Source organism: Pseudomonas sp. xss_2 (assembly GCF_043104195.1).
GTDB classification, from domain to species: domain Bacteria; phylum Pseudomonadota; class Gammaproteobacteria; order Pseudomonadales; family Pseudomonadaceae; genus Aquipseudomonas; species Aquipseudomonas urmiensis.
In genome coordinates this window covers 1-57671 of sequence record NZ_JBICKL010000077.1, presented here as the reverse complement: position 1 = coordinate 57671, position 57671 = coordinate 1, and the positions used below count along the sequence as shown (strand labels likewise).

Sequence of the window (57671 nt, the reverse complement as noted above, 5' to 3'; positions counted from 1 at the left end):
AGGCCATTGGGGCAAATCACTTGGTTGGGGTCGATGAAGCGCACCTGCGGATACTTGCCGCGAATCTGCGCCCAATACTGCGGTAGTGGCGTCTCAGCGGCTTCACACGGATGCTCAAGGCCAAACATCAGGCGCCGTATCGGGCAGGTCGCAGCCTTGTCAATCGGCTGGTTTCTGAGGATCACGATCACCTGCCCGCTGCTGGCCACCACCCGCGCCAGGCTGGCCTCGATCGCCGGCCCGACCGATTCGTCGTTCGGCCAGTTACCCGCCATTACCACGTAGGGATAACGCTTGGCCTCGATCAAGGCGTACACCCGTTGGTTTCGTTGAGCGCAATGATCGGCGTAGGCCCCTGGCATGCCGCCGTTGTAGCCCAGCACTGGCGCACAGGAGTCGAGGGTGTAGTCCATCAGGCTGATGCCGTCTGGGCGTGCCAGGATATCGACCATGCCGCTGAAATGGTTGGCCACCGAATCGCCGACCAGGATGCCGTCGATAGCCGCTTTCGCCGCACCAAGGCGGCAGGTGTCATCCGGCTCGGTGCGGTACAGCCCGCTGGGCACGTGACAGCCGCGGCGAATCTCTGCTGGCCGCTCCAGGGTCATCGCCTCCAGGGCCAGCACCTGCGGGCTGAAGCGCTGCGGGAAGCCGCTGAACTGCTGCGTGACCCCTGCCAACAGCGCCAAGCCCAGGGCCGGCACGGCGAAGCGGCGCGCGAACACCTGGGCGAAACCAAGCTTTACGCCACTGCGGCGCATGGGTTTTTCCACATAGCGCCAGGACAGCCAGGCCAACAGCAGCGCGCCGGCGACCACCACACAGCCAAGGGCAAAGGTCATCGGCACCTCAAGGTAATTGAGGTAGGCAATCAGCGGCCAATGCCACAGATAAAGCGAATACGAGATCAGCCCGACGAACACCATCGGTCGGCAACCGAGAATCGGCGAAGGACCGCCGCTGGCTCCGGCATGGATCAGCAATGCCGCCCCCAGGCACGGCCACAAGGCATTCAACCCTGGGAACGGCGCGCCCTCGCTAAGCAGCAATAGCGACGAGCCAATCAACAGGTAGCCAAGCAGCGAACACCCCAGCGATGTCATCCGGCCAACCCGCGGCGTATGTTGCAAGTGCCAAATACCCAACCAGCCGCCGAGCATCAGTTCGAAAAAGCGGGTTGGCAGCAAATAGTAAGACGCCGTAGCGAACACCCCAGTCGCATACTGCGAAACGCCTATCGCCAGCACCAGCCCGCCCCCCAGCACCCACAACAAATGCCGTGGCGCCACGCGATAGACCAACAGCACCAGCAATGGCCAGACCACATAGAACTGCTCTTCGATACCCAGCGACCAGGTATGCAGCAGCGGCGCTTCACCGGCGTCGGCGGCAAAGTAGTTGCCGTACTTGAGCCAGATGAAGATGTTCGACACCCCCAACAGGGCGAACAGGGCATTGGCGTTGAGCCGCATCAGGTCTACCGGTGACAGCAAGAAGGCGCCGAGCACCACGCACACCAACAGCACCGTTGCCAGCGCAGGCACGATGCGGTTGATCCGTCGCTGATAGAAGCTTTTGAGCGAGAAGCTACCTTGACGCACCTCCTGGAACACTTGCGAGGTGATCAGGTAGCCGGAGATGACAAAAAAGATGTCGACGCCGACGAAACCGCCCGGCAACAACGAGGTGTTCAGGTGATGCAGGAACACGGCAATCACCGCCACCGCGCGCAAACCGTCAATATCGGAGCGGTAACTTTCCTGACGCATGAGTGATCTTCCTTCGAAAAAGGCGTCGAGGCAAAATGCCACCTTTGATATGTAGTACGACTGTCGCTCGCCGCCAAGGAGAAAAGTCAAAATTCCGACAATCGGCAGCCGAACACGCTAGCCAGCGAAACACAGCCGCCATTTTTATGACTAGCCAGGCTAAAGCTGGCCAAGCGCCAAGCACCTGCTAGCGTTGTTCTGGCCGTCCCCTCAATGGATGCCCTACATCATGAAATCACTGCCCCGCGCCACCCTGCTGTGCGCTGCCCTGCTCGCCCTGGCGGCATGCTCGAGCAACCGTGTCGATCCTAGCCAGTACTCAGGGTTTCTCAACGATTACAGTCGCCTCCAGCCTGCCGAAAGCATTTCCGGCCAGCCGGTGATGCGCTGGATTGACCCCAACATCAAAGCCCGCGAGTACAACCAGGTATTCATCGAGCCGAGCCAGTTCTATCCCAAGCCGCAAGCGACATCGGTGATCTCGACGCAAACGCTGCAAGCCATCACCCGCTACTTCAACGACGCCATGCGCCGAGAACTGGGCAGCGTGATGACCTTGGCCAAGGCACCTGGGCCAGGGACTATCGTGGTGCGCCCGGCCATTACCGCGGTATCGACCCATACCGAGGGCCTGAAGCCTTATGAAGTGATCCCGATCGCGCTGGTCGCCGCAGCGGTGAACACGGCCGCTGGTGGGCGTGATCAGGCCGTGGATATCGCCGTGGAGGCGGCCTTCCTGGATGGGGCTAATCAGAAGGTGCTCGCGCAGGTGGTACGCAAGGGCAGTGGCAAGGAGTTGGAGAACGACACCCAGCAATTGACCCTGGAAGACGTCAAGCCGGTGCTCGATGGCTGGGCGAGCGACATGCGTAAGAGCTTCGTTGCGCTCAAACAGAAGGCCCGTTGAACAGCTGAGCGCCATTGCTCAGGGCGGTTATTGCAGGCCTCAGGGCTGCTATGCAGCCCCAAGGCCTGTGATCAGGCGATAAAGCTATAGAAGATCGCCGACAGGGTAATCAGCCCCACCAAGGTCACGAACACGTTCGACAACGTGCCCGAATATTTGCGCAGCGACGGCACCCGGCGCACGGCATACATCGGCATGAGGAACAGCAAGCAGGCAATCACAGGCCCGCCCATGCTCTCGATCAGCCCCAGGATGCTCGGATTGAGCGTCGCCACGATCCAGCAAGCCAGCACCATGAACACGGCCGTGATCCGCTCCAGACGCTTGGCCGGCCAGGCCTTGCCCTGCCCGCGCAGGCTCTTGACGATCATCCCCTGGAAGCCCTCGCTGGCACCGATGTAGTGGCCCAGGAACGACTTGGTGATCGCCACCAGGGCAATCAGCGGCGCCACGAAGGCAATCACCGGCGTCTGGAAGTGGTTGGCCAGGTACGACAGCACGGAAATGTTCTGCTCCTTGGCCGCAGCCAGGTCGGCCGGGCTCAACGCCAGCACGCAACTGAAGCAGAAGAACATTACCGTCAGCACCATCATCAGGTGTGCAGTGGCTAGGGTACGGCCGCTCTTGCGATCGGCGTCAGCGCCATAACGGTGTTTCTGATCGACAGCGAACGCCGAGATGATCGGCGAGTGGTTGAACGAGAACACCATTACCGGAATCGCCAGCCACAGGGTCAGCAGCAGTTTCGATGCGCTGATACCCTCGTTGGCCTGGGCCAGAAAGGCGCCGTTCCAGTTCGGGATCAAACTCAGGGCGAGCAGCAACAGCGACGCCACGAACGGATAGACCAGCACGCTCATGGCCTTGACGATGATCTGCTGACCGCAGCGCACCACGATCATCAACCCGCAGATCAACAACAGCGACAGCACTGCCCGCGGTGGCGCAGGGACGTGCAGCTGATGCTCAAGGAAGCTGGTCAAGGTGTTGGTCAGGGCGACGCTGTAGACCAGCAGGATCGGGAAGATGGCCAAAAAATACAACGCGGTGATCAGCTTGCCGGCGCCGGTGCCGAAGTGCTCCTCGACCACTTCGGTGATGTCTTCGTTGCCGCCCTTGCGCCCTGACAGGACGAAGCGCGTCAGCGCCCGATGCGCATAGAAGGTCATCGGAAACGCCAGTAGCGCCAGGATCAGCAGCGGCCAGAAACCGCCCACTCCGGCGTTGATCGGCAGGAACAAGGTGCCCGCGCCGATCGCCGTGCCATACAGGCCCAAGGCCCAGGTGGTGTCGTGGCGGTTCCAGGTGGTCGAGCCGACGGCAGAAGCCGGGGCAGCCGAATCCGCACGAACAGTCGTGGTGCTTTGTACATCGGTCATCAGATATCGCCTTTGTAGTTGTTTTTGTTGCTGGTACAGCAGGTGTTGCAATAGAGGCGTTGCGCGGCGCTTGCTGTGCAAGCGGGCCTGGGCTGCGAGCCGTCAGAACAGGCAGCAAGGTTGACCCTTGAGCCTCAATCGCAGCGCAAGCACGCTTGCACAGCAAACGCTGCGCAGATCAGCACTCGACGAAGGCGACGGCCAGGCCGCCGCGGGAGGTTTCCTTGTAGTTGGCGTGCATGTCGGCGCCGGTGTCACGCATGGTACGAATCACCCGGTCGAGGGAAATGAAGTGTTCGCCATCACCGCGCAAGGCCATCTGCACGGCATTGATCGCCTTGACTGCGGCAATCGCATTACGCTCGATGCAGGGCACCTGGACCAAGCCGCCAACCGGATCACAGGTCAGGCCAAGGTTATGTTCCAAGGCAATTTCAGCGGCATTTTCCAACTGCGGGGGGGTTGCCCCGAGCACTTCGGCAAGACCTGCCGCGGCCATCGAACAGGCCGAACCCACCTCACCCTGACAGCCCACTTCGGCTCCTGAGATGGAGGCGTTTTTCTTGCACAAGATACCCACCGCCGCAGCCGCCAGCAGGAAGGCGACGACATCGTCATCGCATGCGCCCGGGTTGAACTTCATGTAGTAATGCAGCACCGCCGGGATGATCCCCGCAGCACCGTTGGTTGGCGCGGTGACCATGCGCCCGCCGGCCGCGTTTTCTTCATTGACCGCCAGGGCGAACAGGTTGACCCACTCCATGGCGCTCAAGGTCGAGCCGATCACGTTGGGCTTGCCGATCTCTTGCAAGCTGCGGTGCAAGCGCGCGGCGCGGCGCTTGACCTTGAGACCTCCCGGCAAGATGCCCTCATTACGCAAACCGTTGTCGACGCATTCGCGCATCGCCGCCCAAATCGACAGCAGGCCTTGGCGGGTTTCGCTTTCAGGCCGCCAGGCACACTCGTTGGCCATCATCAGTTGGCTGACACTCAGCCCATGTGCCTTGCACAGTGCAAGCAGTTCGGCGGCGCTGGAAAATTCAAACGGCAGGCTGATCTGCTCGGCGCTGTCTTGCGGGGCATCGATTTCGTCTTGTTCGACGATGAAGCCGCCGCCCACCGAGTAGTAGGTCTGACTCAGCACCAGGCCCTGCTCGCCTTGTGCCTCAAGGGTCATGGCGTTGGGGTGATACGGCAGGTTTTCATCCAGCAGCAGCATGTCGCGAGCGTAGTTGAAGGCAATCGGCTGGCGGCCATCGAGGATCAGGCACTGCTCCTGCATCAACTGATCGATGCGTGGCTCGATACTGTGCGGATCGATCCGATCAGGCCACTGCCCCATCAGCCCCAGCAGGCAGGCACGGTCGGTGGCGTGCCCCACGCCAGTGGCAGACAGCGAGCCATACAGGCGCACCTCGACACGTTGCACCTGGGCCAGCAGCCCACGCTCACGCAAGGCCTGGGCGAAGGTCGCTGCCGCCCGCATGGGCCCCACGGTATGGGAGCTGGAGGGGCCGATGCCAATCTTGAAAAGGTCGAAAACACTGATAGCCATGCTAATGCCTGACCGTGGCGGCCTACTGCACCGGCCAACGGCTCTCTGGGAAAATTGAACGGTGTTGCCAAGTTGGGCGATACTGCCGCGCATTTCCCACGATGACCAACGAAATTTCCTAAGCCAGCCTTTAGCAGGACTAAACCATGAGGCGACAACTCAATGGCCAGATGTATGTCTGGCTGCATGTGTTCGCGTGTGCCGCGCGGCACCTGTCGTTCACTCGCTGCGCCGAAGAGCTGCACATCACCCCAGGTGCCGTCAGCCAGCAGATGCGCCAGCTCGAAGAGCGCCTGGGCTACCGGCTGTTTCTGCGTCGGGCGCGCGGAGTGGAGCTGTCTGCCGAAGGCCAGCGCCTGGCACAAACGGTGGCCGAGGCCTATGGCAGCATCGAGGCCGAGTTGCTGCGCCTGGATGCCGGCGAGATCCGCGGCACCTTGCGCCTGCGTTCGATCCCCTCGTTCCTTGCCAAATGGCTGACGCCGCGCTTGCCGCGTTTCCAGCAACGCTACCCAGATATCGAATTGCGGCTTGTCGCTGAAGACAGCAACCAAGCGCTGCATCCGGATGATTTCGACCTGGCCATTGACCTCAACGACGGCAGCTATCCAGGCATGCTCTCCACGCCGCTACTGGATGAGCAGATCTTCCCGGTATGCTCCCCGGCGCTGCTGCGCGGCCGCCCGCCGCTGCATGGGCCGACTGACCTGATGCACTATCCGTTGCTGCACGACATTACCGCCTGGCGCGGCAGCTCGGAGTATGCCGAATGGGAGTTCTATCTAGAGGGCATCGGCGCCGCTGGGCTGGATGTGAGACGCGGGCACACCTTCAACCGCAACCACCTGACCATCGAGGCGGCGATTGCCGGGGTTGGCGTGGCCATCGCGCGGCGCACGCTGCTCAACGACGAATTGGAACGCGGGGCGTTGATCGTGCCGTTCGGGGTGCCGGTGGCCAATCATAAACGCTACGTGCTGCACTACCCACCAGGCGGGCTGAGCCAGCCGGGCGCGCGGGCGGTGCATGATTGGTTGGTTGAGGAGGCCCAGGGGTTCCGGGCACTCCATCCGTTGGCTTGATCAGGCGAATGCAGTACTCACTGCGCCGCCACAGTGCCCTTCTCGACCACCACCGGCGTGACGATCTGGCCCAGGTCGATATGGCGGAAATCCGGCTGCGCACCCAACCGAGCGTTGAACCGTACGTTGAACGTGAACGGATCCTCAGTCGGTACATCCAGGGCGCGCCCATACACCTGCCCTACCCCCGCGCTGTCATAGCCCATCAAACGCAGCAAGGTCGGGAAGATGTTGTAGTGGCTCGAAGCGTTGCGGTTCTGCGCCAGGTGCGCCTGCCAGTCGAGGGTCTTGAGCCCCTTGCCTTGGATGATCACCAGTGGCACCAAACCTTCCTCAGGCACCGGATCACTGTCGCAATGGGTATTGAGCCCTGGGTTGCCGCGCTCGTGCAGGTCCTGGCCATGGTCGGAGGTGTAGATCACCACCGCCTGGCTCAAGTCGGCTTCGGCGAACAAGCGGCGGAAGAACTCGCCAACGCTCCACAGCACGCTGTTTTTATAGGAGTTGCGATACAGCACCCAATCCTCGCTACGTCCATCGAAGCCTTCACGCGTGCCTGAGTCGGCCACGTCGGCAAAGCGTCCACGCGGCAGCGCCGGCTGATACTTCATGAACTCATTCGGATACTTGTCGTGCACCGGAAAGTGCGCACCCACCTTGTTGATGACGATCAACTGCGCCTGGCCATCGTTGAGCAATGCGCTGAGCTTGGCTACCGCTGCCATGTCACGCTGTAACACGGGCGTGTCATCAAACTGAATGAACTGGTCGATATCCTGCTTCTCAGTGGCGGTCATCAGGTTCTGCAGATTACCCGCAGTGCGCTGGCCGTCGATGTACACCGTGCGTAGCCCGGCTTGCTTGGCGTACTGCCAGATCGAAGGCAGGGTCGAATTGATCCGCAGGTAATCCTCGCGGGTGCCGCCATAGCGCAACGTGATGTTGGTATCAGCACTACAATTGGCAATGGATGCGGCATAACCGTAATTGAAGATGTCTGCCTTGGGTTGCGACTGGGCCAGATGGCTGGTCACCCCGCCCGCCGCATTGACGTCCAGGTAGTTGCCGGAAATGCTTTCGTCGATCACCAACACGATGTCTCGCGCCAGCGGTGCACCGCTACGTGCCAGGCTTACGGGTTCGCGCGGGCCGACATTGTCGCTCAGCGTTTCATAAGTAAGCAGGCTCACGTAGGCCAGCGGCGTGTACATCACCGGCAGCCCGCGCGCGCCTTCGCCGGCGCGCACGAACAGCACGCTGATCAGCAGCAGCAAGGCCAGTACTGGCGCGGTAATCGGCAACCACTGCGGCAGGCGCTGCGCCGAGCCTGGGCGCAGGCCGACCCCCAGGAGCAACAACAGCGATTTGGCCACCGCCAAGGTAATTGCGTAGTGGTATTGCTGCAGCGCTTCGCCGACGAAACCGCCGGCATACACCATAGAGACGAATGCGCTATAGGTCATGTACGAGTCAGTAATGCGGGTATAGGCGTCGAAGAACACCGCACTGATCGCCAGCGCCAGTGCCAGCGGCCAGCGCAGCCAGGCCGGTCGTATCCAGGCGGCCAGCAGCAAAGCCACTACCAATACTGCGAATACGCCCAGGAAAAGTACCAGCGGCAGGCCTAGGCCCAAAGCATCTATGCGCTCCAGGTAATAGGCATGAAAGGAGCCAAGATAGATAAGCACCAACAGCAACTTGATCCACCCGCGCATGATTTGGCCCCTCCATTCATGGAAATCTACCCAAACCGTAGCAGCCCTGAAACAAATCACAAGTCGCAAAAGTCAATTTTCCGACGATATCACAACGCCAGAATTTGGCGTCTTCACGCCCTCTCACCCGACCCTCTCTATTACTCAAACTTCCCAATTTTCGGGGGCTTAGACCGTTCATCGGCTCGTTAACCGGCCAGTTGCCAGTAGCTTTGAGCGCTAAGCCTCGGATTGGCAAAGGGTTGATGGCCAATGGCCCGTTCGGTTAGCGCGTGTAAATCTGACGAAACATGCCATTGCTTTGACGCAATTCCCCACAGCTGAGCTATACCGAACTCACACCCTGTTTCATCCACCTTACTTACCCCCCATCCATACGAGGCACCGCGCATGGACGTGAGCGTTTTTGGCACCGGTTATGTCGGTCTGGTTCAAGCAGCGGCCTTGGCTGATGTCGGCCATCGCGTGTTGTGCGTGGATTTGGACACCCACAAGATCAACCAACTGCGCCAAGGCGTGCCGCCGATCAGCGAGCCTGGCCTGTCGGAACTGCTCGAGGACAACATCAAGGAAGGCCGCCTGCTGTTCAGCACCCAGGCCAGCGACGCCGTCAGCCACGCCGAGCTGATCTTCATCGCCGTCGGCACCCCGCCCGACGAAGACGGCTCCGCCGACCTCAGCCATGTGCTCAACGTCACCCGCCAAATCACCGAACTGATGGACGCCGACCGGACCTTGATCGTCAAGTCCACCGTGCCGGTAGGCACCGCCGACCAGGTCTTGGCCCTGGCCCGCGCCGAACTGCAGCGTCTGGCCAAGGACCACTTGCAGGTGCGCGTTGTGTCCAACCCCGAGTTTCTCAAGGAAGGCAGCGCCCTGGCCGACTGCATGCGCCCCGACCGGATCATCGTCGGCACCCGCGACGCGCTTGCGCATGACCAGCTGGCCGAGCTCTACGCGCCGTTCTGCCGCAACCATGAAAAGCTCATGTTCATGGATAACCGCAGCGCCGAGCTGACCAAGTACGCCGCCAACGCCATGCTCGCCACGCGCATCAGCTTCATGAACGAGCTGGCCAACCTCAGCGAGCACCTGGGCGCCGACATCGAAGCGGTGCGCAAGGGCATCGGCTCCGACCCACGTATCGGCTACCACTTCATCTATCCCGGCTGTGGCTTTGGTGGCTCGTGCTTCCCCAAGGACATCAAGGCCCTGCTCCACACCGCAGAACACAGCGGGATGCCACTGCGCCTGCTGCAAAGCGTGCACGACGTCAACGATCGGCAGCGGCAGATTCTGTTCGCCAAACTCAAGCAACGCCTGCAAGGCCAGCTGGCCGGCAAGTCTATTGCGGTCTGGGGGCTCGCCTTCAAACCCAACACCGACGACATGCGCGAAGCGCCGAGCCGCTATCTGATGGAAGCGCTGTGGGCCGAAGGCGCCACGGTGCGCGCTTACGACCCAGAAGCCATGGATGAATGCCGGCGTCTGTACGGCTACCGCGATGACCTGCAACTGTGCGCCACCCGTGACGACACCTTGCAGGACGCTGACGCCCTGGTGATCTGCACCGAGTGGAAGAACTTTCGCGTGGTCGACTTCGCCCTGCTCGCCAGCAAACTGCGTGAGCGGCTGATCATCGACGGGCGCAACCTGTACAACCCCGAGCACGTGGCAGCCCACGGCCTGCACTACAGTGGCATCGGTCTGCGTCAGGTCAACGCACAAGTGAGTGCGCCATGAAGGTGTTGGTAACCGGCGCGGCCGGCTTCATCGGTGCCCACACCTGCCTGCGGCTGCTGCGCGATGGCCATGAGGTAGTGGGCCTGGACAACTTCAACGACTACTACGATCCGGCGCTCAAACACGCTCGGCTGCGTTGGGTACGTGAGCAAGCCGACGACTTTGAGGTGCATCGCCTGGATCTGGTCGACCGCGACGGCGTCGCCCGGCTGTTTGCCATCGAACGTCCCGAGGTGGTCATCCATTTGGCTGCTCAAGCCGGGGTGCGCTACTCGCTGCAAAACCCCCAGGCTTATGTCGACAGCAACCTGGCAGGCTTTCTCAATATCCTCGAGGGTTGCCGCCGTCACCCGGTGCGCCACCTGCTGTACGCCTCGTCCAGCTCGGTGTACGGCGCCAACCAGCGCACGCCTTATCGGGTCCAGGACGCAGTCGATCATCCGCTGTCGCTGTACGCCGCCACAAAAAAAGCCAACGAGGCGATGGCCCACAGCTACAGCCATCTGTTCGGCATTGCCTGTAGCGGCCTGCGCTTCTTTACCGTGTATGGCCCCTGGGGCCGTCCGGACATGTCGCCAATGCAGTTTGCCAAGGCGATCAGCGAAGGCCGGCCCATCCAGCTGTTCAACCACGGCCGCCACCAACGCGATTTCACCTACATCGACGACATCGTCGAGAGCCTGGTGCGGCTGATGCCCCACCCCCCGGCAGGCAATTCGGACTGGAACGCCCTGGAACCTGATCCGGCCAGCAGCCAAGCGCCGTGGCGGCTGTTCAACATCGGCGGGCAACGCCCGGTGGAACTGCTCGACTACCTGGCCCTGCTGGAGCGCCACCTGCAGCGCAACGCCGTGATCGAGCTGCTGCCACTGCAACCGGGCGACGTGCTGGCCACCTGCGCCGACGCCAGCGCCTTGGCTCAGGTGACCGGCTTTACCCCACGTATTTCCCTGGATGAAGGGCTCAGGCGGTTCGTCGCCTGGTTTCAAGAGTACTACTCGCACACCGCCTTGGAGGCCAACCGTGCTGGCGAGCAGTCCGATCAACGGAGGGCGGTATGACAGGACAACCTAAAAGCGCGCAACTACAGGCGCTCTACCAGGATAAACGGATGGATCCGGCGCATCGGCAACGTATCGATGCGGCCATCCACATGCAAGGTCGCGGTTGGATCACCGGCCGGGTGGGCGGGCGCCCGTGGACCTTGTCACGCACCAACCGGGTGTTGTCCGGCATCGCGGCGGTGGTTCTGCTGCTGTTGCTGTCGCCAATGTTCCTGGTGCTGGCAATACTGATCAAGACCTCAAGCCCGGGCCCGGTGTTTTTCGTGCAAAAACGCACCGGCTACCGCGGCCGCCTGTTCGGCATGTTCAAGTTCCGCACCATGGTCGCCAATGCCGAAGCGCTCAAGGAGTCGGTGCGCCACCTGAACAAGCACGGCGCCGACGCCATCGACTTCAAGATCGACAAGGATCCGCGCATCACCTCGGTGGGCAGCTGGCTGCGCCGCAGCAGCCTGGACGAGCTGCCCAACCTGATCAACGTGGTCACCGGTGACATGCGCCTGGTCGGCCCCCGGCCCACCTCCTTCAACGCCTACCGCTACAAGGACAACCACCTCGCGCGGCTGTCGATCTACCCCGGCATGACCGGCCTGTGGCAGATCTCCGGGCGCAGCAACATCGATTTTGACCAACGCGTAGAGCTCGACCTTAGCTACATCAACGAACAGAGCCTGATGCTGGATCTGAAGATCCTCTTCAAGACCCCGTTCAAAGTGTTCACTGGCCACGGAGCAAGTTGAGATGGACGGTTCCACTTCGAGAAGCCTGAGTATCGCCACCCCGAGCGAGACCAACCTGACCGCCACCGTTCTTGACCTGGAGCAGCGCACCTTGCTGCTGACCGCGGCCAACACCGGCAGCGGTACCAGTACCAGCGCGCTGGCGTTCGCCAGCCAACTGGCGCTAATGAGCGCCGGCGCCGTGCTGCTGATCGACAGCAGCAACAGCACCGGTGGCCTCAGTCAGCAACTGGGTCTGGGCAAGCTGCGCGGGTACACCGACCTGTTGTTCGACCAAGACACCCCGCCACTGGCCCAGGACTGCATCGTGCGCCTGTCCGATCAACTGTTCGACATCCTCCCCGGGGGCACCTGGAAGCGCGGGCGCGCCGCGCTCGATCCTGAGCGCCTGCGCGTGCTGCTGCACCAGCTCGGCGGCCAGTACCGCTTCGTGGTGATCGACGGCGAAGCGATCTATGCCAGCGCCGACAGCCTGGTGATCGGCACCCTGGTCGATGGCGTGATCCTGGTGGTGTGCGCCGAGGAGACCCGCAAGGAAGTCGCCCAGGCCGCCGCCCAGCGCCTGACCCAGGCCGGCGCACGCCTGATCGGCAGCGTGTTCAACAAGCGCAAGTACTACATGCCCAAGTGGCTGTACAACAACCTCTAGGCCGGTACAGGAGAGACCCATGAGATACCCATCCATTGCCCTGTGCCTGCTGGTCCTGACCGGTTGCGCCAGCCAGGATAACCGCGAGATGCCGGTGCAGATCCTCACCGCTGCGCCCGAAGACAGCCAGGCCACCGAAGTGGCGCGGCGCGAGCAGGTGCTGCGCCCGCAAGACGTGCTGGAAGTGATCTTCCACATCAGCGGCACCAGCGCCGGCGCCTATCGCATCCAGTCGGGCGACAGCATCGACCTCAACTTCATGGCCGCCAGCGGCCTCAACGGCAGCCAGCTGGTGCAACCAGACGGCACCATTACCCTGCCCAGCACCAACTCGACGGTCAAGGTCGAAGGGATGACCCCAGGCGAAGCTGAAAACGCCATCCGCGAGGCCTACCGCAACAAGCGCGTGTTCCAGAACAACCGCGACCAGGTGACGTTGCGGGTGATCAGCCCGATGACCAATGAGGTCACCCTGAAGAACACCCTGACCCACCCTGGCACCGGCATGAGCCGCGACATCACGGTCGGTACCGACGGCCGCGCGACCTTCCCGGAAATTGGTTCGGTGCCGCTGCAAGGCATGACCGTCAACCAACTGCGCGACTACCTCAACGAGCGCTACGCCAGCCTGCCGGGGCGGATGACGGTCGACGTGCTGCTCAAGTCAACCGCTGCCAACGAGATCTATGTCCTGGGTGAAGTCGGCCAGCCGGGTGCCTTCCAGATCCGCCGGCCGGTATCGGTGCTCGAAGCACTGACCCTGGCCCGCGGCCCGACCCTCAAGGCCAAGCTCGGCTCGGTGGTGATCATGCGCCGTAACGGCAACACCGTGCATGCCTATAACTACGACGTCGACCAGGCCCTCTCCGGTGGCAGCCAGAAGATCGCCTACCTGCAGCCCGAAGACATGCTCTATGTGCCCAAGAGCAAGCTGGCCAGTGCCGGCGAGCTGTCCCGGCAATTGGCTGACGTCGTGCTGTTCCAAGGCTTCGGCTTCAGCTTCAGCTATCGCGTCGACAACAAAGACGACAACAACTGACCGGGGATCGGACCATGACGACGCAACCCAAAGAAAACTATGTGCATGAGTTCTTCCGCATCTTTTTTGCCAATAAGCAATTGGCCAAGCGGGTGTTCCTGGTATTTGCGGTGATTGCCCTGGTGCTGCCGTTCGTGCTCAAGCAGAGCTACGACATCACCGCTGAGGTCATCGTGCAGTCGAAGAAACTCTCACAGAGCGACACCAGTTCGGCGCTGACCCAAGAAGCCGACCGCTTCATTCCACCGACCCTGGCCGACATGGAAACCGAGAGCAACATCCTGCGCTCGCCGACCCTGATTCGCCAGACCATCGACCAGCTGCGCAAGGATGGCCAGTTCAAGACCGAGCCGGGCGCCTTGCAGCGTCATGTGTTCACGCCGCTGCGCGAGCAGGTGCTCAATCCGCTGAAGCGCCTGTTTGGCAGTGAGCAAGTGGCACAGCGCGACACCGAGCTGGACGCCCTCACCGACCAAGCGGTCAAGGCACTCACCGTCGAGACCCTGCCAGGTTCGAACGTCATCTCGGTGACCTACAGCGCCGATGATCCCAAGGTCGGCACCCTGTTCGTCAGCCAGTTGCTGGACAACTTCCTGAAAAACCGCCAGGACCTGCAGTCCAACGAGCTGCCACAAAGCTTCTACGAGCAGAAAAAACTCCACTACCAAGCCCGCCTGGGTGACCTGGAAGGGCAACGGATGGGCCTGCTGACTGCGATCAGCTCGTCTGACCCGAAAGAGGAGATCACCTTCCGCCTCAACGCGATCAACACCGAAGAGCAGGCGCTGAACGTGCAGCGCGACCGCCAGTTGCAGAACCAGAAATGGCTCGAATACCTGCAAACCCACCTGGCTGCCGCCAGCAAGGCAAGAATTGCCGACTACGCCTTCCCCTACACCTTCACCACCACCCTGGAGAACGTGGCGTTCGAAGACCGCGAGATCAAGCAACTGGGCGAGCAGCTGACCACCCAACTGGCGCGCTACAACGCCGACCGGACGGTGTTCCAACCGGGCTCCGAACCCATGCTGCTGGCACGTGAGCAGATCGCCCAGCTGCGCGGGCAGTTCCTCAAGATCGTCGAGAACCGCATCCGTGAGCGCCAACAGGATCTTTCCGTCACCCAACAAGTGATCGACCAGAAGACCCAGCGCATCGCCGACTACAAGGCGCGCATCCTGCAACTGCGCGAAACCCAGAGCAAGACCCGCCAGCTGGACACCGAAATCGATGCCCTGCACAAGGCCTTCTCGACCTACGCCCAGCGCTATGAAGAAAGCCGTGGCCAGGGCCTGCTCGACGGTAGCCAGTCCAACGCCAGGATCCTCAGCGCACCTTACGAGCCAACCGCGGCGGCCTTCCCCAAACCTGGCCTGATCATTCCGTTCGGCTTGCTCTGCGGCTTGCTTCTGGCGATTGCCGTGGTCTACGTCAAGGAGTTCTTCGACCATCGCTTCAAACACCCTGCGCAAATCGGTCAAGAGCTGGGCCTGCCAGTACTGCTGGTAATCAACGACCACGCCCCGGCCCTGCCCAACCCGCACAAGACCTGGTCGCTGCCGCGGCTGGTGCACTGGGTGCGCAATTGAACGCCGCCGTGCCCGCCGCCGGCCGGCCGATCGTGCACCTGCTCAGCAGCGGCGGCTTCTATGGTGCTGAGCGCATGCTGCTGGACCACTGCCAGGCGACCTCGGGCGACCATCGCGTGGTGTTCCTCGATGCCCCGGCGGAGCTGGTTACCCGGTTCCGCGAGGCAGGGGTTCAGTGCCAGTCGTGCGACAGCCTGCCAGCGCTGCTGCGGCTGTTGCGCGAGCAACGGCCGTTGATCAATACGCACAACTTCAAAGGCCTGGTGTTCGGTTGGCTGGGTGCCAGCGTGTGGCGCTTGCCGCTGGTGATCACCCAGCACGGCTTTACCCCCAGCAGCCGCAAGCAACGCCTGTATACCTGGCTGAGCCTGCAACTGTGCCGCATGCCCAACGTTGAGCGGGTGGTCTGCGTGGCCGAAAGCATCGCGCGTATTTTGCGCGATGCGGGGGTACCGGCGAGCCGCCTGCAGGTGATTCCCAATGGCCTGCCGCAAGCCGCTGCCCTGCCTGAACGGATACCGGCGAGCGGGACGTGGCTGGCCGGCTATGTGGGACGCTTGAGCCGCGAAAAAGGCCCGGACCTGTTCCTCGACGCCATGATCCCGCTGTGCCAACGCCACCGGCAGGTGCGTGGGGTAATGCTCGGCGAAGGCCCTGAACGCGCTGAACTGCAAGCGCGCATCGATGCCGCCGGGCTCACCGAGCGCATCACCCTGCCAGGCTTTCAGCGCGATATGCGCAGCTGGATGGCCCGCCTGGATGCGCTGGTGATCAGCTCGCGCACCGAAGGCACGCCGATGATCCTGCTCGAAGCCATGCAGGATGGCGTCCCAGTGGTGGCCTTCGGCGTCGGCGGCATCCCTGACGTCATCGAACATGGGCGCAATGGCCTGTTGGCCCGGCCACTGGCCGTCGATGAGCTGGGCCAGCAGCTGCTGGCCTTGCTCGAAGACCCGGCGCAGGCTGGCGAGCTGGTCGCCCGCGCCCGCCAGACCCAACGTGAACGCTACCACCTTCCCACCCTGGCACAACGCTGGGCCCAGGTTTACCGGGGCGCGGCACAGGAGGTCGTCGCATGATCATTCCACTGTCGCTGGTCGGCCTGGTCGCCATGGTGTGCCTGGGCTTGCTGGCCAGCCCCTACCCCTACCTGGCGCCGGGCGCGGTGCTCGGCCTTGCCGGTGCGCTGGTCTTGTACCGGCGGCCGGCCTTGGGCCTGCTGGCGATCGTCACCCTGGTGCCGCTGGAAGGCTTGCTCAAAGATGGCCTGGTCTCCGGCGCCAAACTGGTGGGGATTGGCCTGGCCCTGATCCTCACCTTGCAACTGGCGGTCGGCCAGTTGCAGGGTGCGCGCCTGCGCAGCTCGCACTGGCGGCTGCTGGCGCTGTTCCTGACCTTCTATCTGCTGAGCCTGTGGACCAGCGACAACCTCAGCTTGTCGCTGAACCACCTGCGCGACCTGATCGTTGGCCTGGTGGTGTTCGTTCTCACCTTGCTCATCGGCCGCGACCTGAACCTGCCTTGGCTGGCCCGGGTAATTACCCTCAGCGTCTGCGTGATGTGCCTGTTCGGCCTGTTCTCGACCAAGTACCAGGAAGGCGGCCGCGCCACCGCCATGCTCGACGCCAACCTGTTCGCCATGATGATTACCGTGGCCATGCCGATGGGCTTGTGGCTGGCCTTGAAGAGCCGCCAGCTGCCGGTCAAGCTGTTCTGGATCGGCTGCTGTCTGTTGCTGCTGGCCGGCATGACCAAGACCGACTCCCGCTCGGGGCTGGTGGTGCTGCTGATCAGCTCGGGCATCCTGCTCTACAACTACCGGGAGCAGCTCAGCCACATTCGCCCGCGCCACCTAGGCTTCGCCATGCTTGGCATCGCCATCATCCTGCCGTTGGCCGCTGCGGTAGTGCCGGCCAGCTATGTCGATCGTATCGCGTCGCTGGCGATGCTCAAGTCCGGGGTCAATGCGCACAAGGACGAGTCACTGGGCCGGCGCGCCACCTACCTGGTGGTGGGCAAGCAGATGATCAGCGACAACCCGGTCCTGGGTGCCGGCCCAGGCACCTTCCCACTGCATTACGCCGACACCGGCTTCTCCAAGGCCTTTGCCCCGGTCAACAGCGTCGCCACCGACCTGTATCGCCGCGCGCACAACACCTACCTGGAAATCTTCAGCGAAATCGGCCTGCCGGCTGGGTTGCTGTTCGTTGGCATGATCGCCCTGGCCCTGCGCAACTTCTGGCGGGCGCGCGCGGCCTGGGCGGCGATCGGCGAGCACGACAAAGCCGACATGATGACCCACCTGACCATCAGCATGCTGGCCATTGCGCTGTTCCTGATGTTCCTCAGTTCACCGAGCCTCAAGTACCTGTGGCTGATGCTGGCCCTGTCCAGCGTGGTCTGGCGTGAAGCGGCCCAGGCCCGGGCATTGCAGGGGGCGGCATGAGCCTGATCAGCATCGTCATTCCCATGTTCAACGAGGCCCGGCATATTGCCCGGACCTTGCAGGCGGTGCAGCTGGCGGCGGCCAATGCCGGGCTCGATTGTGAAGTGCTGGTGGTCGACAACGGCTCCAGCGACGCCGGCCCTGCTATTGCCGCAAGCTTCGGTGCGCGGGTGCTGAGCTTGCCGAAAATGGCCATCGGCGCCCTGCGCAACTACGGCGCCCGCGCTAGCAACGGGCAATGGTTGGCGTTTCTCGACGCCGACATCGAGGTGCCCAGCGATTGGCTCAGCCGCTTGCTCGACCTGCAGCGCCGTGGCGAGGGCGATGTGTTCGCCCTGGATTGCGACACCCCACGCCAGGCGCCGTGGTTCGCCTACGCCTGGCAGCGCCGCACCTTGCGCGCCGGGCAAACCCTGCAAGACAGCAGCTGGCTGCCGACCCCCAACCTGTTGATGCAGCGCCAGTGGTTCGACCGGGTCGGCGGTTTTGACGAACGGCTGCGCACGGGCGAAGACAAAGACTTCACCTTGCGCCTGCATCAAGCTGGCGCGCGCCTGCGTGTGCTGCGCCAACCGGTGGTGCTGCACTGGGGCTTCGAAGGCAGTTGGGCGGAGTGGCTGGGCAAGGAGCTGTGGCGCCAGGGCAGCCACCTGCAATTGCTGAGAAGCAACGGCCTGAGCCTGCGCTTGCTGCGTTTCCCGCTACTGTCGCTGGCGATCTGGCTGTTCGATGCACTTGCCCTGGCGCTGCTAGTGGCCGGCAATGCTCGCGCAGCCTTGCTGCTAGCGCTGGTCGCCGCCCTGCCCGCCCTGGTCTTGAGCCTACGCCAGAGCCTGAAACACCGCGATCCACTGTTTGTCCTGCAGCTATGGGGCCTGCACTGGGTGCGCCTGCACCTGGCCGGCGCGGCCTGTGTACTCAGCCTGTTCAACTGGAATGCAAGGAGGCCCGCACGTGGCTGAATCAATCTTCTGGCTCTGCCTGCTACTGCCCTTTTATGCCTGGCTCGGCTACCCGCTGCTGCTGACCCTGGTCGGGCCGTTATTCGCCCGCCATCGGCCAGGGCCTTTGCCCCGGCAACAGGTCAGCGTGGTGGTGGCCGCACACAACGAGGAGCGGCATATCGAAGGCAAACTGCGCAACCTGCTCGCGCAGAACTGCCCAGCCGCCGACCTGCAGATCATCGTTGCCAGCGATGGCTCCAGCGATCGCACCGTGGCCCTGGCACGCAGCTTCGATGACCCACGAATTCACGTGCTGGACCTGCCACGCCAAGGCAAGAACAGCGTGCTCAATGCCGCCGTCGAACACTGCAGCGGCGATATCCTGGTGTTCACCGATGCCGATGTGCACTGGCTCGATGGCACCCTCAGCGCCCTGCTGGCACCGTTTGCCGACCCGGCCGTGGGCGCCAGCGTCGGCAACATGGTCATCCCCGTCGCCGGTAAAGGCCTGAGCCTGGGGGAAAGCCTGTATCGCCACTACGAAGCCTGGCTGCGCCGGGTGGAAAACCGCACCGGCTGCACGGTTTCGGCCGATGGCGCGCTGCAAGCGGTACGCCGCGAGTATTACCAACCGATCCCGCCACGGGTCAACGACGACTTCTACATCAATACCTGCGCACCGGTGGCCGGCAAGCGCGTGGTGTACGTCGACCAGGCCAAGGTGCTGGACATTGGCGTGGACGAAGCGCATCGGCAATTCAGCCGCCGCCAGCGGGTCACGGTCGGCGGCCTGATCAGCCTGGCCGCCCGCCGCGAGCTGCTCAACCCACTGCGCCATGGCCTGTACGCCATCGCCCTGATCAGCCACAAGCTGATTCGCCGGCTGGCGCCGGTACTGCTGTTGCCGCTGTTGTTGGCCAACTTTTTCCTGCTCGACGAGCACATTTTCTACCGTCTGACGCTGGTCGCCCAGTTGCTCTGCTACGCGATTGCCGTGGCGGGCCTGTTGGATGTGCGTCATCGCCTGCCCAAGCCGTTTCGCCTGGCCGCATTCGTCCTGGTGACCTTGGCGGGGATGAGCGTGGGCCTGTGGCAGTTCTTGCGCGGGCACAGCTACAACCAATGGAACCCCGACCAGACTCGATGAGTGCCTGACATGCCGATCAAGACCAGTATCAAGCGTGCCAGCGGTTGGCTCTACCTCAATTCTCCCAAGGGCCGCAGCCAGCTGCGCGGTGCCGGGGTGATACTCATGCTGCATCGGGTGCTGGCCGACGACGCCAGCGCCGCGCTGCCCCATCGCAATGAACTGTGCGTCGGCCCCAAGGCCTTCGAGGGCCTGCTGCGCTGGCTGCCGCGGCACTTTGACTGCGTCAGCCTGATGGACCTGCTCAAAGACCACCAAGGCACTCGCGGCAGCGGCCGGCCCAAGGTTGCCCTGACCTTCGACGACGGCTGGCGCGATAACGCCCTGAACGCCTTTCCCTTGCTGCGTAAACATCACATACCGGCGAGCATCTTCCTCTCCACCGATTTCATCGGCAGCCGCCAGCGCTTCTGGTGGGAAAGCGTCGGCGAAACCCTGTGGGGCAGCCATGGCGAAGAGCCGCGTCGGCAACTGATCGAGCGCTTGCGCAAGCTCGGGCGGCCGCTGCCTGCGGCCTACTTCATGAACGACCGGCCCAAAGCGCGCAGCCACGCGCTGGCGCAGTATCTGCAAGGCCTCAAGAGCCTCAATCATCAGGCCTTGCAGTTGCTCACCGACGCCTGCCCGCCAGAGTCCCTGGCCCAGGCCATGGACTGGCAGCAGGTGCGCGAACTGGAAGACTCAGGCCTGGTGCGCTTCGGCCCCCACGGCGCCAGCCATGCGTTGCTGCCGTACCTGGACGACCGCCGTCTGGACGAAGAACTGCAGCGCAGTCACGCCGCCCTCAACCAAGGCTGCCAGCAACCGCTGCCGGTGTACTGCTACCCCAACGGCGACCACGACGAGCGGGTTCGTGCGCGGGTCGCCGCGCACCGCTACCCCTATGCCCTGAGCACCCGCGCCGGGATTTGCCAAGGCTATGACGACCCGTTGGCGTTGCCCCGTATCGGCGTCAGCCAACGCAATGCCAGCCGGCCTTCGCTGCTGGCTTGGCGCATCAGCCGCGGGAGCCGCTCATGAACCGCAACAGCTACCTGCGCCATCTGCTGCTGAGCATGGGCACCAAACTTGCCATGATCGCCCTGCGCCTGGCGCGCAACGTGTTGCTGGCGCGCATCCTCGGCCCCAGCGAGCGCGGTTTGTTCGCCCTGCTCAGCACCCTGCCCGACCTGATCAGCGCCGCCACCAGCGGCGGGCTCAACAGTGCCGTCGGTTACCAGGCGGCCAAGCACCGCGATATGGGCCTGCTGCTGACCCAGGTGTTGATCTATGGCTGCCTGCTGGCCGGGTTGCTGACGCTGGTGTGTGTCGTGCTAGTGCGCCAGTTCGGTGCTGAGCTGGAGATCACCCTGCAGTTGGGCGTGCTCGCCTGGCTGTTGCTGCTGGCAGTGCCCATGACCGTGCTCAAGAGCGGCCTGCTGACCCTGCACAACGCCAGCGGCGGCGTCGGCGCCTTCAATGCCCTGCGTCTGAGCGAATCACTGGCGCCGCTGCTGCTGTTCGTCGGGCTGTACTGGATGTGGCAGGAGCACGCCTTGGAAGCGGCGCTGATCAGCTGGCTGGGCGGTATCGCCCTGGTGTTGGTACTGGGCCTGTGGTGGCTACGGCGGCAACACCCGCTGCACCTGCGCTGGGACCGCAGCGGCCAGCGCGAGCTCCTGAGCTATAGCGCCAAAAGTCATCCGGACCTGTTGTTCCAGCAACTGATCCTGCGCTCGGACTACCTGTTCATCGGCGCGATTCTGGGCAGTACCGCGCTGGGTCACTACGCGATGGCCAGCGCCGCCGCCGAACTGCTGCTGATCATCCCCGAGGCAGTCACCACGCCGCTGATGAAGCGCCTGCTGCAACAAGATGCCGGCATGGACAAGATCACCCCATTGGCCCTGCGCCTGACCGCCACGGTCATGCTCGGCACCTGCCTGGGCATGGCACTGATCGGCCAATGGCTGATCGTGACCCTGTTCGGCGCCGAGTACCAACCCGCCTACCCGGCCCTGCTGGCGCTGCTGCCAGGCCTGCTTGGGCTGTGCTACGCGAGCATCCTGCGCCTGGACCTGCTGGGCAAGAATCGCCCCGGCACGGTGTCGCTGATGATGGGCGCAGGCGCCGCGCTGAACCTGGTGCTCAACCTGATCCTGATTCCCACCTGGGGCATCGTCGGCGCCGCCATGGCCTCCTCGATCGCCTACCTGGCGGTGACCGTGGCCATGCTGGTGCTGTATTGCCGGCTCAGTGGCGTAGCGCTGGGGCAGACCTTGATCGTTCTACCCAGCGACTTCGCCCCGCTGCGCCAGATGCTGCAACGGAGGCCGGCATGAATCTCTCTTCTCTCACTCCACCTCCAAGCGCCAGGGCAGTAGGAGGTCGCCCTGAGCTGGAACGCGTCAACCGACGCATCTCGACCTGCCACAAACAGGAGGCACCATGCGTGCATTGAGCAAAATCCGGGAGCGCATCCAGCGCAAAGGATTGCGCAACACACTGCGAGCCGCGTTCAAGCGATTCGTCTTCTATCATTGGGAATTGCTGTGGATGGAGCGCGACCTGGTCAGCCCCGTCCCTCCCCACCGGCTTAAACCGTACACGCCGCTGCGGGTGGAGCGGATCACGGTGAACAATGTCCAGGCCTTTGCCAAGCATTTCGGCGATCGCGTGGAAGTCATGCGCGAGCTGGCCGCCGAGGGCCACACCGGGCTGATGTTCCTTGACGATGACAACCACACCTGTGCGTTCATCTGGGGCAGCAGCCGGCACTACCACGACCGCCACTTCTACGGGTGCTGGTTCCCGGTGCAAGCAGGCGAATTCTTCGAGTTCGGTGGCGAGCTGATCCGCAAATACTGGGGCACGCGCTTGTCCCTGGATATCCAGTTGGAAATCTGGAAAGCCATGGCCGCGCAAGGCTGCACCAAGGTGGTGGATGTGTGCGAAAGCGACAACATCCCTGCGCTGAAGCTGCATTTGCGTACCGGCTACAAGGAGCAAGGACGAATCATGAACGTGTATTGCCTGTTTGGTCGCTGGAAGTTCTTCCGCGAAACCCGCTACACCGAGTCACGCCTTGAGCCACTGCGCAAACCTGAGCGGGAAACCGTCTCGGCCACGGCGTCGTGAAGCCATGGGCTTGCGCCTGAGCTGGTGCGCCTCGCTGCGCACCCCCGACTTCCCCGCTGCCGACTACGAGGCGCTGCGCCAGCGCCTGGTCGGCAGCACCCCTTTCAACCACCTGGGCTGGCTACGTGCCGCCGAGGCCGCCCTGCAACCTGGGCAATTGCTGCAAGTGCTGCTTGGCTACAAGAACGGCCAGCTCTGCCTGTGCCTGCCGCTGGTGCGCCAGCGCGAAGCATTCGGCCCCATCTCCTTGGCGGTGGTACGCCACCTGGGCTACCCACTGAGTGACCGCATCGCCCTGTTGATCGACCTGCCGGGCAATGCGGCTGGCAAGGTCCTGCGCGCCATTCGCAAGCAGCTGCCACATGCCCTGCTGCAATTGAGCGAAGTGCCCGACGGCGCGGCCGGTGACAACTGGCTGCGGCGCTGGGCCAGCCGCAGCTCGACCTTCGAACGGCGCCTGACCTGCAGCGTGCCGGTGCATCGCATCAGCGACGCCGATCGCCAGGAGGTCAGCGGCGATCCGCGCTACAAACTGCGACGCGCGCGCAAACGCATCGCCGCCTGTGGCGCGCAAGTGCGCCGCGTGATCGCCACCAAGGACACGATCAGCGAGTTGCTCGATGCCATCAGCGCTGTCGAAGCGGCCAGCTGGAAAGGTGACGATGAAGTCGGCATCTTCTCCGGCGAACAGCGCCGCCAGTGGATGTACCAGGCCTTTACCGCCCTGGCTGGCGAAGGCCTGGTGTGCCTGGTCTTGCTGGAACTCGACGGCCGCTGCATCAGTTACCGCCTAGGCCTGCTCGAACGTGGCCGGGTATACGACTACAACCTGGCCTTCGAGCCTGCCCATCGTGACCTGGGCAGTGGCCGGGTGCTGCTCGAAGAATTCATCCACTGGGGCCTGGACGACGGCTGGCAGTGGGTCGACGCCTCCCGCGTCAGCCTGGAAAACTCCAGCCACCAGCTGCACGAACGCCAGACCGAGCAGGTCGACCAGTGGCGCCTGAGCTGCTACAGCTGGCGCCTGGACGGCATCGCCCTGGGCCTGGCGCTGCGCTGCTGGCAGTGGCTCAAGCCGCGCCTGCGCAAGCGCGCCGCCAGCCCCCAGGTCGCGGCCACCCCCAATCCCCCACAGGAGAGTCCGAATGCCATCTCAGGTCATAGTCAACGCTGACGATTTCGGCCTCAGTGCCCATACCAACGCGGTGATCTTGCATGCCTTCCAGGCCGGATTGATCAGTTCGGCGACTGCCATGGCCAACATGCCGGCGTTTGCCGCAGCCTGCGTCCTGGCCCAGCAGCCGGCGCTCAAAGGGCGGATTGGCTTGCATTTCAACCTGACCTACGGCCGGCCGTTAAGCCAGGCCATCTTGGCCGAAGCGCGTTTTTGCGCGCCGCACGGCGAATTCGAACTCAAGCTCAAGCGCCGCACCCTGCGCCTGTCGCGGCGTGAGCGGCTGGCCGTCGAACAGGAGCTCGAAGCCCAGTGGAACCGCTGCCTGGAACATGGGGTGATGCCCAGCCACCTGGACTCGCATCAGCATGTGCACAACATCTGGCCAATCGGCGCGATCGTCGCGCGCTTCGCTCGCAAACAAGGGGTGCCGGTGCGCTTGGCGCGCAACCTGGGGCAGAACATCGGCCCCTTGAAGAAAATCTTCAAGGCGCTGCTCAATCGGCGCTTGCGCCAACTCAGCGGGGCGACGGCGGACTATGTATGCACGCCGCAGGACTTGAAGGCGGGCCTGGCGCCCAAACGGGGCGTACTGGAAATCGTCGCCCATCCCAGCGCACTGGGCGGGCATGACTTTGGTGATGCCTACCTGGCCACCGGCGAGTCGCTCAAGAACCTGATTGACCAGCGGCTGGCGGGGCTACCTCGGGTTGGCTACACCTGCCTGGCTGCTCAGCCTTCGGCGCTCGCTGCGCAGACTTGATAGGCGTCGAGCAGCGATCTCAGCGCGCCGGCCGCCGCTGCTCATGTTGCACCAGCCATGCCTGCAACGCCGCCGCAGGCATCGGCCGGCCCATCAGGTAGCCTTGGCCCTGATTGCACCCGGCATTGCGCAGAAAGTCATACTGCTCCTGGGTTTCGATGCCTTCGGCGGTGATCCTAAAGCCCAGCGCATGGCCCAGGTCGATGATCGCGCGGGCGACGGCCACCGCATCGTCGTCGCCAGGCAAGTCCTTGATGAAGGCGCGGTCGATCTTCAAGTGGTCGATCGGCAGCGAGCGCAGATAGGCCAGCGACGAGTAGCCGGTGCCGAAGTCGTCCACCGCGGTGGCCACGCCCATGGCCTGCAGCTGGGCCAACACCGCGCAGGCCTGTTGCTGGCTTTCCATCAACAGGCTTTCGGTGATTTCCACCTCCAGCAGTTGCGCCGGCAAGTCGTAACGCGCCAGCGCCGTAGCGAGGCTGGTGACATAGTCGCTGCGCTCGATCTGCAAGGCCGCGACGTTAATCGCCAATGGCCCAGGCAAACAGTCTGCGGCGCGCCAGCTAGCCAACTGTGTGCAGGCCAGATCCAGCACCAACTCACCTAGCGGGATGATCAAACCGGTGCGCTCGGCCAACGGGATGAACTCGGCCGGCGACACCAACCCATGCTCGGGGTCACGCCAGCGCAACAGCGCCTCGACCCCCTCCAGCTGACCACTGAACAAATCCACCTTGGGCTGGTACCACAGCTCGAATTCGTTGTCCTGCAGGGCCCGGCGCAGGTTGCGTTCCAACTCCAGCCGCTGCTGCAGGCGCGCGGTCATCTCGGGGTGATACGGGCGCCAGGCATTGCGGCCGCTCTCCTTGGCCACGTACATGGCGGTGTCGGCATGGCGCAGCAGGCTGTCGACACTCTCGCCATGCTGCGGACACCAGGCCAAACCGATGCTGCCGGTGACCAGCGCGGCATTGCCGTTGAGGTCGAACGGCCGTTGCAGGCAACGCAAGATCGCCCGTACCTGATGACTGACCTGGCCCTGGCTGCCTTGGAGCATGAACACGAACTCATCGCCGCCGAGTCGGCATACGCGGTCGGCGCTGTCGAGCTCTTGCAAAAAGCGCGCGGTGGCTTGTTGCAAAAGCAGATCGCCCATGGGGTGGCCGAGGCTGTCATTGACCTGCTTGAAGCCGTCGATATCCAGCATCAACACCGCCAGGCCATTGCCCTTGAGGATGGCAGCGGCCAACTGCTGCTGGAACAGCACGCGATTAGGCAGCCCAGTGATGGTGTCGTAGTGGGCCAGGCGCTCCAGCTGGGCCTGCGACTGGCGCAGTTCGCGGTTGCGCTGCTTGAGCAAACGGTGATTGCGATTGAGCTGGGCGACGAACACGCTGAACAGCCCGGTGCAACTCAAGGCGAACAGGAACAAGGGCGACGCGAACAAGCCCAGCACCGGCCAGCCGGCATGCGGGGCAGCGACCAGCTGCCAGCGACCACCTGGCACTTCCACCGTCTGGCTGAGCAGCGGGTCTTCGAACAGCCGTGCATCGCCCCAGATCAACCCGCCATCGCCGCCTTGGCCATTGGTGCGACGCACGGCCACGTCGATCTCAAGCTCCGGCCCAAGCCCGGCGGCGGCCAGCAGCCGATCGATGTCGGCCACGGTCGAGACGTTGCCCCAGTAGAACTTCACCCCGCGCTTGCCATTGATGAACACCGGGCGCCGATATATCAGCGCCTGGCCGCCCTGATACAGCGTCACCGGCCCGGCAAGCACCGGCTGCATCTGCTCGCGCGCCGATTGCAACAGCGGGAACTGGTCGGCCAGCCGCCGATAGTCCAGGCCCATGATGGCCTGGTTGCCCTTGAGCGGATAGACATCGCTGATCACATCGTCCGGCGCCAGCGACACATGGCGCATGTACGGCACCGATTCCAAGGCTTCGCGCGCCATACCATGGAAGTGCTCGGCACTGATATGGCCATCGGCGGCGATCAGTTGGGCAATGCCCTCGGTTTCGCCAAAGGCTGCGCGCAGTTGCGCTTCCAAGGCGGCCCGCACCCCAGACAAATGTGCAGCAATGGTGGCGACCTGCTCGCTCTGCTCGCGTTGCACGTCCAGCCGGCCAAGCACCAGCGACAAGCTGATGCCAATCACGGCAAAACCCACTGGCAGCAGGCGGTTGGCGCTGCGACGCAGCGAGCCCGCAGCGGCTGGCGGGTCATCAGGGGAAGGGTGGACGGTTCTCATGGGCCCGCGATCGGAGGACGATTGATCCTGTATCGGCGCAGGCTGGCCAATGTTGAGCCAGACTGGTGTTTTTCTTGCGGCGGGTGCATGCTCGGACGCTGAAGCGTTTCACCTAGCCAAACCTGTGAGGTGCAGTAACCATGGACCGTTTGCTCGATTCGCTGTTTCCGACCGCCGAAGAGATCCCCGAAGCCTGGCGCCTCGGCCCGCCACTGGAACAGCGCGATTACCTCGTCAATGGCGAACTCAGACAATGGCACGGGCCCTTGGCTACCGTGCGCAGTCCGGTCTGGCTCAAACAGGGCGATGAAGAGCACCAGGTGATTTTGGGCAGTGCACCGTTGCTCGACGCCGACACCGCCCTCACCGCCCTGGATGCTGCGGTTCAAGCCTATGACAAAGGCCGCGGCAGCTGGCCGAACATGCGCGTGGCCGAGCGCATCCAGCACGTCGAAGCGTTCCTGGCGCGCATGCGCGAACAGCGCAGCGCGGTGGTCAAGCTGCTGATGTGGGAGATTGGCAAGAACCTCAAGGATTCGGAGAAAGAGTTCGACCGCACCTGCGACTACATCGTCGACACCATCAACGCCCTCAAGGATCTGGACCGACGCTCCAGCCGCTTTGAACTCGAACAAGGCACCCTCGGCCAGATCCGCCGTGCGCCGCTAGGCGTGGCGCTGTGCATGGGCCCTTACAACTATCCGCTGAACGAGACCTTCACCACCCTGATCCCGGCGTTGATCATGGGCAATACCGTGGTGTTCAAGCCGGCCAAATTCGGCGTGCTGCTGATCCGGCCACTGCTCGAAGCGTTCCGCGACAGCTTCCCGGCCGGGGTGATCAACGTCATCTATGGTCGCGGCCGGGAGACCGTCAGCGCCTTGATGGCCAGCGGCAAGATCGACGTGTTCGCCTTCATCGGCACCCACAAAGCCGCCAGCGACCTGAAAAAACTCCACCCGCGCCCGCACCGCCTGCGCGCAGCGCTGGGCCTGGACGCCAAGAACCCCGGGATCGTGCTGCCCCATGTGGACCTGGACAACGCCGTCGAGGAAGCAGTGACCGGCGCCCTCTCCTTCAACGGCCAGCGCTGCACCGCGCTGAAGATCCTGTTCGTGCACGAGGATGTGGTCGCGCCGTTCCTGGAGAAATTCCAACGCAAGCTGGCTGCGCTCAAGCCTGGCATGCCCTGGGCACCGGGGGTGGCGCTGACGCCGCTGCCAGAGCAAGGCAAGGTCGACTACCTCAACGCCTTGGTGGAGGATGCCAAGGGCAAGGGCGCGCAGGTACTCAATGAGCATGAAGGCGGCGGCCACAGCCGGGGGTCGTTCTTCTATCCTGCCCTGCTCTACCCGGTCAGCGCCGATATGCGCGTGTATCACGAGGAGCAGTTTGGGCCGGTGGTGCCGGTGGTGCCCTACCGCGACCTTGAGACAGTGATCGAATATGTACTGGATTCCGACTACGGCCAGCAGTTGAGCCTGTTCGGCAATGATCCCCAGACCATCGGCACATTGGTCGACACCTTTGCCAACCAAGTTGGGCGCATCAACATCAATGCGCAGTGCCAACGTGGCCCGGATACCTACCCATTCAACGGCCGCAAGAACAGCGCTGAAGGGACCTTGTCGGTACATGACGCCTTGCGGGTATTCTCGATCCGCACCTTGGTCGCGACCAAGTTCCAGGAGGCTAACAAACAATTGATCAGCGAGATCATCCGTAATCGACAATCGAGCTTCCTGACGACCGACTACATCTTCTAGCCAGACGGTTGCTTATGGGGAATTGGCATTTGCGTTAAGGGGCTAACTGTATAAACATACAGCCTCGTTGTTTATATTGGCCTCATCGCGCGACACCGTCCGTGTAGCAGCGGGCTGGTCCCGCGATAGGCCAGCATGACCCGCCCAATGCTCAAACCCCAAGGAGATAACAAGATGGCAGCCAAACCGATTCCCGAAGGGCAACACAGCATCACCCCCTACCTGGGCATCAAAGACGCCCACCTGGCCATCGAGTTCTACAAAAAGGCCTTCAACGCCCAAGAGATGTTTCGCCTCGACAGCCCAGACGGCCGGGTCGGCCACGCCGAGCTGAAAATCGGCGACTCGTCGCTGATGCTCGCCGAGCCCTGCGGCGAAAGCGGCGGCTTGACCGCCAGCCAATCGGTCAACGGCGTGGCTGTTGGCCTGCACTTGTATGTCGAGGACTGCGACCAGATCTACGCCCAGGCCATCGCCGCTGGCGCTACCCAGGTCAGCCCTTTGCAAGACCAGTTCTACGGCGACCGCAGTGGCACCGTGAAGGACCCGTTCGGCAACCTGTGGTTCGTCTCGACCCATAAGGAAGACCTCTCGGTTGAAGAAATCACGCCCGCGCCGCGAAGATGTTCGGCGCTAACTGAGCCTTGAGCACCAAGCCACAAGCTTCAAGTTGAAAGCGGCGCGGCTTTGCTTGAAGCTTGAGGCTTGTAGCTTGGAGCTGCTTCATGCGAATCATCGAAAAAAACGCCACCCTGGTGCGCAGCCTGACCCCAGCCGAGGAAGAACTGCTGGCCGGTTTTGCCAGCGCCAGCCTCAGCGGCCCCGCTGTGCTACAGGCCAACCAGATGCTGATGAAGGTGCGCAGCGCCAACCAGTGGCTGGCCTGTGATTGCCGCAAGGATGCCTTGCCGGTGCTCAACATCGCCCTCAATGGCGACACCGGTCGGCTGATCCTGCGCAACAACCCCGACACCCCCGAGCATGCCCCCGGCTGCCCGTTCACCAAGGATGAGCGCGAGGCCGACGAGCGCCGCAACGAGACCACCCCGCCACCGGCTTGGCTGGCGCCCGATACGCCGCTGAGGCTGATAGGCGATTTTCGCAAAACCGCAGAAGGCGGCGCGGCTGCAGAGCCTGGCGATAGGCGTGAGCAGCATCATCTGCTGTCGCTACTGCTGACCTGGATCGAGATCAGCGGCCTGAACGTCTATGCCACCCACCTGAAAAAAGACCTCACCGCCCAGTTCGCCGAACTGCGCAGCGTCGCCAGTCGCTACCCCTTGCTCGAACGGGTGCCGGCCAGCAACTACCTGGAAACCCGCCTGGACATGAAGCACATGATGATGCTCAAGTCTCGCCTGCGCGAAGCCACGGTATTTGCCAACCACCGCCGCCACGGCCTGTTGCTCGACTGCGTCGATCAGATCAAGGCACGCAAGCTGTTCAACGCCCGCAGCGAAGATGGCTTCGATTTCCAGGGGCATCACTTGTATTGGGGTGGCAGCCGCACCACTGGGCCACTGCTGGCCTTGGCCCTTTATTCACCGGCCACGGCAGGCAGCCACTTCTATGAGTTGATCCATGTCGCCAGCGTGCCGGTATTGTCGCGCGCGCATCTGTTCCCGGTGTACCGCGATGAAGAGCGCGAACCGCTCAAGGCGCTGGTGTCGTTGATCGACTGGATGGCGAGCAAGGGGGTCAAGGTACTGATGCGCCGGCCGGTGATCGGTGGCCAGGTGATGGATGAACTGGTGCTGACCTCGGATCAGGACCGGGTGCTGTCGGTGTCACTGCTCGAACAACCCGTCGGGCCGGAGCCTGAGACTGAGCACTTCAAGCGCTATGCCGACTTCAAGAGCCTGGAGACGTTCCGCAAGTATGTGGCAGGGTTCTTCATGCGCGAGCGCTGAAGACTGTAGCGCTGCCAATCCCCGGACACGTCACTGGGACGTGTCCGGCGATTGAGCTGAACGATCAGAACGCCGCGCGGAAGATAGCCTCGATCTCTGCCTGGCTGGCCGGCCGCGGATTGGTCAGCCCACACGCATCCTTCAACGCGTTTTCAGCCAGGACCGGCACGTCCTGGACTTTGGCGCCCAACTCCGCCAGCCCCGCGGGAATGCCGATCGCCGCAGCCAGATGCTCGATTGCGCTGATCGCCGCCCCCGCGCCCTGCTGCGCATCCAAGGCACACACCCGCACGCCCATGGCCTTGGCCACATCGCGCAGACGCGCCGCACTGACCTTGGCATTGAAGCGCTGCACGTGCGGTAGCAGCACCGCATTACAGACCCCATGCGGCAAGTCGTAATAGCCGCCGAGCTGATGGGCCATGGCATGGACGTAGCCGAGCGAGGCATTGTTGAACGCCATGCCGGCGAGGAACTGGGCATAGGCCATGTTCTCCCGTGCTTGCAGATCCTTGCCGTCCGCCACCGCCTGGCGCAGGTTGTCGCTGATCAGGCTGATGGCCTTGAGCGCGCAAGCGTCGGTAATCGGGGTTGCCGCTGTCGACACATACGCCTCGATGGCATGGGTCAGGGCGTCCATGCCCGTCGCGGCCGTCAGGCCCTTGGGCATAGCGGCCATCAAGGCTGGGTCGTTGACCGAGAGAATCGGCGTGACGTTGCGGTCGACAATGGCCATTTTCACGTGGCGTGCTTGATCAGTGATGATGCAGAAGCGAGTCATCTCGCTGGCCGTACCGGCAGTGGTATTGATCGCAATCAGCGGCAACTGCGGCTTGCTTGAGCGGTCGACACCCTCGTAATCGCTGATATGCCCGCCATTGGTCGCGCACAGCGCAATGCCCTTGGCGCAGTCGTGGGGTGAGCCGCCACCGAGGGATACCACGCAGTCACAGCGTTCACGCTGGAGCACCGCCAGGCCCGCTTCGACATTGGCGATGCTCGGGTTGGGCTTGGCGCCGTCGAACACCACCGAATCGATGTCACGCATTGCCAGCATCTCGGCGATACGCTGGGCCACGCCAGCCTTCGCCAGCCCTTCGTCGGTGACGATCAATGCCTTGCGCAGGCCATAGCCGGCAATGGCGGTCATCGCCTCCTCCAGGCAATCGATGCCCATGATGTTGACGGCGGGGATGAAGAATGTGCTGCTCATGGGCGGATCCTCGGCAAACTGGGTCTGGCTTGAGGATCGACCTGAATGGCGCGAAGGGTGTTGATCCAGGGCAATGTGTTGTGAGTGACGCGCCCATCGCCGACTTGCCCAGCGATGGGCGCGGTACTTCTAGCCCAAAAACAGCTGATACGCCGGGTTATCCGTCTCATCCCAATAGCGATAGCCCATTTCATCCAACGCCACCGGCAGGCCCGCCAGTTCATCCCCAGGCACTTCCAGCGCGGCAAACACCCGGGCCTCGGCCGCACCATGATTGCGGTAATGGAACAGGCTGATGTTCCAACGCTTGCCCAAGCGCTCCAAAAAGCCCAACAACGCCCCCGGCCGCTCCGGGAACTCAAAGCGCAACACCCGCTCATCCGCCCCAGGCGCGGCATGCCCACCGACGGTGTGACGCACATGCAGCTTGGCCAACTCGTTGTCGGTCAGGTCGAGCACGCTGTAGCCCTGCTCACGCAGGCTGGCCAGCAGCTGTTCGCGCGGGTCGTTCAGCGGATGCGTCTGCACCCCGACGAACAGCCGCGCTTCTTTTCCTGGGTAATAGCGGTAGTTGAACTCGGTGATCTGGCGCTTGCCCAGGGCCTGGCAGAATGCGCGGAAACTGCCTGGCTGCTCCGGGATGGTCACGGCGATGATCGCCTCGCGCTGCTCACCCAGCTCAGCCCGCTCGGCGACATGACGCAGGCGGTCAAAATTGACGTTGGCGCCCGAGTCAATCGCCACCAGGGTCTGCCCCTGCACGCCGTCACGGGCCACGTACTTCTTGATCCCGGCCACCGCCAACGCGCCAGAGGGCTCGGTGATAGAGCGGGTGTCGTCGTAGATGTCCTTGATCGCCGCGCATAGCTCATCGCTGCTGACGGTGATCACTTCATCGACGAAATGTCGGCACAATTCGAAGCAATGGGCGCCGATCTGCGCCACCGCAACGCCATCGGCGAACGTGCCGACCTGCGCCAGGATCACCCGCTCACCGGCAGCAATGGCCGCTTGCAGGCAGTTGGAGTCCTGCGGCTCGACGCCGATCACCTTGACCTCGGGCCGCAGGTATTTGACGTAGGCGGCAATCCCGGCGATCAGGCCGCCGCCACCCACCGGCACGAAGATCGCATCCAGCGCCCCAGGCTGCTGGCGAAGAATCTCCATGGCCACGGTGCCTTGGCCTGCGATCACGTCTGGATCGTCGAACGGCGGCACGAACGTCGCGCCGTGCTCGTCGGCCAGGCGCAGGGCGTGGGCCAGCGCATGGGGAAAGCTTTCGCCATGCAGCACCACATTGCCACCGCGAGAACGCACGCCTTCGATCTTCAGCGTCGGCGTGGTGGTGGGCATGACGATGGTCGCACGCATCCCCAGATGCGCCGCAGCCAGGGCGACCCCCTGGGCGTGGTTGCCCGCCGAGGCGGTGATCACCCCGCGCTCGCGCTGGGCAGTGGTCAGCCGTGATAGCCGGGTGTAGGCACCGCGGATCTTGAACGAGAAGGTTGGCTGCAGGTCTTCACGCTTGAGCAGCACCTGGTTAGCCAAGCTTGCCGACAAGGCGGGGGCGACTTGCAGTGGGGTCTCGATGGCCAGGTCGTACACGGGGGCGGCAAGAATCCGCCGCACCTGCTCCGAAAGCAATTGTTGCGGCGTGGTGGCGGTACGCGGGCTGACACTGAGGCTGGTCATCGATGACTCCTGGCTTTTTTTTGATTTGCCCAGGAGTCAGAGAGAGAAAACCCGCCTCCAGGGCGGGTTCGGTGCACGTACGCGCTAGCCCGCCAATCCGATAATGGCGGTAATAATAATGCTCAGGGCGCGACGTTGCGGGAAGGTATTCATGGGCGCTGACGTTAGCCTGCCTGGGTACGGCAAGTCAACATTTGACGTGCTGGGCCGAGAGCGGCACATCGAACACCTTGTCAAAGCCCCATTGGAACACGAAGGCATAGACGAAGAAGAACACGAACAAGGCCAGGTTGGTCAGCAATGCCTGCCACAGGCTGATGTCGAGCCAGAACGCCACCAGCGGCAGCAGGATCAACACCAGCCCACCCTCGAAGCCCAACGCATGCAGCACCCGGCGCAACAGGGTACGGGTACGCTGCTGCTGACGCGCCTCCCAGCGCTCGAAGGCCCAGTTGTAGCCCATGTTCCAACTCATGGCGATGCCCGACATCAGCACCGACAGCACCGTCGAATGGGCCATGCCTGCGTCGAACATCAACGACAGCGCCGGCGCTACGCAGGCCACGGCGATGACTTCATAGCAGATGGCCTGGACGATCTTGCGGGCCTTGCCTTGCATGGGGGCTTCCTGATGAGAAATGGACAGAAACGGTACGCCGCTCTGGGCGGATCTTCAACCTTTGCAGCATCCGCTGGCCGCTGCGCACGCAATTGGACAACCCTTGGTTCGCCTGCTTGTATCTAACTCCTACAAGCGCGACGCATTCGTACAACTTCGGACACGGAATCGGACGAGGAGCGAGACGATGCCCCATACCGTCATGATGGTTTTCGGTACCCGCCCAGAAGCGATCAAAATGGCTCCGCTAGCGCGCGTGCTGCGCCAATGGCCCGAGCTCGACCTGCATATCTGCTCCACCGGCCAGCACCGGGAAATGCTCGAACAAGTGCTGACTGCCTTCGGCCTGTCGGTCGATCAGGACCTGCAGGTGATGACCAAGAACCAAACCCTCAATGGCCTGGCCCGCGACCTGCTGGACAAGATCGACCAGGCCTACGCACAGGTAAACCCGGACATCGTGCTGGTCCACGGCGATACCACCACCAGTTTCATCGCCGCCCTCGCCGCCTTTCACCGGCGCATCCCCATCGGCCATGTCGAAGCCGGGCTGCGCACCGGTAACCTGCAGCAACCCTGGCCGGAAGAGGCCAACCGGCGCCTGACCGGGGTGCTCGCCGATTTGCATTTCACCCCTACCACCAAGTCCCGCGACAACCTGTTGGGCGAACATGTGCCCGCCGAACACATCGAAGTGACCGGCAATACCGTGATCGATGCCCTGCTGTGGATGCGCGCGCATCTGAACACCAGCGGCTGGCATCCGGCAGCCGATTCGCCGCTGGCAGTGCTGGGCGCTGATCAGCGTATGGTGCTGATCACCGGCCATCGTCGGGAAAACTTCGGCGCCGGTTTCGAGCGCATCTGCCTGGCGCTGGCCGAGTTGGCCTTGCGCTACCCAGACGTGCAGTTCGTCTACCCGGTGCACCTCAACCCCCAGGTGCAAAAAGCTGTCTACGGCGTGCTCTCGGGCCGCGACAACATCCATTTGGTCGCTCCCCAGGATTATCAGCACTTCGTCTGGCTGATGGACCGCGCCCAGGTGATCCTCACCGACTCTGGCGGGGTTCAGGAAGAAGCGCCGGCGCTGGGCAAGCCGGTGTTGGTCCTGCGCAAGGTCACTGAACGTCCGTCAGTGCTCGAAGGCGGTACGGTCAAGCTGGTCGGCACCCTCACCGAACGCATCGTCAAGGAAACCAGCCAACTGCTCGATGACCCCGAGGCGTATCGGCAAATGGCTCGGGTGTACACCCCGTTCGGCGACGGCCATGCCAGCGAGCGCATTGCCGAACGCCTGCAACGTTGGTTCGAGGAGCGCGAACACGGACGAGACGACGCATGAGCCTGGCCTTTATCGATTTTCTGACCTATGTACTGTTCGGCCTGAAGATTCTCGCCATCATCCTCGCCAGCCTGATGTTCCTGCTCGGCCTGGATGACCTGTTCATCGACCTGTGCTACTGGGGCCGCAAGCTGGTGCGGCGCTTCCGGATCTATGACAAATACGAACCGGCCGATGAGAAACGCCTGTTCGAAGTGCCGGAAAAACCCCTGGCGATCATGGTGCCAGCCTGGAACGAGGTGGGCGTGGTCGGCGAGATGGCGCGCCTGGCCGCTTCGACCATCGACTACGAGAACTACCAGATCTTCGTCGGCACCTACCCCAACGATCCGCAGACCCAGGCCGATGTCGATGCGGTGTGCCTGCACTACCCCAACGTGCACAAAGTGGTCTGCGCCCGGCCAGGCCCGACCAGCAAGGCCGACTGCCTGAACAACATCATCGACGCCATCCTGCGGTTCCAGCAGGACGCACGCATCGAGTTCGCCGGGTTCATCCTGCATGACGCCGAAGACGTCATCTCGCCAATGGAACTGCGCCTGTTCAACTACCTGCTGCCCAACAAGGACATGATCCAGATCCCGGTGTATCCCTACGCGCCAGAATGGAAAGGCTTCACCGCTGGGCACTACGTGGATGAGTTCGCCGAAAACCACGGCAAGGATGTCATCGTCCGCGAAGCGTTGACCGGGCAAGTGCCCAGTGCCGGGGTCGGCACCTGCTTCAGCCGGCGGGCGATCAGCGCGCTGCTCGAGGACGGTGACGGCATCGCGTTCGATGTGCAGAGTCTGACCGAGGACTACGACATCGGTTTTCGCCTGAAACAAAAAGGCATGAAGTGCATCTTCGCCCGTTATTCCATCACCGACCCGGCGCTGACGCTCAAGCAGGACTGGCGGTTCGGCATGAGCCGGGCCTTCTCCCAGGTGATCTGCGTGCGCGAACACTTCCCGCGCGACTGGCAGCACGCCATTCGGCAAAAGTCGCGCTGGATCGTCGGCATCGTGTTCCAAGGCACCAGCAACCTGGGCTGGAGCCGCAAGGGCGCGCTCAATTACTTTCTTTGGCGTGACCGGCGCGGGCTGTTCGCCTACCTGCTGAGCTTTTTGGTCAACCTGTTGTTCCTGGTCCTGTTGGCGATGTGGCTGGTGACGGTGATCGCCCCTGAATCGTGGCGCTTCATGTCGATCCTGGGTGACAGTTGGCTGCTCTCCACCCTGCTCTGGCTCAACGGCTTGTTGCTGATCAATCGGCTGTTCCAGCGTGGTTGGTTCGTCACTCGCTACTACGGTATTGGCGAAGGGCTGCTGTCGGCGCCGCGGATGATGTGGAGCAACTTCGTCAATTTCTTCGCCAACCTGCGTGCCCTGCGCCAAGTGATGGAAATGGGTGATTCACGGCGGGTGGCCTGGGACAAGACCACCCACGAATTCCCGGCCCTCGCCTCACCAGCTCGCACGCCCCTGGGCCATCGTCTGGTTGAAAAAGGCTACATCAGCGAAGCGCAACTTGAGCAAGCCATCACCAGCCCAGTACGCCGCCGGTTGGGACGCGAACTGCTGTTGCGTGGATGGCTGACCAGCGAGCAACTGGTCGAAACCCTGGCTGAACAGCTGGAGCTGCCCTGGGCACCACTCAATCCGTTCAAGATCCCCCCAGCGCTGATCGGCAAACTCCCGCGCCGCCTGGCCGTTCACTATGGCGTGCTGCCTGTGGCGGAAGATGGCGACACGCTGGTGCTGGCCAGTGAAAGCCCGGTCAGCCAGGTGTCGCTGGGGGTCATCAGCCGCCAACTCAAGCGCCCGGTGCGCAGCCGCTTGGCGCCCCAGGGGCGGGTGACGCTGGGCCTGCGTTATCACTATCCCAGCCCCTGGCAAAAACCCGAGACCCAACAGATGCTGGCCGTGCTGGAACGTCATCAGGATGACGCCGAGCTGATCGAGAAGGTCAGCACCCACCAGGTCATGCTCGGTGCACTCCTGCAAGTGCGCGGTATGGTCCCGGCGACCTTGTTCAATCAGGCGCTGATCGATTTCGACCCCGACACCATGAGCCTGGGCGAGCACCTGATCGCCCGCGGCATCATCACCGAGCAGGTGCTGCAACAAGCCCTCGCCGAACAAGCCAGCGAACAGCAGGCTGCCTATGACCTGACGCGGGAGGTGGCATGAAGCCCGGTATTTCCCTGACGTTGACTACCTTGTTGCTGTGTTCCACCGCCCTGCCGGTTTTGGCAGCGCCGATGACTGACTTCCAGCGTTTCACCAGCTATCCCTTCATGGAGCGTGGCTATCGCGAGGCGCAGAAAGACAACTGGGCCGAGGTCGAGCGGCTGACTCGCCATGTGCTCGACCGGGTACCGAACAACGATGAGGCACGTGCCTTGCTGATGTCGGCACTGGCCCACCAGCGCCGCTATAAAGAAGCCCAGGCAATGGCCGAGCAGTTGCAGAACAGCCCCGAGCACGCCGACGCCCTGCTCGAACTGCGCTTGACCTGGATCGAGCAAGACCCGCCACCGGCCAGCCAGGTCGAGGGCTGGATCGCCAGCAGCGAAGGCAACACCCGTGTGCGCCTGTGGCAGGCCTACAGCATGAGCCTGGCCAAGTTCGGAGGCGCCGGGCGAGCCTTGGCGTGGCTCAACCAACTGCCAGCGCATGGCGACGGCATGGTCTTGCGCCTGACACGGGCCAACTTCGCCGAACAGTTGCGCAATTGGGGCGAGACCATCGAGCAACTGCAACCCTTGGCCGACAAGGGCCAGCTGTCAGCCGAGAACTGGCAGCGACTGGCCAACGCCTACGTGCAGCAAGTCGACGAAAACGGCCTGAACAAACTCCTGGCCAGCGCGCCATCGGCCGAGGTGGCCAACCAGACGCGCCTGGCCATGGCCAACCGGGCAATCGCCGTGGGCCATAATCAGCAGGCCGAGCGCTGGCTGCAAAGCCTGCCCAGTGAGCAGCTACAACACCCCGAGCAACGCCTGCAACTGTGGGAACTGGCGCGCCAGGGCGATAACGCGGCGCAGGTCCAGCAGCTGAGCAACCAGCTCGGCAAACCGTGCCTGGAAACGGTCGACTGGCTGTCGCGACACGATCCTGCGCTGGCCCGCGAGCAGCTCAAGGGTTGTACCCGCGACGACAACCCACGCGCCCATGCCGTGCTCAAGCAACGCCTGTATGGCGACCCGCCGCAACCACCGCAGCCGCGCACGGCCGCGCAGTGGGAGCAGCGTTACCGGCAAAGCGGCGACCTGGCGGCGCTCGAACAAGCCAGTTTCCTGCTAGTCGAGCAAGGCCAGGCCGAGCGCGCACGACACCTGCTCGAGCAGGCCTACGACCGTCGCCAGGGCCACTTGACGCCGTCCCTGCTGCGGCGCCTGGGCAACCTTTACGCACGCAATGATGGCCCGCTGGACAGCCGCCGCATGCTGGCGCTGGTCCCCCGGGTCGACGCCGCCACCCGGGCGCAACTGCTCGCGCGCCTGGCCGAAGCCGGACAGTGCGATGCGGTGCGCGGGGCAATCCCGGGTAAACCAACCGAACCCGGCCAATACCGTGCCCTGGGCCGCTGCGCCATGCCCGAGCATCCCGGCGAAGCGGTGGTTTATTACCAGGCCGCAGAAGGCCTGGGCGACACTGCCAGCCGTCTGCCGCTGGCCTATGCGCTGCAGGCAGCGGGTGACTTCGAAGCAGCCCTGCCAATCTGGCGCAGCCTGCCCGCCGAAGCCTGGACCGACAACGCCCGCCTGACCGCCGCACAAGGCGCCTTGAATGCAGGCGACGCCCAAGCCGCCCAGCGCTATTGGCAGGCGGCAGCGCACAACAGCGCCGATGATTGGGCCTTGGGCGCCGCCATCGCCCAGCGCCAGGGCGATTTCAACACGGCGCTCAACCGCCAACGCCAGGCGCTGGCGCGCAACCCACGAGCCGATCATTACTACGCCGCCGCGGGCACCGCCCAAGCGGCCGGTGACAGTGCGCAAAGCACCGCCTGGCTGGCCGAAACGGTGCGCCTGGCGCCAGACCAGCCGCGCTACCGCGCCGACTACGGCATGCGTTTGGCAAGCTCGGCGGACCCGCAACAGCGCCGCGCAGCGATCCCCTACCTTGAGCGTTCGACCCGCGATTTTCCCGAGGACTACCGCCTCGGCGAAACCCTGGCGCTGCGCTATGACGAAGTCGAAGACAGTGCCTCGGCCCGCCGCGAACTGCGCCGCGTCATCGATGTGGAGCAGCATGTGGTCGACGGCGACGACGAATACGGCAGCCTGGAAGCGCGCAAATACCGCCAGCGTCGTGCCCACGAAACCCTGTCGCGGCGCGACAGCATCACCCTGGCCAGCACCTGGTCGCCCGCCGGTACCTCGACCAACGACAACTTCGACACCGGCCGTAGCGAGCGCCGGGCGCGCTCGCAGAACGTGCAGCTGGCGATGTGGGACCATGCCCTGGGCGAACAGCCCAGCCGCAATGGCAGTACCCTGTCGGTGTATGGCCGGGTGCTGTTTGGCGGTCCGGGGCGCTCCGACTACGCGCAAAGCATGGGCACTGGCGTAGGCCTGCGCTGGAAACCGTTCGGCCAGGCCAACCTAAACCTCTACGCCGAGCTTTATCACCAGCGCCAGATCGACGACCAGCACTACAACGGCTTGAGCCTTGGCCAGTTGCTCAGCCCGAGCAAGGTCGGCGATAACTGGGGCGATCTGCGCGGGCACGCCGAGTCGAGCAACGACTTGCTGCTGCGCGCCACCGCCTCGGTGCTCGACCAGGGCGATTGGCGTAACGACTGGCGCATCGATGAAGATCAATGGAACGAGCGCTTCCTCTACCTCGACGCTGCCTGGTGGACTCGCGCCGGCGACCACGCCTGGCTGTCGCGCTATCAGCAAGGCCACGCCTGGAAACTGCCGGTCGACTCGCCGCAGACGATCATGCCCTATGGCTTTGTCGAGTTCGCCAGCCAAGACCCCAGCAACGACTGGCGCCAGGATCTGCGCAGCGGCGTCGGCCTGCGCTGGCAATGGTGGTTCGATGATGATCGCTACAACGCCTACCGCGGCTCGTTGAAAGTGCGCGCCGAGTACCAGCAGGCACTGGGCGGCAACCTCTATGAGCGGGCCAACGGCGTGCTCCTGGGTGTGGAGATGACCTTCTGATGCGCAAGCTCCTGGCAATTGGCATGCTGCTGTTGTGCCTACCGGCGCTGGCCGACCAGCGCCTGTTCTATCAACCGCTGAACCGCGATGCAGCGCTCACCCCGGCCCAGTGGCAACAGCTGTGGCGCGCCACCGTGGCCCAGGGCGGCAAGACCTTGATCGTGCAGTGGAGTGCCTATGGCGACAGCGATTTCGGTGGCGCCCAGGGCTGGTTGGCCAACAGCCTGCGTGAAGCCCGCGCGCAGGGCCTGGAACTGGTGCTGGGGCTGTACATGGACCCTGGCTATTACCAACGTATCGAGCAATTGGACGCCCAGGGGCTGTCGGACTACTGGAAAGCGCAACTGGGCCGTTCCCTGACCCAGTTGCACCAGGTCCAGACCAAATGGGACGTGCAGCTGGCGGGCTGGTACCTGCCCATGGAGCTGGACGACCTGCACTTCGCTGATGCTGCCCGCCGCGAGGCGCTGCACAGCCAGTTGCAGGCATTCAACCGGCAACTGGACAAGCCGCTGCATATCAGCGCGTTCAGCGCCGGCAAGCTGTCGCCGCGGGTCACTGGTGTGTGGCTGGAACAGCTGAGCGGCATGGGCTTGACTGTCTGGTGGCAGGATGGCGCGGGCACTGGGCGCTTGCCGGCGCTGGTGCGCCAGGGCTATGAACAGGCGCTGCCCTGCCGGGTCGGCATTGTCCGGGAGGCGTTTCGCCAGACCAGCGCACCGGGGCAGCCGTTTCGCGCCGAGCCTGCGCCGCCGGCGCTGAGCGGTGGGTGCCACGCCCAAGCCGTGTTCGCCTTGCGTTATCGGCCTTGGGCGCAGGGTTTATTGCCGGTCAATTGAGTGGGTTTCACCGGCCTCATCGCGGGGCAAGCCCGCGACAATGAGTAGCGCTACACGTGGGAGCGGGCTTGCCCCGCGATGAGGCCAGTACAGCCAGCAAGGAGTCCTCGACTAAACCATGTTCAAAACCATCGAAGAGCACGTGCGCAAGCAGGTCGCCCCCGCCGCCCTGCGCGCGGAATTTCGCCAGCACGAATTCGAGCTGATGCGTCCGTTCTGCCAGTTGATCTTCTGCTGCAGCATTGGCATCTGGCTGATCTTCGACCTGATCGTCAGTTACCTGGGCGATCAAGGCTTCACCTGGCTATCTGGCCTGTTCATGGGTTTACTGGGCTGTATCACCGTGGTCCTGGGTTTCACCCGCAAAAGCCACCACTTCGATGTGCTCAACTTGCTGTTCATCGCCGTGATCACCCTAGGCATGCGCCTGGTGATCGAGGGCATCCCTATCGCCCTGCGCCCGGTATGGCTGGTGCTCGGCGTGTCGACGGTGCTCTACAGCGTCTCGGTGCTGCCGGTACGGCGTTGGTCGTTCTTCTGCGCCATGGCCATCTGCTGGGCGATGCTCAACCCCTTCTACGGCACCAATATCGACCTGGATGACCTGGAAGCCGCCATGCTGCTCAGTTATGCGGTGTTCCTCAGCGGCCTGGTGATCTACAGCTACCTGCGCATCCGCCAGGCCAAGCTACACAACTTCTACATGTCCAAGGTGCTGTTGGAGCAAGCTTATGTCGATGTGCTCACTGAAATACCCAACCGCCGCTCGTTCATGGCCAAGGCCGAACGCCAGTTGCAGCAAGCGCCGCCGGGGCAATTCCTGGCGATGATCGACATCGACAACTTCAAGAAGGTCAACGACCAATTTGGCCATGATAGTGGCGATGAAGTGCTCAAGCGTGTGGCTGGGCATATAAAGGCATCGATGGCAGGTTTCGAGTTCGCAAGGCTCGGCGGCGAGGAATTCGCGATCTTCTTCCAGGGCCTGGATCAGCAAGCTGCCGAGCGTCAGGTCGCAGCCTTGTGCAAGCGCGTGCGCGAAGACCTGGGGGCGCATCCAGTGACGATCAGCATCGGCCTGGCCCAGGTCAACGGCGGCGATAGCCTGAGCCTGGCGCTGGTACGTGCCGACCAGGCGTTGTATGAGGCCAAGCATACGGGCAAGGATCGGTTCGTGTTGTGGACTGCCCAGTTGGGGGGCGCCTGACACAGGTCCAGTACCTGCCGCTGCGTGGTCACCCCACGCCCGCAGCCCCTACACAAAACCTGTAGGAGCGGGCTTGCCTGCGAAGAGGCCGGAACAAACACACCCTCAACTGGCAGGCAAACGAATCTTGAACTGCGCCCCACCCAACACCGACTGCGCCACGGTAAGCGTGCCACCCTGCCCCTCGATCGCCCGCCGGCTGATCGCCAGCCCCAAGCCAAACCCGCCGGTATTGCGATCGCGGCTGCGATCGAGCCGATAGAATGGCTGGAAGATCCGCTCACGCTCCTCGACCGGAATGCCAATGCCGTCATCCTCAACCGTCAGCAAACAGGCCCCATCGGCTTCCAGCTTGAGCCGCAACAGCAGGCTCTCGTCGCAATAACGCATGGCATTGCGCACCAGATTCTGCACCGCGCGGGCGGTCAGGCGCGGATCGAGGACAAAGCGCGGCAGCTTGTCATCGGCGCGCACTTCCCACTGGATGCCGCGCCCATCGAGCTCTTCGGCAAAGCCGCCAAGCACACTGTCGACCAGCTCCAGCAACGACACCTCGACCCGCTCGCGGGCCTGCTCGGCATTCTGCAAGCGGCTGTAAGACAGTAACTCCAGCACCAGCTCATCCAGCTCGCGCACATGCCCGACCAGCTCCAGCAGGCGCTTGCGGCTGGCTGGCGGGACCTCGTCGAACAGCAGCACCAGGCCAAAATCCAGGCGGGTCAACGGCGTTCGCAGTTCATGCGACACCGCATTGAGCAGCTCGCGCTGCTGGTTGACGTGGCGCTCCAGGTCGCCGGCCATGGTGTCGAACACCCCGGCCAGTTCGCCGATGTTCGAGTGCGCCGAGATGTGTGTGCGCTCCGACATCTGCCCCTGGCCCAAGCGCCGGGCGGTCTCCTTGAGCCGCTCCAGGTCGCGCCAGTGCGGCCACACCCAGACCAGCAGGCAACCGAGCATGGCGGCGCCGATCAACACCGTCACGCCCCAGGACAACACATTGATATCGACCGGATCCGGCGGGCTGTGCAGGCTCACCAGCCAGTCCGGGTCGAGCGCTGCCAGGGCGGTCTGGTAATAGCCCCAGTCGCCGATGCGCACCACCTTCAAGCCATGCTCAAGACGTGCCCGCTCGGCCACCGTCAGCTCGGCTTCGTCCCACTTGAGCAGCTTGACTTGCAACGGCGTGAAGTGCGCCGCCAAGTCGCTTTCCACCGCTGGCCACTGCTCGCGCGGTGCCTGCTGGAACTGGCGCACGATCAGCGACTGCACGCCCTTGGCCTGGTCGAGGTTGTAGGCCATGAAGCGCTCATGGAAGGCACCGACGATAGCGTCGGGGATCAGCAGCAAGGCACCGGCATAGGCGACGATGATCACCAGGTACAGGCGCACCAGGATCTTCAGCATGATGCGCTCAGAACTCCCACTCGACGCGGCTGAACAAGTAGCCCTTGCCCCACACGGTCTTGATCTTGCGCGCTTCGCCGGCGTTGTCGTCGAACTTGCGCCGCAGTTTGGAGATGGCGACGTCCACCGAGCGGTCGGTGCCGTTGAACTCGATCCCGCGCAACTGCTGCAGGATGCGGTCGCGGCTGAGCACTTCACCGGCATTGCGCGCCAACACCACCAACAGGTTGTACTCGCCGCTGGACAATTCGACTTCCTCGCCACGCCAGGTCACGGTGCGTTCGGCCAGGTTGATCTGCAAACCGCCGACCAGGATCAGGTCACTCTCCAGGCGCGGCTCATTGATACTGCTGCGGCGCAGCAGGGTGCGCACCCTGGCCAGCAGCACCCGCGGCTCACAGGGTTTGGTCACGTAGTCGTCGGCGCCCATCTCCAGCCCCAGCACCTGATCGTGGCTATCATCGCGGGCGGTCAGCATGAGGATTGGCAGGCCTTGGGATTCCTGGCGCAACAGGCGGCACACTTGCAGGCCATCGAGCCCCGGCAGCATCAGGTCGAGCACCACCAGGTCAGGTTTGTCCCGGCGAAACGCTTCCAGCACGTGGTCGCCCCGGGCGATCACCCGGACATGAAAGTCGTTGCGTTGCAGGTAGCTGGCGATCAATTCAGACAACGCGCTGTCGTCTTCGACCAGGAGAATGTTCGGCATAAAGGGCGTAGTAGCGAAATGGTGAGAGGCAGGATATAGAATCCTACGCCTGGCCAGCGGCATTCCTTACACTTTTTCACACTCGTCCTACACTGCTTCACACCCACGCCGCGAGCGCCTGCTTTAGCATACGCCTGGTCATTTTCGGAAAACCCCGCATGTCTACTCACCGCCCTACCCGCCTGCGCCGTTTGGCGCCTTTGGTGCTGCTCACCGTAATACTCGCTGGCTGCGACGATGCTGCCGAGCAGCAAGAACAAGCGTCCACGCCGCAGGTGCGGGTGGAAACGGTGCAGGTCCAGCCTCTGGCGATCAGCACCGAACTGAGCGGGCGCATCCTGGCGCCGCGCACGGCTGAGGTGCGCGCACGGGTCGCGGGGGTGGTGCTCAAGCGGGTGTACCGTGAAGGCAGCGATGTCAAACAGGGCCAGGTGTTGTTCCTGATCGACCCGGCGCCCTTCAAGGCCGATCACGACAGCGCCCGCGCCACCCTGGCCAAGGCCGAGGCCACCCGCTACCAGGCGCGCCTGCAAGCGCAACGCTACAGTCAACTGGTCGATGACAAGGCAGTCAGCCGCCAGGAGTACGACAATGCTCGCGCCGCGTTGCTCCAGGCTGATGCCGCAGTGGCCGAGGCCAAGGCTGCCCTGGAGCGGGCGCGACTGAACCTGGGTTACGCCACGGTCACCGCGCCGATCTCTGGGCGCATCGGCCGCGCGCTGGTGACCGAAGGTGCGCTGGTCGGTCAGAACGAAACCACGCCGCTGGCCACCATCCAGCAATTGGACCCGATCCATGCCGACGTCAGCCAGTCGACCCGCGAGCTCAATGCCCTGCGCCGCGCCTTGCGCGCTGGTGAACTGAGCCAGGTCGGCGAAGGCCAGGCCAAGGCTACCTTGATCCAGGATGACGGCAGTGCCTACCCGCTGGCGGGCAAGCTGCTGTTCTCCGACATCAGCGTCGACCCGAGCACCAACCAGATCACCCTGCGCAGCGAGTTCCCCAACCCGGATCTCGACCTGCTGCCTGGCAGCTATGTGCGCGTGCGCCTGGAGCAGGCCGTGCAGCCCAAGGGCATCAGCGTGCCACAGCGGGCGATCTTGCGTGACAGCGCGGGCGTGCCGAAGGTGCTGGTGGTCGACGCGCAAGCCCGTATCAGCGAACGGCAGATCGTCCTGGGCAGCGCCCAGGGTGATCGCTGGATCGTCAGCGAAGGTCTCGCCGCAGGTGAGCGGGTGGTGGTCGAAGGCCTGCAACACGTCAAGGCCGGCGACCAGGTGCAAGTCGAGTCATCACAGGACGCGCTTCCGATCGTCCAGCACAACGGCCAGTGAGGGCCTGATTCATGCCGCAGTTCTTTATCGACCGCCCGGTATTCGCCTGGGTGATCGCACTGTTCATCCTGCTGGCCGGCGCCCTGGCGATCCCGCAATTGCCGGTGGCCCAGTACCCTAACGTGGCGCCGCCGCAGGTGGAAATCTACGCCGTCTACCCCGGCGCCTCGGCCGCGACCATGGATGAGAGCGTGGTCAGCCTGATCGAGCAGGAGCTCAATGGCGCCGACAACCTGCTGTACTTCTCCTCGCAGAGCAGCCTGGGCAGCGCCACCATTACCGCGACCTTCGAGCCAGGCACCCACCCGGACCTGGCCCAGGTCGATGTGCAAAACCGCCTCAAGGTAGTCGAGTCGCGCCTGCCGCGGCCGGTGACCCAGCAGGGTTTGCAGGTTGAGAAGGTCTCCACCGGCTTCCTCTTGCTGGCCACCCTCACCTCCGAGGACGGCAGCCTGGATGAAACCGCGCTCAGCGACATCCTCGCGCGCAACGTGATGAACGAGATCCGCCGCCTCAAGGGCGTCGGCAAAGCCCAGCTGTATGGCTCGGAACGGGCCATGCGGATCTGGATCGACCCACGCAAGCTGATCGGTTTCAACCTCACGCCCAACGATGTCGCCGAAGCGATTGCCGCACAGAACGCGCAAGTCGCCCCCGGAAGCATCGGCGACCTGCCCAGCCGCCCGACCCAGGAAATCACCGCCAACGTGGTGGTCAAGGGTCAGCTGAGCCTGCCTGAGGAATTCGCCGCCATTGTCCTGCGCGCCAACCCCGACGGCTCCAGCGTGACCATCGGTGATGTCGCCCGGGTCGAGATCGGCGCCCAGGAATACCAGTACGGCACACGTCTGAACGGCAAGCCGTCGACGGCCTTTGCCGTGCAGCTGTCGCCCGGTGCCAACGCCATGGAAACCGCGACCCTGGTGCGCGAGAAGATGGCCCAGCTGGCGCACTACTTCCCCGAAGGGGTCAAGTACGACATCCCGTATGACACCTCGCCATTCGTCAAGGTGTCGATCCAGCAGGTGATCACTACCCTGTTCGAGGCGATGCTGCTGGTGTTCGCGGTGATGTTCCTGTTCTTGCAAAACCTGCGCTACACGCTGATCCCGACCCTGGTGGTACCGGTGGCGCTGATGGGCACCTTTGCCGTGATGCTGGCGCTGGGCTTCTCGGTCAACGTGCTGACCCTGTTCGGCATGGTTTTGGCGATCGGCATCCTGGTGGACGACGCCATCGTGGTGGTGGAGAACGTCGAACGGATCATGGCCGAAGAAGGCCTGCCACCCAAACAAGCCACGCGCAAGGCCATGGGCCAGATCAGCGGCGCTATCGTCGGGATTACCCTGGTACTGGTGGCGGTGTTCCTGCCGATGGCCTTCATGAAAGGTTCGGTGGGAGTGATCTACCAGCAGTTCTCGGTATCGATGGCAGTCTCGATCCTGTTCTCGGCGTTTCTTGCCCTGAGCCTGACCCCGGCGCTGTGCGCGACCTTGCTCAAGCCAGTGGCCAAGGGCGAGCACCATGAGCGCAAAGGCTTCTTTGGCTGGTTCAACCGGCGCTTCGAAGGCATGAGCAACGGCTATCAGCGTTGGGTGGTACAGGCACTCAAGCGCAGTGGCCGCTACTTGCTGGTGTATGGCCTGCTGTTAGTGGCGTTGGGTTTTGGCTTCAGCCAGCTGCCGACCGCCTTCCTGCCCACCGAAGACCAGGGCTACACCATTACCGATATCCAACTGCCGCCTGGCGCCAGTCGCGCCCGCACCGAGCAGATCGCCGCCCAGATCGAAGCGCACAACGCCGAGGAGCCTGGGGTGGGCAACACCACGCTGATCCTGGGCTTCAGCTTCTCCGGCAGTGGCCAGAACGCAGCGCTGGCCTTTACCACCCTCAAGGACTGGTCCGAGCGTGGTGCCGACGACAGCGCCCAGTCCGTCGCCGACCGGGCGACCCTGGCCTTCAGTCAACTCAAGGATGCCATCGCCTACTCGGTGCTGCCGCCGCCGATCGACGGCCTCGGCGAGTCCACTGGCTTCGAGTTCCGCTTGCAAGACCGCGGCGGGCTTGGCCATGCGCGGTTGATGGCAGCGCGTGACGAGCTGATGGACAACGCGCGCAAGAGCAAGGTGCTGGTCAACGTGCGCGAAGAGTCGCTGGCCGAAAGCCCCCAGGTGCAACTGGAAATCGACCGACGCCAGGCCAACGCCCTGGGCGTGTCATTCGCCGACATTGGCGCTGTGCTGGACACCGCGGTGGGCTCCAACTACGTCAACGACTTCCCCAACCAAGGCCGCATGCAGCGGGTGGTGGTGCAGGCTGAAGGCGACCAGCGCAGCCAGGTCGAAGACCTGCTGAAGATCCACGTACGCAACACCAGCGGCAAGATGGTGCCGCTGGGGGCCTTCGTCCAGGCCAACTGGGTCAGTGGCCCGGTGCAGCTGACCCGCTACAACGGCTATCCGGCGGTGGCGATCTCCGGCGAGCCGGCGGCTGGCTACAGCTCCGGCGAGGCCATGGCCGAAATCCAGCGCCTGGTCGACCAACTGCCCGAAGGCACTGCCCTGGAATGGACCGGTTTGTCACTGCAAGAGCGTCTGTCTGGTAGCCAGGCGCCGTTGCTGATGGCGCTATCGCTGTTGGTGGTGTTCCTCTGCCTGGCGGCGCTGTACGAGAGCTGGTCGATCCCCACTGCCGTGCTGCTGGTAGTGCCCCTGGGGGTACTCGGCGCGGTCTTGGCCGTGACCCTGCGTGGCATGCCCAACGACGTGTTCTTCAAGGTCGGCCTGATCACCCTGATCGGTCTATCGGCAAAGAACGCCATCCTGATCATCGAGTTCGCCAAGAGCCTGGTCGACCAGGGCCAAGACCCTGTGGACGCTGCCGTACACGCTGCACGCCTGCGCCTGCGGCCAATCGTGATGACCTCGCTGGCGTTCATTCTCGGCGTGGTGCCGCTGGCCATCGCCACCGGTGCCAGCTCCGCCAGCCAACAAGCGATTGGCACCGGGGTGATCGGCGGCATGCTCAGTGCGACCTTGGCGGTGGTGTTCGTGCCGGTGTTCTTTGTGCTGGTGATGCGTTTGGCTGGGCGCGGCAAGGCCAAGCATACCGCAGCGGTCGTCAGCGAAGGCTGACTGGACAAGCCACCTGCGACATGGGAGGGTTTCTGGCTTAACCGCCAGGAACCCTTTTTTATGTCCGCTGCCCTTCCCCCCTGCTCCATCCTCATTTTGGCCGGTGGTCGCGGCCAGCGCATGGGTGGCCGTGACAAAGGCCTGGTGTGCTGGCGCGGCGAGCCGCTGGTGGCGCATGTGCAACGGGTAGTACGCGACTTGAGCGATGACGTGGTGATTTCCTGCAACCGCAATCAGGAGGCCTATCGGTTTTTTGCCGATCAACTGGTGGGGGATGCCGAAGCGGACTATCCCGGGCCGTTGGCTGGGGTGATTACCGGTGTCAAGGCCGCTCGGCATGAATGGGTTGTCGTGCTGGCCTGCGATGCGCCGCTGATTGATCAGGGGTTGATTGAGGACCTGCTGCGGCTGGCGGTTGAGCACGATAGCGCGGCCATGGTGCGTCAGGCTGGGTATTGGCAGCCGATGTTCAGCGTGCTGCCGCGGCGTTTGTTGCCGGTTTTGCAGCAGGCTTGGCAGGTGGGTGAGCGGAGTTTGCAGAAGGTTTTGTTGCTGGGTTCGGTGCAGGGATTGGAGTGTGCTGAGGGGGATCGGCGGTTGAGTAATTTCAATAGTCCGCGGTGGTTGGAAGAATAAGCTCTTGGGTTTCTGTGCTCTAGGATTGCGAGCTTATCCATTTGATGTGGCGGCGCTACTGGCCCCTTGCGCCTTTACGGCGGCTTACTCAATGAGAGGGTCACCCCCAGCACCCGGCGCTGCGCTCCGGGCTCCCTTCGCGCCGGCCCGGCAGGCACCGGCGCGAAGGGATCCCGGAGCGGGCGGGCCTGATGGTAGAGCGCAGAATTTTTTGGTTACTTTTTTCGCCTGAAAACAAGTAATTCGCCGTAAAGGCGCAAGGGGCCAGTAAAACCGGCACATTCAATGGATAAGCCCCCGACGCTCGATGTCAAAAGCACAGAGCAACGCCCCCATCACAACCACCAAGCCAGCACCATCGGCAACCAGACAAACGACAACACCGTCGAACACATCACCAGGTTCGCCACCTGCTCGGGCGAGCGTTTGGCGCGCACCGCCAGCAGGTAGTTGAACACCGCCACCGGCATCGACGACTGCACCATCAGCACCGCCTTCTCCATGTGCTCAAGCCCCAGCAGCGCGCCCACGCTCCAGCCCACTGCCCCACCCAGCACGATGCGCAGGCCGCCGAGCAGCATGCCGCTGCCGACGTGATGCAGGCGAATACTGGCCAGCGACACCCCCAAGGTCAGCAGCATCAGCGGGATGGTCATGCCCCCCAGCAGATCTGCGGTATTGGCCAGCCAGCGCGGCAGCTCCAGGTTGAAGAAGATGATCGGCATCGCCCCGGCCAGGCTGATCACGATCGGGTTGCGCAGCATCGCCTTGATCGAGCTGGCGTTACCGGAAAGCACAATACCCAGGGTGAACTGGAAGATCGACAAGGTCAGGAAGAACGCCACCGCCAGCGCCAGGCCATGCTCGCCAAACGCATACAAGCTGACCGGCAGCCCCATGTTGCCGGTGTTGGGATACATGAACGCCGGTAGCAGCACCCGCCAGTCCCGCCCGCACAGACGGCTGACGATGACGCCCGCCAGGGCCATGCCTGCCATGCACAGCACACAGGCCAGGGCCATGCTGGTGAAGGCGCTCTGGTCCAGTTTGGTGCGGCTGAGGGTCGACAGCACCAGGGCGGGGGTGCCGACGGTCATGACGATGCGGGCGATGAATTCGGTCGGGTAGTCGATACCGCTGCGGGCCCAGGCATAGCCGATGCCTGCGACGATGAACACCGGAGCCAGAACAGCGAACAGCGAAGCCAGCATGCAGCATGCCCTCCGTGGCGATCAGACTGATCGGCCGAAAAGTCAGCATTATGCCGCACCCTCGCCACCGCGGCGCAAGCCCGCCCCTACCCGAATACCTCAAACCCTGTAGGGGCTTGCCCGCGATAGCGATGAATCGGTCAACCCTTCAACCCGGGAACAAAAACGGATTGATACTGCTGCGGGCATACCCTTCGCGCTCAAGCTCAGCATCCAGCAGCAAGGATGCAAGGTCATCGGCGACCGGCTCCAGCCCCTGATCATGCTCGTAATAAAACACCTTCAGGTAACTTTCGCAGTCGCCACAGCTCTCGGCCTTCACCGCGCTGTCCTGGCGATCCAGCGACCAGTAGTCGAGCTTGCCCGTACTTTCACAGTTGCTGCACTTGGCCCGCACCATATGCCAGCGGCTTTCGCACAATCCACACTGCAGGTAACGCAGGCCGGCCCGCTTGCCGGTGAGGATCACGCTGGCCAGCGGCGCACTGCTGCACACCGGGCAATACTGGCGCTGCTCGCCGACAGCCGCCTGGGCGCTGACCGGCAAGGCCGCAGCAAGCTGGCTGAAGTAGAGCATCAGCGCTGCCCAGAAGAACACCGCCTGGCCACTGCCAACCTGGTCGTAGCGACCGTGCAGCAAATGCTCTGCGCAGGTTTCACGCTGCTCGGCAGTCATGCTGGCAATGCTCTGCAATGCTGCCGCCACGGGCGCGCTGGCATCGGCCGTGAGGTGCTCGAGCAGCTGTTTGAGCAGCGCCTGCCAATAGGCCGAACGCGGCAGGCTACGCACATCCAGTGGCGCGCCCTCGCCTACCCGCCCTGCAAGGGTCTGCAGCTCTTCGTCGGGCACCGGCAGGCTGTCCAACAGCGCCTGCTGGGCCTGGGCAATGCGCGCGGCGAATGCCAGGTACGCAGCCTGGTCATGGCCCTCGGCCAACTGGCGCAAACGCGCGGCACGCTGGCCGTAGTGGTTGCGCAGCTGCGGCAGCAACAAGGCGCTGATCTCGCCCACGCCGCCGCTGGCCTGCTCCACGGGGGTTAACTTGATGCTGCTCATTTCTTGTCACTCTTGGAAATCTGCTGGTACCAGCGGTCGTGGTGCGATTTGGCCCAGCTACGCGACACGTAACCGGTAACCATGCCGCGGATCGAACCCTTGACCCAGAACGCCAGGTAGGCGTGGCCAATGATCAGCAAGATCAGCGAGATCCCGGCCACGGCATGGGTGAACAGCGCGATGCGAATCAACGGAATGCTGAAATAGTCGGCGAACCACGGCCGCCAGATCACCACGCCACTGAGCATCAACAGGCTGATCAGACCCATGATTCCCCAGAACAGGATCTTCTGCCCGGCGTTGTATTTCCCGATCTGCAAGGGCTTGCTGTGATCGCCCGCCAGCACCGTCTTGACGTTACGAAACCAGATCGCGTCCTGGTGCTCGGGCAGGTTGTACTTCACAAAGCGCACGAACAGGAACATCAACACCACGAACACCACCACCCCCAGGAACGGGTGGAGGATGCGCGCCAGCTGTGGCGTGCCGAACACGCCGTTGAGCCAGTTCAGCGACGGGAAGAACCACGACAGCCCCGACAGCGCTACCATGAAGAAGCAGATGACCATGAACCAGTGGCTGGCGCGGTCGATGAAGCGGGTCCGCAGGATCAGTTTGTCCTTGTTCATCATGCGCTCTCCTTCTCATCTTCTTCGACTTCGTTAGGGCCAACGCCGATGTAGTGGAACACCGTACCGGCGAGGGTGGCGAAGAACGCTGCCGCAGCCACTGGTTTGAGCCAGCCCTTCCAGCCTTCGATGGCGCCGCTGATGCGCGGATCTGGGTTGAGCTTGTGGTACAGCTGCGGCTTGTCGGCGTGTTGCAACACATAGAACACATGGGTGCCGCCCACCGCTTGCGGGTCATAGATACCCGCGCCGGCAAAGCCGCGGCCGTGCAGCTCGGTCACGCGCTCCTCGGCCTGCACCAGCATGTCGGCCTTGCTGCCGAAGTTGATCGCACCGGTCGGGCAGGTCTTGACGCAGGCGGGCTCCTGGCCGACCGTCACCCGGTCGACGCACAGCGTGCATTTGTAGGCCTTGTTGTCCTTCTTGCTGATGCGCGGCACATCGAACGGGCAACCGGCCACGCAGTAACCGCAGCCAATACAGTGCTCGGACTGGAAATCGACGATGCCATTGGCGTACTGGATGATCGCGCCCGGTTGTGGGCAGGCTTTCAGGCAGCCAGGGTCGGCGCAGTGCATGCAGCCATCCTTGCGGATCAGCCACTCGAGTTTGCCCGCCTCGTTCTCGTGCTCATCAAAGCGCATCAAGGTCCAGGTATCGGCGGTGAGGTCGGCCGGGTTGTCGTAGACACCGACGTTATGGCCGACTTCATCGCGCAGGTCGTTCCATTCATTGCACGCGACCTGGCAGGCCTTGCAGCCGATGCAGATGCTCACATCGATCAGCTTGGCCACTTCGGCCTGGTGATCGCGCGCGCGCGGCGCCGGGGTGAACGCGTGGGTCGCCGAACGGCGGATGATGTCTTGGGATTGCAGGGACATGTCAGTCGCTCCGTCAGGCCTTTTCCACGTTCACCAGGAACGCCTTGTATTCCGGGGTGTTGGTGTTGGAATCACCGATGCCAGGGGTCAGGGTATTGGCCAGGAAGCCCTTGCGGGTCGCGCCTTCATAGCCCCAGTGGCACGGGATGCCGATGGTGTCGACCGGCTGCCCGTCGATTTGCAGGCGGCGGATCCGCTTGGTCACCACCGCCTTGGCCTTGATATAGCCCCGCTTGGTACTGACCCGCACCAGGTCGCCTTGAACGATGCCCTTTTCCTTGGCCAGCACTTCACCGATCTCGATGAACTGCTCGGGCTGGATGATCGCGTTGAGCTTGGAGTGCTTGGTCCAGTGACGGAACAGCTCGGTGATCGAGTAGGTGGTCGCCACGTAAGGGAATTCTTCACGGTCGCCCATGCGCGCCCGGTCACTGTCGTACAGCCGCGCCGTGGGGCTCTTGCTGACATTGGGGTGCAGCGGGTTTTGCGCCAGCGGGCTTTCGGTCGGCTCGTAGTGTTCCGGGAACGGCCCATCGTTCATGGCGCCGACCGAGAACAGCCGGCCCACGCCCTCGGGGAGCATGATGAACGGATTGGTCTGGGTGCCCGGGGCGATGTTGACCGGGAAGTCCGGCACATCGATGCCGCTCCAGCGGCTGCCGTCCCAACCGATGACCTTACGCTTGGCATCCCACGGTTTGCCCTGCGGGTCGGCCGAGGCACGGTTGTAGAGAATCCGCCGGTTCTGCGGCCAGGCCCAGGCCCAGCCTGGGGTGCAGCCCAAACCGCTGTCGGCATTGTCGCGCCGGGCCATCTGGTTGCCGGCCTCGGTCCAGGAGCCGGCAAACACCCAGTTGAAGCACATTGTGCTGCCGTCATCGCGCAGCTGGCCGAAGTTGTCCAGCAGCTGGCCCTTGCGCAAGATCAGATTGCCCTTGTCGTCGCGCAGGTCGGCCAGGGCGTAGCCATTGGACTCCTTGGCCACTTCTTCCGGGTCAGGGTCGTAGGGGTTCTTGTAGTCCCAGGCCATGTTCAGCACCTGCTCGGGGCACGCGCCGCCTTCGTTGCGGTACAGCTCGCGCAGCTTCATGAACAGGTGGCCGAGGATCTTGCCATCATGCCAGGCCTCACCGGGCGGCGCAGCGCCTGCCCAGTGCCATTGCAGCCAGCGCCCGGAGTTGACGATCGAGCCGTTCTCCTCGGCAAAGCAACTCGATGGCAGGCGGAACACTTCGGTCTGGATCTGCCCAGGATCGACATCGTTGGACTCGCCGTGGTTCTGCCAGAAGCTCGAAGTCTCGGTGGCCAGCGGATCGATGATCACCAGGAACTTGAGCTTGGCCAGCGCCTGGGCAGCCTTGTTCTTGTCCGGGAAAGCGGCAATCGGGTTGAAGCCTTGGGCGATGTAGCCGTTGACCTTGCCCTCGTACATGCGGTTGGAGAAGTTCAGCACGTCATAGCTGTCGTCCCACTTGGGCAGCCAGTCAAAGCCCCAGTCGTTGTCGCGGGTAGCTTTGTCGCCGTACAGGCTCTTCATCAGGCTGATGAAGAACTTGGGCGTGTGCTGGTAGTAGTTGACCTGGTCGGGCAGCTGGGCACTGGGCGTGGTCTGCTTGAGGTAGGTGGCAAGCGTGGTCTGCTCATCGGACGGCAGGTTCATGTAGCCCGGCAGGCGCTGCGAGAGCAGGCCCAGGTCGGTGTAACCCTGGATGTTGGAGTGCCCGCGCAGGGCGTTGACGCCGCCGCCGGCCATGCCGATGTTGCCCAGCAGCAACTGGATCATCCCCGAACCGCGGATCATCTGTGCGCCGGTGGTGTGGTGGGTCCAGCCCAGGGCGTAGAGGAAGGTCGCGGTCTTGTCCGGCGCGCTGGTGCTGGCCATGATCTCGCAGATTTCCAGGAAGTCGTCCATGGGCGTGCCGCAGATCTGGCTGACCACTTCTGGGGTGTAGCGGCTGACGTGCTGCTTGAGCAGGTTGAACACGCAGCGTGGGTGGCTCAGGCTCAGGTCGCGGCGGGCATGGCCGTGCTCGTCCAGCTCATAGGCCCAGGAGCTGCGGTCATAGCGTTTGCTCTTGGCGTCGTAGCCGCTGAACAGGCCATCATCGAAGCTGTAATCGCTGCGCACGATCAACGAGGCGTTGGTGTAGGCGCGCACGTATTCGTGCTGGATGCGGTCGTGGGTCAGCAGGTAGTTGACCATGCCCATCAGGAAGGTGATGTCGGAGCCGGCGCGTACGGGCGAGTAGATGTCCGCCACCGAGGCGCTGCGGTTGAAGCGTGGGTCGACGACGATGACCTTGGCGCCGTTGCGAATCTTCGCCTCGATCACCCACTTGAAGCCCACCGGGTGCGCCTCGGCCGGATTGCCACCCATGATCAGCACCACGTTGGCGTTCTTGATGTCGACCCAGTTGTTGGTCATCGCGCCACGGCCGAAGGTCGGCGCCAGGGCGGAAACGGTCGGCGCGTGACACACCCGCGCCTGGCTATCGGTGCCGAGGATGCCCAGGGCACGGGTGAAGCGCTGGTCGAGCGAGCCGGTTTCGCTGCTGGCCGCCGAGGAGCAGAGCATGCCGGTCGACAGCCAACGGTTGACCGTGACGCCCTTGGCGTTCTTCTCGATGAAGTTGGCGTCGCGGTCATCCTTCATCAGCCGGGCTATGCGGTCGATGGCATAGTCCCAGCTGATCCGCTGCCATTTGTCCGAGCCTGGGGCGCGGTACTCGGGGTACAGCAGGCGTTGCTCGCTGTGGATGTAGTCGACCAGGCCAGCGCCTTTTGGGCATAGCGAGCCGCGGCTTACGGGATGATCGGGGTCGCCTTCAATGTGGAAGATCCGCGCCTTGGCGTTTTTTGCACCATCGCCCAGGCTGTACATCAGGATGCCGCAACCGACCGAGCAATAGGTGCAGTTGTTGCGGGTTTCCTTGGCGCGCAACAGTTTGTACTGGCGAGATTGGCTGGCATTGGCCACTGCCGGGCCGAAGCCGAGCGACACAGTGGTGGCTGCCGCCGCACCGGCGGTACAAAGTTTGAAGAACTGTCGTCTGCCAAGTGCCATGAATTTCTCCTCATGCAGGCCCGGGTTAATCACAGGCAAGTAGGCGCGGTGGCGTGGGCCACTCTGTTATGAAGTGTGAAAAAGTGCGTGGACGGGTTGTCAGGCCGACGCGGCGTTAGTTGTGGAAGTCGGCGCTATATTTTTCGCGGGCCGGCCTGCTCCCACACAGGTCGCGCGGCGTTCATAGACACTGCAACCCTTGTAGGAGCAGGCTTGCCCGCGAAGAGGCCGGCTAAATTTCTACACAGCCCATGCGTCAAATCAACACGCGCCCGCCATTGTAATGACCCTACAACAAGTGAGCCAATTGACCGATTCGATCATTTGATAAGTTTTATCGATCAACTAGCCTGATTAGCTAAAATAATTGCTGTCTGTATTGATCTAGATCAAGAAACGACTCAACCCTGTAACTAAGCGTGCAACTCAATACGACCAAAGTAGGTGGCGGAATAATTCTCACTTTCGCAGTAAATATTTAAAAGCATCCTCTTTAGTTAGACTTTTGGGATACGGGTCTTGGACTCTTGGACTGCGAGCTTATCCATTGGATGTGGCGGTGCCACTGGCCCCTTCCGCCCTTACGGCGGGTCACTTTTTGGCAAACGCCCGGTGTGCCGGCCCAGCCAAAAGTAACCAAAAAAGGCTGCGCTCGGCCTCCTGAAGTCGCGAAGTTAGTGGCGGCGCCCGGGCTGGCGTTATCTGGCGATAGTGCCAGGTGTGGTGGATAGTCGGCCGTCATCGCGGGGCAAGCCCGCTCCCACGAGTCACCGCCAACCAAAAGCGGCGC

42 protein-coding genes and 1 pseudogene (1 of these 43 running past the window's edge) are annotated in these 57671 nt (G+C 63.3%); 28 read left to right on the top strand and 15 right to left on the bottom strand.

What is annotated here, in order from left to right:
- On the bottom strand, positions 1-1769 hold the 5' portion of the coding sequence (locus ACF8K2_RS18895) for an acyltransferase family protein (RefSeq protein ID WP_392466861.1). It extends 175 nt beyond the left edge of the window; the window shows 1769 of its 1944 coding nt (coding positions 1-1769); it begins with the start codon at positions 1767-1769; the stop codon falls past the left edge of the window.
- A 229-nt stretch (positions 1770-1998) separates the two neighbouring features.
- Between ACF8K2_RS18895 and ACF8K2_RS18890 the strand changes: the two genes are divergently transcribed.
- Complete coding sequence (locus ACF8K2_RS18890; RefSeq protein ID WP_392466859.1) at positions 1999-2676, top strand: DUF3313 domain-containing protein; 678 nt, start codon at positions 1999-2001, stop codon at positions 2674-2676.
- 71 nt (positions 2677-2747) lie between these two features.
- Here the strand turns inward: ACF8K2_RS18890 and ACF8K2_RS18885 are convergent, their stop codons facing one another.
- Positions 2748-4055, bottom strand: a complete 1308-nt coding sequence (locus tag ACF8K2_RS18885; protein ID WP_392466857.1) for a serine/threonine transporter — start codon at positions 4053-4055, stop codon at positions 2748-2750.
- A 178-nt stretch (positions 4056-4233) separates the two neighbouring features.
- Positions 4234-5610 (bottom strand): L-serine ammonia-lyase, encoded by a 1377-nt coding sequence (locus ACF8K2_RS18880; RefSeq protein ID WP_392466852.1) that lies wholly within the window; start codon positions 5608-5610, stop codon positions 4234-4236.
- Between the two features lie 146 nt (positions 5611-5756).
- On the opposite strand from ACF8K2_RS18880, the gene ACF8K2_RS18875 reads away from it, so the two are divergent.
- Positions 5757-6692 carry a LysR substrate-binding domain-containing protein gene (locus ACF8K2_RS18875; protein WP_186554555.1) on the top strand — a complete coding sequence of 312 codons (936 nt, stop codon included), beginning with the start codon at positions 5757-5759 and terminating at the stop codon, positions 6690-6692.
- Positions 6693-6709: 17 nt separating this feature from the next.
- On the opposite strand, the gene ACF8K2_RS18870 is transcribed toward ACF8K2_RS18875, so the two are convergent.
- Positions 6710-8407, bottom strand: coding sequence for a sulfatase-like hydrolase/transferase (locus ACF8K2_RS18870; RefSeq protein ID WP_392466849.1), 1698 nt, complete (start codon positions 8405-8407; stop codon positions 6710-6712).
- Between the two features lie 390 nt (positions 8408-8797).
- Here ACF8K2_RS18870 and ACF8K2_RS18865 point away from each other — a divergent pair, with 390 nt between their 5' ends.
- The 15 genes from ACF8K2_RS18865 to ACF8K2_RS18795 all read left to right on the top strand — a co-directional run bounded on the left by ACF8K2_RS18865 (position 8798) and on the right by ACF8K2_RS18795 (position 24822).
- Positions 8798-10150 carry a UDP-glucose dehydrogenase family protein gene (locus tag ACF8K2_RS18865; RefSeq protein WP_392466846.1) on the top strand — a complete coding sequence of 451 codons (1353 nt, stop codon included), beginning with the start codon at positions 8798-8800 and terminating at the stop codon, positions 10148-10150.
- Positions 10147-11211 carry an NAD-dependent epimerase gene (locus ACF8K2_RS18860; RefSeq protein WP_264233040.1) on the top strand — a complete coding sequence of 355 codons (1065 nt, stop codon included), beginning with the start codon at positions 10147-10149 and terminating at the stop codon, positions 11209-11211. Before ACF8K2_RS18865 ends, ACF8K2_RS18860 begins: the two co-directional genes overlap by 4 nt.
- Positions 11208-11954, top strand: coding sequence for a sugar transferase (locus ACF8K2_RS18855; RefSeq protein WP_392466844.1), 747 nt, complete (start codon positions 11208-11210; stop codon positions 11952-11954). Before ACF8K2_RS18860 ends, ACF8K2_RS18855 begins: the two co-directional genes overlap by 4 nt.
- Before the next feature lies 1 nt (position 11955).
- Positions 11956-12603 (top strand): CpsD/CapB family tyrosine-protein kinase, encoded by a 648-nt coding sequence (locus ACF8K2_RS18850; RefSeq protein ID WP_186554560.1) that lies wholly within the window; start codon positions 11956-11958, stop codon positions 12601-12603.
- A 19-nt stretch (positions 12604-12622) separates the two neighbouring features.
- Complete coding sequence (locus tag ACF8K2_RS18845) at positions 12623-13642, top strand: polysaccharide biosynthesis/export family protein (protein WP_186554561.1); 1020 nt, start codon at positions 12623-12625, stop codon at positions 13640-13642.
- A gap of 14 nt (positions 13643-13656) precedes the next feature.
- Positions 13657-15231: a Wzz/FepE/Etk N-terminal domain-containing protein gene (locus ACF8K2_RS18840; RefSeq protein ID WP_264233043.1), complete on the top strand. Its 1575-nt coding sequence runs from the start codon at positions 13657-13659 to the stop codon at positions 15229-15231.
- On the top strand, positions 15228-16310 hold the full coding sequence (locus ACF8K2_RS18835; protein ID WP_392466840.1) for a glycosyltransferase family 4 protein: 1083 nt from the start codon (positions 15228-15230) through the stop codon (positions 16308-16310). Before ACF8K2_RS18840 ends, ACF8K2_RS18835 begins: the two co-directional genes overlap by 4 nt.
- A complete protein-coding gene (locus ACF8K2_RS18830) occupies positions 16307-17677 on the top strand; it encodes an O-antigen ligase family protein (RefSeq protein WP_392466837.1) in 1371 nt (456 codons plus the stop codon). The genes ACF8K2_RS18835 and ACF8K2_RS18830 overlap by 4 nt, the downstream gene beginning before the upstream one ends.
- On the top strand, positions 17674-18639 hold the full coding sequence (locus ACF8K2_RS18825) for a glycosyltransferase family 2 protein (protein ID WP_392466834.1): 966 nt from the start codon (positions 17674-17676) through the stop codon (positions 18637-18639). The genes ACF8K2_RS18830 and ACF8K2_RS18825 overlap by 4 nt, the downstream gene beginning before the upstream one ends.
- Positions 18632-19768: a glycosyltransferase family 2 protein gene (locus ACF8K2_RS18820; protein WP_392466832.1), complete on the top strand. Its 1137-nt coding sequence runs from the start codon at positions 18632-18634 to the stop codon at positions 19766-19768. The genes ACF8K2_RS18825 and ACF8K2_RS18820 overlap by 8 nt, the downstream gene beginning before the upstream one ends.
- 9 nt (positions 19769-19777) lie before the next feature.
- Entirely contained in the window at positions 19778-20788 is a 1011-nt protein-coding gene (locus tag ACF8K2_RS18815) for a polysaccharide deacetylase family protein (RefSeq protein WP_264233047.1), read from the top strand.
- Complete coding sequence (locus tag ACF8K2_RS18810; RefSeq protein WP_392466828.1) at positions 20785-22089, top strand: lipopolysaccharide biosynthesis protein; 1305 nt, start codon at positions 20785-20787, stop codon at positions 22087-22089. The genes ACF8K2_RS18815 and ACF8K2_RS18810 overlap by 4 nt, the downstream gene beginning before the upstream one ends.
- Before the next feature lie 106 nt (positions 22090-22195).
- Entirely contained in the window at positions 22196-22885 is a 690-nt protein-coding gene (locus ACF8K2_RS18805; protein WP_392466826.1) for an N-acetyltransferase, read from the top strand.
- A 4-nt stretch (positions 22886-22889) separates the two neighbouring features.
- Positions 22890-24059 carry a GNAT family N-acetyltransferase gene (locus tag ACF8K2_RS18800; RefSeq protein ID WP_392466820.1) on the top strand — a complete coding sequence of 390 codons (1170 nt, stop codon included), beginning with the start codon at positions 22890-22892 and terminating at the stop codon, positions 24057-24059.
- Positions 24031-24822, top strand: a complete 792-nt coding sequence (locus ACF8K2_RS18795) for a ChbG/HpnK family deacetylase (protein WP_368971931.1) — start codon at positions 24031-24033, stop codon at positions 24820-24822. The genes ACF8K2_RS18800 and ACF8K2_RS18795 overlap by 29 nt, the downstream gene beginning before the upstream one ends.
- 19 nt (positions 24823-24841) lie before the next feature.
- Here the strand turns inward: ACF8K2_RS18795 and ACF8K2_RS18790 are convergent, their stop codons facing one another.
- Entirely contained in the window at positions 24842-27076 is a 2235-nt protein-coding gene (locus ACF8K2_RS18790) for a putative bifunctional diguanylate cyclase/phosphodiesterase (RefSeq protein ID WP_392466815.1), read from the bottom strand.
- 140 nt (positions 27077-27216) lie between these two features.
- Here ACF8K2_RS18790 and ACF8K2_RS18785 point away from each other — a divergent pair, with 140 nt between their 5' ends.
- The 3 genes and pseudogenes from ACF8K2_RS18785 to ACF8K2_RS18775 all read left to right on the top strand — a co-directional run bounded on the left by ACF8K2_RS18785 (position 27217) and on the right by ACF8K2_RS18775 (position 30752).
- Positions 27217-28842, top strand: a complete 1626-nt coding sequence (locus ACF8K2_RS18785) for an NADP-dependent glyceraldehyde-3-phosphate dehydrogenase (protein WP_392466812.1) — start codon at positions 27217-27219, stop codon at positions 28840-28842.
- Between the two features lie 174 nt (positions 28843-29016).
- Positions 29017-29483 (top strand): annotated as a pseudogene (locus ACF8K2_RS18780) (VOC family protein).
- An 84-nt stretch (positions 29484-29567) separates the two neighbouring features.
- On the top strand, positions 29568-30752 hold the full coding sequence (locus tag ACF8K2_RS18775) for a hypothetical protein (protein WP_392466808.1): 1185 nt from the start codon (positions 29568-29570) through the stop codon (positions 30750-30752).
- A gap of 64 nt (positions 30753-30816) precedes the next feature.
- Here the strand turns inward: ACF8K2_RS18775 and yiaY are convergent, their stop codons facing one another.
- From yiaY to ACF8K2_RS18760, 3 genes are all read right to left on the bottom strand, one after another.
- A complete protein-coding gene (yiaY, locus tag ACF8K2_RS18770) occupies positions 30817-31965 on the bottom strand; it encodes an L-threonine dehydrogenase (protein ID WP_392466806.1) in 1149 nt (382 codons plus the stop codon).
- Between the two features lie 129 nt (positions 31966-32094).
- Entirely contained in the window at positions 32095-33657 is a 1563-nt protein-coding gene (gene ilvA / locus ACF8K2_RS18765; RefSeq protein ID WP_392466801.1) for a threonine ammonia-lyase, biosynthetic, read from the bottom strand.
- Between the two features lie 187 nt (positions 33658-33844).
- A complete protein-coding gene (locus ACF8K2_RS18760) occupies positions 33845-34276 on the bottom strand; it encodes a PACE efflux transporter (protein ID WP_186554577.1) in 432 nt (143 codons plus the stop codon).
- 187 nt (positions 34277-34463) lie between these two features.
- Here ACF8K2_RS18760 and wecB point away from each other — a divergent pair, with 187 nt between their 5' ends.
- The 5 genes from wecB (at position 34464) to ACF8K2_RS18735 (ending at position 42822) form a co-directional block, all read left to right on the top strand.
- Positions 34464-35618, top strand: coding sequence for a non-hydrolyzing UDP-N-acetylglucosamine 2-epimerase (gene wecB / locus ACF8K2_RS18755; protein WP_392466797.1), 1155 nt, complete (start codon positions 34464-34466; stop codon positions 35616-35618).
- Positions 35615-37789 carry a cyclic di-3',5'-guanylate-activated glycosyltransferase NrfB gene (gene nrfB, locus ACF8K2_RS18750; RefSeq protein WP_312154158.1) on the top strand — a complete coding sequence of 725 codons (2175 nt, stop codon included), beginning with the start codon at positions 35615-35617 and terminating at the stop codon, positions 37787-37789. The genes wecB and nrfB overlap by 4 nt, the downstream gene beginning before the upstream one ends.
- The gene (locus tag ACF8K2_RS18745; protein WP_392466794.1) at positions 37786-40776 is read left to right on the top strand and encodes a phage receptor; all 2991 of its coding nucleotides are present in this window, start codon (positions 37786-37788) and stop codon (positions 40774-40776) included. Before nrfB ends, ACF8K2_RS18745 begins: the two co-directional genes overlap by 4 nt.
- Positions 40776-41615 carry a DUF4434 family protein gene (locus ACF8K2_RS18740; RefSeq protein ID WP_392466792.1) on the top strand — a complete coding sequence of 280 codons (840 nt, stop codon included), beginning with the start codon at positions 40776-40778 and terminating at the stop codon, positions 41613-41615. The genes ACF8K2_RS18745 and ACF8K2_RS18740 overlap by 1 nt, the downstream gene beginning before the upstream one ends.
- 118 nt (positions 41616-41733) lie before the next feature.
- Positions 41734-42822 carry a GGDEF domain-containing protein gene (locus tag ACF8K2_RS18735; protein WP_186554581.1) on the top strand — a complete coding sequence of 363 codons (1089 nt, stop codon included), beginning with the start codon at positions 41734-41736 and terminating at the stop codon, positions 42820-42822.
- A gap of 105 nt (positions 42823-42927) precedes the next feature.
- On the opposite strand, the gene ACF8K2_RS18730 is transcribed toward ACF8K2_RS18735, so the two are convergent.
- Both ACF8K2_RS18730 and ACF8K2_RS18725 read right to left on the bottom strand, forming a co-directional pair.
- Complete coding sequence (locus tag ACF8K2_RS18730; RefSeq protein WP_186554582.1) at positions 42928-44226, bottom strand: ATP-binding protein; 1299 nt, start codon at positions 44224-44226, stop codon at positions 42928-42930.
- Between the two features lie 7 nt (positions 44227-44233).
- Positions 44234-44935: a response regulator transcription factor gene (locus tag ACF8K2_RS18725; protein ID WP_312154667.1), complete on the bottom strand. Its 702-nt coding sequence runs from the start codon at positions 44933-44935 to the stop codon at positions 44234-44236.
- Between the two features lie 158 nt (positions 44936-45093).
- On the opposite strand from ACF8K2_RS18725, the gene ACF8K2_RS18720 reads away from it, so the two are divergent.
- Genes ACF8K2_RS18720 through mobA form a run of 3 tightly spaced genes read left to right on the top strand, consistent with a single transcriptional unit; the run spans position 45094 to position 50039 of the window.
- Positions 45094-46269 (top strand): efflux RND transporter periplasmic adaptor subunit, encoded by a 1176-nt coding sequence (locus ACF8K2_RS18720; protein WP_392466787.1) that lies wholly within the window; start codon positions 45094-45096, stop codon positions 46267-46269.
- 11 nt (positions 46270-46280) lie between these two features.
- A complete protein-coding gene (locus ACF8K2_RS18715; protein WP_392466785.1) occupies positions 46281-49403 on the top strand; it encodes a multidrug efflux RND transporter permease subunit in 3123 nt (1040 codons plus the stop codon).
- A 60-nt stretch (positions 49404-49463) separates the two neighbouring features.
- A complete protein-coding gene (mobA, locus tag ACF8K2_RS18710; protein ID WP_392466782.1) occupies positions 49464-50039 on the top strand; it encodes a molybdenum cofactor guanylyltransferase MobA in 576 nt (191 codons plus the stop codon).
- Between the two features lie 335 nt (positions 50040-50374).
- Here mobA and ACF8K2_RS18705 read toward each other — a convergent pair whose 3' ends face one another.
- From ACF8K2_RS18705 to fdnG, 5 genes are all read right to left on the bottom strand, one after another.
- Positions 50375-51250 (bottom strand): AEC family transporter, encoded by an 876-nt coding sequence (locus ACF8K2_RS18705; protein ID WP_392466780.1) that lies wholly within the window; start codon positions 51248-51250, stop codon positions 50375-50377.
- A gap of 148 nt (positions 51251-51398) precedes the next feature.
- A complete protein-coding gene (fdhE, locus tag ACF8K2_RS18700; protein WP_392466777.1) occupies positions 51399-52307 on the bottom strand; it encodes a formate dehydrogenase accessory protein FdhE in 909 nt (302 codons plus the stop codon).
- Positions 52304-52936, bottom strand: coding sequence for a formate dehydrogenase subunit gamma (locus ACF8K2_RS18695; RefSeq protein WP_392467245.1), 633 nt, complete (start codon positions 52934-52936; stop codon positions 52304-52306). Before ACF8K2_RS18695 ends, fdhE begins: the two co-directional genes overlap by 4 nt.
- Positions 52936-53817 (bottom strand): formate dehydrogenase subunit beta, encoded by an 882-nt coding sequence (gene fdxH / locus ACF8K2_RS18690; RefSeq protein ID WP_186554525.1) that lies wholly within the window; start codon positions 53815-53817, stop codon positions 52936-52938. The genes ACF8K2_RS18695 and fdxH overlap by 1 nt, the downstream gene beginning before the upstream one ends.
- A 13-nt stretch (positions 53818-53830) precedes the next feature.
- A complete protein-coding gene (fdnG, locus tag ACF8K2_RS18685; RefSeq protein ID WP_392466774.1) occupies positions 53831-56881 on the bottom strand; it encodes a formate dehydrogenase-N subunit alpha in 3051 nt (1016 codons plus the stop codon).
- Between the last annotated feature and the right edge of the window lie 790 nt (positions 56882-57671).

Coding starts and splice junctions, on each gene's coding strand:
- ACF8K2_RS18715 (WP_392466785.1), top strand. CDS start 46,281: ATGCCGCAGTTCTTTATCGACCGCCCGGTATTCGCCTGGGTGATCGCA.
- ACF8K2_RS18880 (WP_392466852.1), bottom strand. CDS start 5,610: ATGGCTATCAGTGTTTTCGACCTTTTCAAGATTGGCATCGGCCCCTCC.
- ACF8K2_RS18740 (WP_392466792.1), top strand. CDS start 40,776: ATGCGCAAGCTCCTGGCAATTGGCATGCTGCTGTTGTGCCTACCGGCG.
- ACF8K2_RS18760 (WP_186554577.1), bottom strand. CDS start 34,276: ATGCAAGGCAAGGCCCGCAAGATCGTCCAGGCCATCTGCTATGAAGTC.
- ACF8K2_RS18885 (WP_392466857.1), bottom strand. CDS start 4,055: ATGACCGATGTACAAAGCACCACGACTGTTCGTGCGGATTCGGCTGCC.
- ACF8K2_RS18815 (WP_264233047.1), top strand. CDS start 19,778: ATGCCGATCAAGACCAGTATCAAGCGTGCCAGCGGTTGGCTCTACCTC.
- ACF8K2_RS18790 (WP_392466815.1), bottom strand. CDS start 27,076: ATGAGAACCGTCCACCCTTCCCCTGATGACCCGCCAGCCGCTGCGGGC.
- ACF8K2_RS18875 (WP_186554555.1), top strand. CDS start 5,757: ATGAGGCGACAACTCAATGGCCAGATGTATGTCTGGCTGCATGTGTTC.
- ACF8K2_RS18805 (WP_392466826.1), top strand. CDS start 22,196: ATGCGTGCATTGAGCAAAATCCGGGAGCGCATCCAGCGCAAAGGATTG.
- ACF8K2_RS18890 (WP_392466859.1), top strand. CDS start 1,999: ATGAAATCACTGCCCCGCGCCACCCTGCTGTGCGCTGCCCTGCTCGCC.
- ACF8K2_RS18845 (WP_186554561.1), top strand. CDS start 12,623: ATGAGATACCCATCCATTGCCCTGTGCCTGCTGGTCCTGACCGGTTGC.
- ACF8K2_RS18785 (WP_392466812.1), top strand. CDS start 27,217: ATGGACCGTTTGCTCGATTCGCTGTTTCCGACCGCCGAAGAGATCCCC.
- ACF8K2_RS18775 (WP_392466808.1), top strand. CDS start 29,568: ATGCGAATCATCGAAAAAAACGCCACCCTGGTGCGCAGCCTGACCCCA.
- nrfB (WP_312154158.1), top strand. CDS start 35,615: ATGAGCCTGGCCTTTATCGATTTTCTGACCTATGTACTGTTCGGCCTG.
- ilvA (WP_392466801.1), bottom strand. CDS start 33,657: ATGACCAGCCTCAGTGTCAGCCCGCGTACCGCCACCACGCCGCAACAA.
- wecB (WP_392466797.1), top strand. CDS start 34,464: ATGCCCCATACCGTCATGATGGTTTTCGGTACCCGCCCAGAAGCGATC.
- ACF8K2_RS18800 (WP_392466820.1), top strand. CDS start 22,890: ATGGGCTTGCGCCTGAGCTGGTGCGCCTCGCTGCGCACCCCCGACTTC.
- ACF8K2_RS18705 (WP_392466780.1), bottom strand. CDS start 51,250: ATGCTGGCTTCGCTGTTCGCTGTTCTGGCTCCGGTGTTCATCGTCGCA.
- ACF8K2_RS18730 (WP_186554582.1), bottom strand. CDS start 44,226: ATGCTGAAGATCCTGGTGCGCCTGTACCTGGTGATCATCGTCGCCTAT.
- ACF8K2_RS18840 (WP_264233043.1), top strand. CDS start 13,657: ATGACGACGCAACCCAAAGAAAACTATGTGCATGAGTTCTTCCGCATC.
- ACF8K2_RS18735 (WP_186554581.1), top strand. CDS start 41,734: ATGTTCAAAACCATCGAAGAGCACGTGCGCAAGCAGGTCGCCCCCGCC.
- ACF8K2_RS18695 (WP_392467245.1), bottom strand. CDS start 52,936: ATGAACAAGGACAAACTGATCCTGCGGACCCGCTTCATCGACCGCGCC.
- ACF8K2_RS18745 (WP_392466794.1), top strand. CDS start 37,786: ATGAAGCCCGGTATTTCCCTGACGTTGACTACCTTGTTGCTGTGTTCC.
- fdhE (WP_392466777.1), bottom strand. CDS start 52,307: ATGAGCAGCATCAAGTTAACCCCCGTGGAGCAGGCCAGCGGCGGCGTG.
- ACF8K2_RS18830 (WP_392466837.1), top strand. CDS start 16,307: ATGATCATTCCACTGTCGCTGGTCGGCCTGGTCGCCATGGTGTGCCTG.
- ACF8K2_RS18870 (WP_392466849.1), bottom strand. CDS start 8,407: ATGCGCGGGTGGATCAAGTTGCTGTTGGTGCTTATCTATCTTGGCTCC.
- mobA (WP_392466782.1), top strand. CDS start 49,464: ATGTCCGCTGCCCTTCCCCCCTGCTCCATCCTCATTTTGGCCGGTGGT.
- ACF8K2_RS18720 (WP_392466787.1), top strand. CDS start 45,094: ATGTCTACTCACCGCCCTACCCGCCTGCGCCGTTTGGCGCCTTTGGTG.
- ACF8K2_RS18795 (WP_368971931.1), top strand. CDS start 24,031: ATGCCATCTCAGGTCATAGTCAACGCTGACGATTTCGGCCTCAGTGCC.
- ACF8K2_RS18850 (WP_186554560.1), top strand. CDS start 11,956: ATGGACGGTTCCACTTCGAGAAGCCTGAGTATCGCCACCCCGAGCGAG.
- ACF8K2_RS18865 (WP_392466846.1), top strand. CDS start 8,798: ATGGACGTGAGCGTTTTTGGCACCGGTTATGTCGGTCTGGTTCAAGCA.
- ACF8K2_RS18860 (WP_264233040.1), top strand. CDS start 10,147: ATGAAGGTGTTGGTAACCGGCGCGGCCGGCTTCATCGGTGCCCACACC.
- yiaY (WP_392466806.1), bottom strand. CDS start 31,965: ATGAGCAGCACATTCTTCATCCCCGCCGTCAACATCATGGGCATCGAT.
- fdxH (WP_186554525.1), bottom strand. CDS start 53,817: ATGTCCCTGCAATCCCAAGACATCATCCGCCGTTCGGCGACCCACGCG.
- ACF8K2_RS18855 (WP_392466844.1), top strand. CDS start 11,208: ATGACAGGACAACCTAAAAGCGCGCAACTACAGGCGCTCTACCAGGAT.
- ACF8K2_RS18825 (WP_392466834.1), top strand. CDS start 17,674: ATGAGCCTGATCAGCATCGTCATTCCCATGTTCAACGAGGCCCGGCAT.
- ACF8K2_RS18810 (WP_392466828.1), top strand. CDS start 20,785: ATGAACCGCAACAGCTACCTGCGCCATCTGCTGCTGAGCATGGGCACC.
- ACF8K2_RS18725 (WP_312154667.1), bottom strand. CDS start 44,935: ATGCCGAACATTCTCCTGGTCGAAGACGACAGCGCGTTGTCTGAATTG.
- fdnG (WP_392466774.1), bottom strand. CDS start 56,881: ATGGCACTTGGCAGACGACAGTTCTTCAAACTTTGTACCGCCGGTGCG.